This is a genomic window from Paenibacillus sp. Soil724D2, from assembly GCF_001427935.1.
Taxonomy (GTDB): Bacteria; Bacillota; Bacilli; order Paenibacillales; family NBRC-103111; genus Paenibacillus_E.
Window position 1 is genome coordinate 115,344 of sequence record NZ_LMRY01000005.1, and the last position, 52,114, is coordinate 167,457.

The 52,114-nt window shown below is 45.9% G+C and carries 45 protein-coding genes and 1 riboswitch (1 of these 46 running past the window's edge); of the genes, 7 read left to right on the forward strand and 38 right to left on the reverse strand.

What is annotated here, in order from left to right:
- The 7 genes from ASG85_RS07190 to ASG85_RS07220 form a co-directional block, all read right to left on the reverse strand.
- Positions 1-2,871 carry the 5' portion of a PD-(D/E)XK nuclease family protein gene (locus tag ASG85_RS07190; RefSeq protein ID WP_060645788.1) on the reverse strand. The gene continues 39 nt to the left of window position 1, outside the view, so the window shows 2,871 of its 2,910 coding nt (coding positions 1-2,871); the start codon lies at positions 2,869-2,871; its stop codon lies off the left edge, out of view.
- A 16-nt stretch (positions 2,872-2,887) separates the two neighbouring features.
- Positions 2,888-3,853 (reverse strand): helix-turn-helix transcriptional regulator, encoded by a 966-nt coding sequence (locus tag ASG85_RS07195; protein WP_060645789.1) that lies wholly within the window; start codon positions 3,851-3,853, stop codon positions 2,888-2,890.
- 80 nt (positions 3,854-3,933) lie between these two features.
- Complete coding sequence (locus ASG85_RS07200) at positions 3,934-5,178, reverse strand: vWA domain-containing protein (protein WP_060645790.1); 1,245 nt, start codon at positions 5,176-5,178, stop codon at positions 3,934-3,936.
- A 128-nt stretch (positions 5,179-5,306) separates the two neighbouring features.
- Positions 5,307-5,831 (reverse strand): hypothetical protein, encoded by a 525-nt coding sequence (locus ASG85_RS07205; protein ID WP_060645791.1) that lies wholly within the window; start codon positions 5,829-5,831, stop codon positions 5,307-5,309.
- Complete coding sequence (locus ASG85_RS07210; RefSeq protein WP_082587998.1) at positions 5,828-6,646, reverse strand: ParA family protein; 819 nt, start codon at positions 6,644-6,646, stop codon at positions 5,828-5,830. Before ASG85_RS07210 ends, ASG85_RS07205 begins: the two co-directional genes overlap by 4 nt.
- A 193-nt stretch (positions 6,647-6,839) precedes the next feature.
- Positions 6,840-7,871: a 5-methylcytosine-specific restriction endonuclease system specificity protein McrC gene (gene mcrC / locus ASG85_RS07215; protein ID WP_235550082.1), complete on the reverse strand. Its 1,032-nt coding sequence runs from the start codon at positions 7,869-7,871 to the stop codon at positions 6,840-6,842.
- A complete protein-coding gene (locus ASG85_RS07220; protein WP_060645792.1) occupies positions 7,858-10,323 on the reverse strand; it encodes an AAA family ATPase in 2,466 nt (821 codons plus the stop codon). The genes mcrC and ASG85_RS07220 overlap by 14 nt, the downstream gene beginning before the upstream one ends.
- Before the next feature lie 330 nt (positions 10,324-10,653).
- On the opposite strand from ASG85_RS07220, the gene xerC reads away from it, so the two are divergent.
- On the forward strand, positions 10,654-11,829 hold the full coding sequence (gene xerC / locus ASG85_RS07225; RefSeq protein ID WP_060645793.1) for a tyrosine recombinase XerC: 1,176 nt from the start codon (positions 10,654-10,656) through the stop codon (positions 11,827-11,829).
- A gap of 226 nt (positions 11,830-12,055) precedes the next feature.
- On the opposite strand, the gene rlmD is transcribed toward xerC, so the two are convergent.
- The 4 genes from rlmD to ASG85_RS07245 all read right to left on the reverse strand — a co-directional run bounded on the left by rlmD (position 12,056) and on the right by ASG85_RS07245 (position 15,956).
- The gene (rlmD, locus tag ASG85_RS07230; protein ID WP_235550083.1) at positions 12,056-13,498 is read right to left on the reverse strand and encodes a 23S rRNA (uracil(1939)-C(5))-methyltransferase RlmD; all 1,443 of its coding nucleotides are present in this window, start codon (positions 13,496-13,498) and stop codon (positions 12,056-12,058) included.
- Between the two features lie 245 nt (positions 13,499-13,743).
- Positions 13,744-14,730, reverse strand: coding sequence for a diacylglycerol kinase (locus ASG85_RS07235; protein WP_082562047.1), 987 nt, complete (start codon positions 14,728-14,730; stop codon positions 13,744-13,746).
- On the reverse strand, positions 14,730-15,542 hold the full coding sequence (locus ASG85_RS07240; RefSeq protein WP_235550084.1) for a sirohydrochlorin chelatase: 813 nt from the start codon (positions 15,540-15,542) through the stop codon (positions 14,730-14,732). The genes ASG85_RS07235 and ASG85_RS07240 overlap by 1 nt, the downstream gene beginning before the upstream one ends.
- A gap of 123 nt (positions 15,543-15,665) precedes the next feature.
- Complete coding sequence (locus ASG85_RS07245) at positions 15,666-15,956, reverse strand: YerC/YecD family TrpR-related protein (RefSeq protein WP_029198698.1); 291 nt, start codon at positions 15,954-15,956, stop codon at positions 15,666-15,668.
- A gap of 239 nt (positions 15,957-16,195) precedes the next feature.
- On the opposite strand from ASG85_RS07245, the gene ASG85_RS07250 reads away from it, so the two are divergent.
- The gene (locus ASG85_RS07250) at positions 16,196-16,831 is read left to right on the forward strand and encodes a hypothetical protein (protein WP_060645795.1); all 636 of its coding nucleotides are present in this window, start codon (positions 16,196-16,198) and stop codon (positions 16,829-16,831) included.
- A 33-nt stretch (positions 16,832-16,864) separates the two neighbouring features.
- Here the strand turns inward: ASG85_RS07250 and ASG85_RS07255 are convergent, their stop codons facing one another.
- From ASG85_RS07255 to ASG85_RS07265, 3 genes are read right to left on the reverse strand one after another with little or no spacing between them, the layout of a single operon-like run.
- The gene (locus ASG85_RS07255; RefSeq protein WP_060645796.1) at positions 16,865-17,239 is read right to left on the reverse strand and encodes an Asp23/Gls24 family envelope stress response protein; all 375 of its coding nucleotides are present in this window, start codon (positions 17,237-17,239) and stop codon (positions 16,865-16,867) included.
- A gap of 42 nt (positions 17,240-17,281) precedes the next feature.
- Positions 17,282-17,851: a hypothetical protein gene (locus ASG85_RS07260; protein WP_060645797.1), complete on the reverse strand. Its 570-nt coding sequence runs from the start codon at positions 17,849-17,851 to the stop codon at positions 17,282-17,284.
- A gap of 20 nt (positions 17,852-17,871) precedes the next feature.
- Complete coding sequence (locus ASG85_RS07265) at positions 17,872-18,468, reverse strand: hypothetical protein (RefSeq protein WP_060645798.1); 597 nt, start codon at positions 18,466-18,468, stop codon at positions 17,872-17,874.
- A gap of 193 nt (positions 18,469-18,661) precedes the next feature.
- Between ASG85_RS07265 and ASG85_RS07270 the strand changes: the two genes are divergently transcribed.
- Positions 18,662-18,988, forward strand: a complete 327-nt coding sequence (locus ASG85_RS07270) for an ArsR/SmtB family transcription factor (protein ID WP_057301912.1) — start codon at positions 18,662-18,664, stop codon at positions 18,986-18,988.
- A gap of 163 nt (positions 18,989-19,151) precedes the next feature.
- Entirely contained in the window at positions 19,152-20,873 is a 1,722-nt protein-coding gene (locus tag ASG85_RS07275; protein ID WP_060645799.1) for a SulP family inorganic anion transporter, read from the forward strand.
- Between the two features lie 80 nt (positions 20,874-20,953).
- On the opposite strand, the gene ASG85_RS07280 is transcribed toward ASG85_RS07275, so the two are convergent.
- Positions 20,954-21,778, reverse strand: a complete 825-nt coding sequence (locus tag ASG85_RS07280; protein ID WP_060645800.1) for a DUF3048 domain-containing protein — start codon at positions 21,776-21,778, stop codon at positions 20,954-20,956.
- On the opposite strand from ASG85_RS07280, the gene ASG85_RS36835 reads away from it, so the two are divergent.
- Positions 21,771-22,127, forward strand: coding sequence for a hypothetical protein (locus ASG85_RS36835; RefSeq protein WP_156396476.1), 357 nt, complete (start codon positions 21,771-21,773; stop codon positions 22,125-22,127). The two genes, ASG85_RS07280 and ASG85_RS36835, sit on opposite strands and share 8 nt — an antisense overlap.
- Before the next feature lie 302 nt (positions 22,128-22,429).
- Positions 22,430-22,843 (forward strand): thiol-disulfide oxidoreductase DCC family protein, encoded by a 414-nt coding sequence (locus ASG85_RS07290; protein ID WP_060645802.1) that lies wholly within the window; start codon positions 22,430-22,432, stop codon positions 22,841-22,843.
- 266 nt (positions 22,844-23,109) lie between these two features.
- Here the strand turns inward: ASG85_RS07290 and ASG85_RS07295 are convergent, their stop codons facing one another.
- The 3 genes from ASG85_RS07295 to ASG85_RS07305 form a co-directional block, all read right to left on the reverse strand.
- Entirely contained in the window at positions 23,110-23,895 is a 786-nt protein-coding gene (locus ASG85_RS07295) for a DODA-type extradiol aromatic ring-opening family dioxygenase (protein ID WP_060645803.1), read from the reverse strand.
- 303 nt (positions 23,896-24,198) lie between these two features.
- Complete coding sequence (locus ASG85_RS07300; RefSeq protein ID WP_060645804.1) at positions 24,199-24,816, reverse strand: N-acetylmuramoyl-L-alanine amidase family protein; 618 nt, start codon at positions 24,814-24,816, stop codon at positions 24,199-24,201.
- A 34-nt stretch (positions 24,817-24,850) separates the two neighbouring features.
- A complete protein-coding gene (locus ASG85_RS07305; protein WP_060645805.1) occupies positions 24,851-25,183 on the reverse strand; it encodes a hypothetical protein in 333 nt (110 codons plus the stop codon).
- A 397-nt stretch (positions 25,184-25,580) separates the two neighbouring features.
- Here ASG85_RS07305 and ASG85_RS39550 point away from each other — a divergent pair, with 397 nt between their 5' ends.
- Positions 25,581-25,709, forward strand: a complete 129-nt coding sequence (locus ASG85_RS39550; RefSeq protein WP_268795865.1) for a hypothetical protein — start codon at positions 25,581-25,583, stop codon at positions 25,707-25,709.
- A 14-nt stretch (positions 25,710-25,723) separates the two neighbouring features.
- Here ASG85_RS39550 and ASG85_RS07310 read toward each other — a convergent pair whose 3' ends face one another.
- The 20 genes from ASG85_RS07310 to purE all read right to left on the reverse strand — a co-directional run bounded on the left by ASG85_RS07310 (position 25,724) and on the right by purE (position 51,184).
- A complete protein-coding gene (locus ASG85_RS07310) occupies positions 25,724-27,772 on the reverse strand; it encodes a methyl-accepting chemotaxis protein (protein ID WP_235550085.1) in 2,049 nt (682 codons plus the stop codon).
- Between the two features lie 653 nt (positions 27,773-28,425).
- Complete coding sequence (locus ASG85_RS07315; protein ID WP_060645806.1) at positions 28,426-29,706, reverse strand: CehA/McbA family metallohydrolase; 1,281 nt, start codon at positions 29,704-29,706, stop codon at positions 28,426-28,428.
- Between the two features lie 27 nt (positions 29,707-29,733).
- Positions 29,734-30,513: an endonuclease/exonuclease/phosphatase family protein gene (locus ASG85_RS07320; protein WP_063860201.1), complete on the reverse strand. Its 780-nt coding sequence runs from the start codon at positions 30,511-30,513 to the stop codon at positions 29,734-29,736.
- A gap of 37 nt (positions 30,514-30,550) precedes the next feature.
- Positions 30,551-31,438 (reverse strand): carbohydrate ABC transporter permease, encoded by an 888-nt coding sequence (locus ASG85_RS07325; RefSeq protein ID WP_060645808.1) that lies wholly within the window; start codon positions 31,436-31,438, stop codon positions 30,551-30,553.
- Positions 31,439-31,456: 18 nt separating this feature from the next.
- Positions 31,457-32,347, reverse strand: coding sequence for an ABC transporter permease (locus tag ASG85_RS07330; RefSeq protein WP_060645809.1), 891 nt, complete (start codon positions 32,345-32,347; stop codon positions 31,457-31,459).
- Between the two features lie 91 nt (positions 32,348-32,438).
- Positions 32,439-34,085 carry an extracellular solute-binding protein gene (locus ASG85_RS07335; protein WP_060645810.1) on the reverse strand — a complete coding sequence of 549 codons (1,647 nt, stop codon included), beginning with the start codon at positions 34,083-34,085 and terminating at the stop codon, positions 32,439-32,441.
- A gap of 159 nt (positions 34,086-34,244) precedes the next feature.
- On the reverse strand, positions 34,245-35,030 hold the full coding sequence (locus ASG85_RS07340; protein ID WP_060645811.1) for a response regulator transcription factor: 786 nt from the start codon (positions 35,028-35,030) through the stop codon (positions 34,245-34,247).
- A complete protein-coding gene (locus ASG85_RS07345; RefSeq protein WP_060645812.1) occupies positions 35,027-36,763 on the reverse strand; it encodes a sensor histidine kinase in 1,737 nt (578 codons plus the stop codon). The genes ASG85_RS07340 and ASG85_RS07345 overlap by 4 nt, the downstream gene beginning before the upstream one ends.
- 236 nt (positions 36,764-36,999) lie before the next feature.
- On the reverse strand, positions 37,000-38,259 hold the full coding sequence (gene purD / locus ASG85_RS07350) for a phosphoribosylamine--glycine ligase (protein ID WP_057301924.1): 1,260 nt from the start codon (positions 38,257-38,259) through the stop codon (positions 37,000-37,002).
- A gap of 69 nt (positions 38,260-38,328) precedes the next feature.
- Positions 38,329-39,876 (reverse strand): bifunctional phosphoribosylaminoimidazolecarboxamide formyltransferase/IMP cyclohydrolase, encoded by a 1,548-nt coding sequence (gene purH, locus ASG85_RS07355; protein WP_029198293.1) that lies wholly within the window; start codon positions 39,874-39,876, stop codon positions 38,329-38,331.
- A 649-nt stretch (positions 39,877-40,525) separates the two neighbouring features.
- Entirely contained in the window at positions 40,526-41,137 is a 612-nt protein-coding gene (gene purN, locus ASG85_RS07360; protein ID WP_060645813.1) for a phosphoribosylglycinamide formyltransferase, read from the reverse strand.
- Positions 41,137-42,177: a phosphoribosylformylglycinamidine cyclo-ligase gene (gene purM / locus ASG85_RS07365; protein WP_060645814.1), complete on the reverse strand. Its 1,041-nt coding sequence runs from the start codon at positions 42,175-42,177 to the stop codon at positions 41,137-41,139. The genes purN and purM overlap by 1 nt, the downstream gene beginning before the upstream one ends.
- A 108-nt stretch (positions 42,178-42,285) precedes the next feature.
- Entirely contained in the window at positions 42,286-43,818 is a 1,533-nt protein-coding gene (purF, locus tag ASG85_RS07370; RefSeq protein ID WP_082562043.1) for an amidophosphoribosyltransferase, read from the reverse strand.
- Positions 43,803-46,046 (reverse strand): phosphoribosylformylglycinamidine synthase subunit PurL, encoded by a 2,244-nt coding sequence (gene purL / locus ASG85_RS07375; RefSeq protein ID WP_060645815.1) that lies wholly within the window; start codon positions 46,044-46,046, stop codon positions 43,803-43,805. The genes purF and purL overlap by 16 nt, the downstream gene beginning before the upstream one ends.
- Positions 46,024-46,719, reverse strand: coding sequence for a phosphoribosylformylglycinamidine synthase subunit PurQ (gene purQ / locus ASG85_RS07380; protein ID WP_057301928.1), 696 nt, complete (start codon positions 46,717-46,719; stop codon positions 46,024-46,026). The genes purL and purQ overlap by 23 nt, the downstream gene beginning before the upstream one ends.
- 26 nt (positions 46,720-46,745) lie before the next feature.
- Positions 46,746-46,988, reverse strand: a complete 243-nt coding sequence (purS, locus tag ASG85_RS07385) for a phosphoribosylformylglycinamidine synthase subunit PurS (protein WP_200961662.1) — start codon at positions 46,986-46,988, stop codon at positions 46,746-46,748.
- Positions 46,989-47,272: 284 nt separating this feature from the next.
- Positions 47,273-48,130 carry a phosphoribosylaminoimidazolesuccinocarboxamide synthase gene (locus ASG85_RS07390; protein WP_057301973.1) on the reverse strand — a complete coding sequence of 286 codons (858 nt, stop codon included), beginning with the start codon at positions 48,128-48,130 and terminating at the stop codon, positions 47,273-47,275.
- Positions 48,131-48,198: 68 nt separating this feature from the next.
- A complete protein-coding gene (purB, locus tag ASG85_RS07395; protein ID WP_047676348.1) occupies positions 48,199-49,494 on the reverse strand; it encodes an adenylosuccinate lyase in 1,296 nt (431 codons plus the stop codon).
- A gap of 26 nt (positions 49,495-49,520) precedes the next feature.
- Entirely contained in the window at positions 49,521-50,702 is a 1,182-nt protein-coding gene (gene purK, locus ASG85_RS07400) for a 5-(carboxyamino)imidazole ribonucleotide synthase (RefSeq protein WP_060645816.1), read from the reverse strand.
- On the reverse strand, positions 50,699-51,184 hold the full coding sequence (gene purE / locus ASG85_RS07405; RefSeq protein WP_029198283.1) for a 5-(carboxyamino)imidazole ribonucleotide mutase: 486 nt from the start codon (positions 51,182-51,184) through the stop codon (positions 50,699-50,701). The genes purK and purE overlap by 4 nt, the downstream gene beginning before the upstream one ends.
- Positions 51,185-51,445: 261 nt before the next feature.
- Positions 51,446-51,547, reverse strand: a riboswitch (purine riboswitch).
- Between the last annotated feature and the right edge of the window lie 567 nt (positions 51,548-52,114).

Consider the following 52,114-nt stretch of genomic DNA (forward strand, 5'->3'; position numbering starts at 1 on the left):
CACTGCATTGTCGGGATGATTCTTTTTATCTGCCATAAAAGCAGCATGATTCACACAGACTGTCGCATAATCGCAATAACGGCAACGCTTCGCGTCCTCTGTCGGTATGTACACTCCCTGTTCCAAGGAGGTCAACAAACTTCTCACAAGTACAGTCAGCACCTCATACTTATCTTGCAAACGCACCACTTCCCGACCAACCCCTCTTGCCGTCGGAAAAAAGTACGCTGACTCCGTAACCTGGGCATCCCTATCTCTGCCCGTATCCTTCAACCACTGCTCCGCTGCTAGCGCATACAGCGCATGCTGCAGCTGCGTTCCACCTGCAAAATACGCATTTTCGCGATATTTGGCCGGACTCCCCGTTTTATAGTCTATGATCCGATAAGTATGAGGCCCAATCTGATCAATACGGTCAATAAATCCTTTGATTGTGAGAAAGGTACCGTCAGTCAGCTTTAACTGCATAGGTTCTCCATCAATCGTAAGCTCTTGCTCGAAATAGAGAGGACGTGTCGTCTTTGTCAATTCTTCGTTATAGAACCATTCCACATCCTGACGGATCTCGTTTGACTCTTTTTGCAGGATATGCTGACTCGGCGCGGGAATTAATCGCTTGTAATCCGTCAATTGCTCTTCAGTTATAGACTGCATAATACTTCTGTCATGATTCGTTGGCAGTGAGCCGCCCGCCGTAATATGCTTCAGATACTCAAAGAAAATACGATGTAATAAATTCCCGCGATCCGTGGGTTCTAACCAACGCGTTCGGTCATAGGCTGCTTCATCTTTTGACCATATCCCTAATACATAACCGAAGTAGAACCTCATTGGGCATTCGGCATACCGTTCCAGCTGACTTGCACTAAACGCGCGTTGCCCCATTTCAGCGACTAACGTGTCCGATTGTATGAAGCCATCATGGGCAGTGATCGCGTATGATACGCGATTCATTACAGCTTGACTGCCTTTGTTGATATGAAGGTACTCCGCATTCAACGTGTCTCGTCCGTTACGCATTTGATCATGCCCATCCGTCAACGCGACCGTCCATAGATCGGAACTGTCCAAAGGCAGGAAGTTCTCCTCAAAATTAATCACCTTATGGGATAAATAACTGACAGGCATGCCTAGCGCATTTCCCATAGCACTGTAATCTGCATCCAACAATTTTTGCATGTTTCGGAAGATCTGCAGAAGCTCAAAAGCAGGACTCGCTTGCTTTCCTTCTGCTATCTGATAAGAGGAGTAGCTTAACGTTACATTTCCATTAATGCTTCCTAGCCTTTTATTTTGATCTATTTTGACAAGTCTACCGCGTTCCGATGCCAGTATAAGATTAGCGCTAATCCTTTGCCTTTCTTCATCTAACAAAACTGGATCCTGACGTGATGCTACAGACCAATTATGTTCATCCATTCCGACCATATATGTGATTGGCCTTCCTGTTAAGCCACCACCTGAAAGCGATGAAATGTGGATAGCACCGGGAGATGGTGTTGAAGTGCCGTTCACACGAATACCTGATAGGAGCTGTGCGACATATTGCAGCGCAACCTCTTTCTTCATCAAGGATGACGAAATCGCATCCACAGAAGATAGAGAGGCTACCAGATCATCCATTTCTTTTACAATAACCGCATCATCTTCGTTCTGAATCGTACCGTACTTCGTGACGATCTTCTGTAACCATGTCATGATAAAAGCTGGACTCCATGCGTTTTCACTCGGCCAAGTCGCGAATATTCCTTGAAATACCTTTCTTAGACTGACTAACAGAGGCTTCTCTTCTACAGCTCCCCCATCTTCAATCGATTCGAGCAAATCTACATACCGCTCTTTGCCCCAACCAATATGGAGATTCTCTAATGTACGGATCCACTCTGATGATCGAATGCTTTCATCTATATTTCGAAGCGATAATCCTCCATCACGCAGCAAAGCAATGAAATCCGCAATGGGAAAGTCATTTTCGAGCCAATGAACCAGCTTAAGTAAGGTACGGCCCATTCGAGCGTATTGAAGCGGCAATCCGCCCCCATAAGTACAAGATATATCCAACTCAGAGCTCAGCGTATGAATCGAACTCGCGTATGCCTCATAGTTCGATGCAATGACTTCGACCTGATCAAGTGGATTCTCATGGGATAATACCCTTCTCATCACTTCTCGAACCTCAGCCAATGTACCCGTTGCATGGAACAACTGAGCCTTGTCTGCAGGAAAGTCAGATTCGGAAGCTGTAAACGGTAATCCAACCATCGGCTTCACTAAGCGTTCTCCAGCTATCGTCTGAAGGATCATCTGCCGAGCTTGGGTAAGTGAGCTATTCTCAGGCATGATAAAAATTGTATCATCCTTTTCAACATCTACTAGCTGGGCTATAAGCATTTGATCCACAAAATGATGCGCATGCAGCATCTTCTCATATCGCAGAAGAACTTCTCGTAAATACGCTCCCTTTCGATGGTCAATAAACTGAGACAGCTCTAAATCTTTGGCATGGACAAAGGCTTGCCGTAAGTCTTCAATGGAACGGTGAAAACAGGAAACCATTCCTGGTGTGATCATCGCCTCCGATAGATAGGGATCCTTTCCCTTGGTCAGTTCCATCATGATCTGCTGAATGATCCAGAACGATTGCTGGGGGCGAATAACCGTTTTCTTTTGCTGAAAAAGCTTAAGAGCCGCTTGCTTTAGGGCTATGCTTTCTATCGTTTGTACCTCAACATTCAAAACGTGGCCGTAGGCACGACAGACTTGATGGAGCCACATCTGTCCGTCAGCGAACCGGGGTGCAAGAAGTACCTTTTTGGACAAAGGAAATGACTGAAAGCTCTCATGTAAGTTACGAATAAAAGCTGATACCATGCTATTTCGCTCCTTTTTACTCGTATAGGGTTCTCCATTGATCTAGCTTCAGCTTCATGATATCCCGATACACTTTGGGTTCCATAATCTCCGCTTCCGGTCCATATTGACTTAACCAATTCATAAATTCACGCTCATGATTCACCGTCACTTCAAAAAGAAGACTTCCATCCTTCTGAGGCGTCAATTTCGGCTTCACAAAAAGCTCTTCTTCCTTTACATAGCGAGCAATATTGGGATGAAATTTTACTTTAAAACGAATATGGTCTGCACCGCGTTCAATGGACCATGTGTTCTTCATATAGGATTTCAAATTGAAATCACCTTTATCGAAGGTATCACTTAGCTGCTTCACATCCCGAAACCGACTGATCCGAAACGTTCGAATATCACCGGCAGAATGACAATAACCAATTAAGTAAAAACGGTGGTCTCGCGGAACTAAATAATAAGGATCAATGTCTCTCTGAGACTCCTCGTTGCGGCTTTGCGTGTAATACACAGTTCTTATCGTTTGCTGAGATAACCTGGCTTGAATAATATCGTAAAGGAAAGAGGCGCTCCCATCTTCCTCGCGATAGGCGGGTGTACCCATTTGAATGACATCCGTCACATGCTGCAAAATATCGGCTCGCTTCGATTTCTCTTTCTTATGTACGCCCATGACCTTTTCCAAGGCAGAGTCAAAACCTTCCGGCAGTAAAGACTTCATTTGTTCCAGTACAGAGGGCAACATGGAGAATGACAAAGCTTCTTGCTCCGTCCAATCTAATGGGTACATGGAGAAATTACTGATAAACGCATAGCCTTTCCCATGCCCGTGATTCGAAATCGGGATATTCATCGCATGCAGTGCCAATATTTCACGATAGATAGTCCTTTCCGTTGTTTCGCAGCGATCCGCTAACTCCCTTGCCAATATGCCTGGTTTGGATTGTATCAAATTAATCATTCGCATTAGCCGAATTAAGCGCTCTTTCATGTCGATTTCTCTCCCCTATAGTGCTATAGAACCAACCTACTAGATATAGTAAATTCGACCTATGGTTAGGAGAGTCCTGCCTATTTCTTTCTTCTCATTTGCCTGTACTTCTGTTCATGAAGTGTCTTTCTTGTCTTGCTGGAAAATGCGAAATTTTCTAACTGGCTGTATAGCAATTGTGCTTCCTCACGTAGCTCTGCATCCTCCGATTTAACAGCCGCCACCAACATCTCATCGGCTTGCTGCTGAAGAAGCATTTTTCCCATTTCCTCATCACCTTGGTCGAAAGCGATTATTGCATGCTCGATTGCCATGGCCGATTCCGTGATTTTGACCTGTTTCTCCACACGGGGGTTAGATGAATTCATGATCAAATTGAGATCGTTCGTAAAATTGGCTTCAATTTTGTATTGGATCGTGCACAGCTTCGCTCCCTCCGTCACATCTACATAGTCCCATTGGATATTAAGAACCTCGTGTTTACCAAGGGCATGTGGAAAAAATGAAATTTCTAGCAAGATTGACTTAACCTCTTGGTCGAAAATATCCCCCATGGACAGCTTCAGTCCATTATTGTCATCTTCTGCTTTATAACCATAGATCCGTGTAATGCGTGTTGTTTCTGTAGGCTGTATCGTTAGCTGTACATTCTGGGCAACAACAGATAATAGACCATCTAGCTCTTTGGAGAATATGCTAGGGATGTCTTCCGGCTTCTCAATAAAATAGAAGTTTCCGCCGCCATGGTCCGCAATGCCTTCCATAAGCTCCTCGTCGAACCCGTCCCCAACGCCCATTGTTGTTACGCCAATACCCAGGCTATGAAATTCCTTTGCTATAGACTGCAGCTTCGACCGATCTGTGATACCTTCATTCGCATGTCCGTCGGATAATAATAGGACCCTGTTGACAGTACCATCTCCCCTTCCTTGCACCACATACTGAATCCCCTGCAGCATTCCCCCGCTCAAATTGGTACTTCCACCATCTTGAATATTCTCTATCTTTTGTTTCATGACATCCTTGTGAGTCACACTCTGTGGCGCAAACACTGTAGTTACCTCATTATCAAAAGCAACCATGCTAAGTTGGTCCTCTTGGCTCATTTGATCGGTTACGAATTGGCAAGCCTTCTTACTATAAGCAAGCGGCGCCCCAGACATGGATCCACTGCGATCCATCACTAGTGATATATTCATTGGCGCTCGGTCAGAACGAGATCCAGCATTTCCTTTTAACTCAAGGAGCAAAAAGGCTTTTTCCGCCCCTCCCATTGGCCAATACTCATTATTCCATGCATGGGTCATTTGAATAGGTGAACTCATGTACAACATCCTCTCTCATCTAGTCTCTGATAATAATTTAGCATATGCTTTGGTCAACATGATGTCAGAGAATGTTCGTTCGCATGTAAAAAGACGTGGACCGAAAAAGTCACACGTCTCATTTAACATTAGTACCGCTTTTCTTTTCTTGAACTTACGATTGCGTTGGCCATATTTAAGAAGCTAGAAACATCTCCTGAATTCATTTTATCTTTTAGTAGTTGTAGCTCGTTTATCATTTCATCCCTTGGCCTAGCGGATATGTAACTCATATACTTGTTGATTAGTTCAATCTTTGTATTTTTTGCAGCTGTCAGAACGATCTTTCGTGAAACAAAATTTTGCAGTTCCTTTACAACTCTGAACGTATCTTTGGACTGAAGCATTCTATTTATTTCAAAAAGCAACTCCTGAATCTCAGGATCCGTATTTTTATTAATATCAAAATCTGTTGAAATCGCTTTCCTTTTAGTACGAGTATTTGGTTTATTTTCAGAAACGCCCTCAAGCTGTTGAATTAATTTGACGACATCCGCTAAGAATGGCTCAGAACCGTCCTTTAACACTTCAGCAACCTGCTCGAATTCCTTGACGCTATAACGTACTTTTAACTTCAACAGATCAAGTAACAGCTCCTTAGCCTGGTTCGTCATTCGATTCCCACACTCCGTAAAAATTCGTCTCCTACCGCATAAAATTCTTCCATAATATGACCTCGCGCCCTTGTATCCTTGAACATCGGCTTTCCTTCACGAATACCGTTGACATAAGTTTTAGATTCTCTAACTTCATTGTCGAATACATGCCAGCTGTTTTCTTTAGCAAAAGCTAAAACCTCTTTCTTGGAAATACGGTTTTCAGGTATGTCTCCTGCCTCTACATTATTGAAAATAATTCCGGAAACGAAAATTTTGTATTCTCCCTCGTTATCCTCATTGAAATCCTCAATACTTCCCTTAAGCAGTGGCAGTCCGATGATTGCTAATTTTTCAGGCTTTACAGGTATAATTAACGAATCACTAGCCAGATAGCTGGCCACTGATAAAATGGAGTCAGTCGGTGGACAATCAATCAGAATCAGGTCGTAATTACTTTGAATCTTCGTTAAAAATCGGCGCAGCTTATGCTCCTTTGACGTTGGATTTTTCAAAGTTTTCGATAACTCAGCTCTTGCCGGAACTAGATGTAGGAGACTACCATCCGTCCATTCATCAACAGAATGAATAATATTAGTAGTAACTTTGCTGCTGTTCTCAAAAATGTCCACAATAGATTGCCTAGGACTTTCTAAATAATCCCGATATCCGTCGCCCCCCATAAAAATTTGCGTTAGATTCGACTGGGGATCAAGATCAACGACTAATACTTTATACATTTTTTTATAAGCTGCATACCAAGCAAGGTTGTAGGTTAGGGTGGTCTTTCCGACTCCGCCTTTCATATTAAGCATAGAGACAACTTTTGACACTCTACCCGCTCCTTCTACCTATTATTGAATTAGATTCTAACATTATGTTCATTCATGTTTGTTCAATAATACGTACGGAGTTTCCCACATATGCGTCATCGTTTGCTTAACCCAAAAACGAAAAAACAGCCCCCGTTGTTTGGGCTGTTTCATAACTATTCTATACTCATCTTTTTAAATATCTACTCCCACATTATACAATGATCTCCAATAGCCTCTCGTGAATGGATCTCCAGTTTTTGCTTAGATCTACGGTACATACTTTAACCTCATGACCAGACACACGATATACTAGGTCTACTGACTGATCTACTTTTGGATATAGCAGCATCCCTTTCAGTAATTTGTTTTGTGGCAGTTTTCTTTCATAGTTTCTTAAATACGCATACAACTGATAAAGATTAGCACTCTTAACCTTTTCCGTGTCGTATTGCCAGGATAAAGTTTCTATGGTGTATTTAGTATCGATAATCCACTTGACGCTTTCGCTTTCTAAAGAAATATCTGTCTTCATTACAGGTAAGAGCGAGTGATTATCATCAACGTCCCAATGAATGATGTCCCTTGATACGTTGTAGGTTAGCAGTTCTTTTCTATAAAAATTTCGAACAAATTCTTCGAATAACTCGGCCATCTTATAATGGTTCCGTTCAAAGTCAATAAATCGATAGCTGCCCTCGTCTTCATTGATTAATAGTCCCTGGTATAATAGCTTGCATATATTTAGAATAAATCCGTAGTGCATGTTGCCGCGCTGAAGAGTTACCCTCTGAAACAACTTATAATCTAGTTTGAGAAGTGAAACTTCACCCAAATATGGATATATCATCATAATTTGTTCACGATAAGACACACTTAAGTCCTTCGTCTTAAGTAACGCGAAGAGTGTTGATTTGATAATTTGGTTATGCATAATATTAGTGCTCAGTTCATCATATGTGATTACCATTTTGCTACGATGAAAGGATAATTCTCGAATCGATTGGGGGAAATCAATTTTCCCTCTCAATGTAGATGACTCTTCATGAAATGGTTTATACTCACGGTAAAATCCCTTTTTCATTAACGCAGTTAATCTTATAATTAAAATTCTGGTTAGAAGATGATAGATGTCTTTATCCTCTTCTTGATTTACGATGACCTCGTCCTTCTCTTTTAGCCGATCCCAGGCATAGCAAAGCATATAGTAAAGGTTGCGAATAGGAATTTTGTTAGGCTCGTTCAAGCAAACCCCTCACTTTATCTTCATCATCAAACCAATATTCCCGAAGCAGCGGCTCCACTTCCATCTTTAGAATATGCTTGTACCAGGTTTCTTCATCTTGAACATTGGCCATTGGACAGAAGTAACTGTGCCCAATCTCGTAGCCTTTACCTAAGCTCACTTTATCATTTAAAATTTCACGATTGATGTCGTTCATGGCAGTTACGATTCGGTCGATAAAACCTTGGCTAATGCCCTTACCTAAAAGATGTTCTTTAAATTGCAGTGTATGATAAGCTGACTCGATGGAAATAAAGGCGAATCTTCTCCTTAAAGCATAATCCACTAGCGCAAGTGATCGATCAGCCGTATTCATAGTTCCAATGAAGTAAAGATTTCTAGGTATATAAAAGACCTCATGGTCTTCCGAATACGTCAATTTGACAGCATAAGCCTTAGATCGTTTGTCGGCTTCAATCAACATCATGACTTCGCCGAAAATTTTAGACAGATTACCTCGGTTAATCTCATCAATAATCATGTAATAGTTATGGTCAGGATCCTTCATTGCACGATCACAGAACTCATAAAACAGCCCATTTTTAAGGCCAAAACCTCCGTTGCCTACTGGCTTATAGCCTTGAATGAAATCCTCATATGCATAGGATTGATGAAATTGGATCATTGCAATGCGACTATCATCTTTCGCACCATTATGATAGTAGGCAAGACGTTTTGCAACGTATGTTTTACCGACTCCTGGAGGTCCCTGTAAAATAATATTTTTCTTAATCTCTAAAGCTAATCGAATCTCCTCAATCTGTTCTGCAGAAATAAATACTTCCTGTGTCAGTTGATCAAGCCCATAGGGTTCCAAGGTCTGTTCATCTTCAACTGGATCTTCTTCGTTCTCAACAACTCCATCAAGAGGCTTGCTTTCCCCCATTAAATTAAGAACTGTTTCTATAAAATCTTCGTAAGGAGTAAGGTTCGTAAGAGTCTTTAAGGCGAGCTTAGAATCAGATGGAAGATTCCAATAGCCACTCTTCAGCCAAAGTGCGGACCTGACCGATTTATATTCAGAGCGTGAAAGGTCAAATCGATATTCGGACGTTATTTGACCAAACGCAATAATGGACCGGATACCTTTTTTAATAAAAACATAATCTCCAACCTTCATCTCATATAAAAATTGATAATTTGCCAATGCATCGTTACTCGGATTATGATCGAGTCCATTTATTTCTTTCAATCTATCTGCAATTTCTTGTTTGGTCTGAAATTGTTGTAAATCACCAATCTCATCCCAGTTTACCGCGATGATTCCATTCTCGTGGAAGTCGTTCCACCGATGCGCATCTTCACCGGCAGCAAGAACCCAATACTGTGCTTCCCCTTCAGTTTGCTTTAGCGGAGTCTCCTTTTTTCCATACTTCACAAAAAGGAAACTGAAGAATTGATCGATTTCCAGGAATATAGGAAGGTCCGTCTGCTTTCCTACTATCTTCAGATACTTATTTACTATTTCATGCTCCTGAAGACATGCTTGGAATTTAAGGAACTTAAGTGCCGTGGAATCTCCTTTGGCATAATCGGGTTTCAATTGCAGAACATTTTCGACTGCCACTTTATCTCGCTGGTTATAAAAGCAAAATTGGTCAGGAAACACGTTTCCAATTATTTCACTAGCAACGCTTTCTCCAAAACCAAATAATTTATATTTATCATCAGTGGTAAAGCGCTCGATTCGTTCTTCGATCGGATCTTCACCGTAGAGTAGATATAAGAAACTGCTTCGATACTTTTCAATTGGCTCGTTAATGTTTCCAAGCGCTCTCTTTTTGGCAAGCGCCATCCCAAAGGCATTTATATGATCACCAAGTCGCTGAATATCCTCCCACTCAATGGTCTTTAAATAGTTTCGATCTTTGAATGTATTAAAGAATTCATAGTTCCCTTTGAGAAAATTGCAGTTGTCAAACCATTTAGCCGCTTGGTTTCTAAATGCCAATAAATATTTATCTAGAAGTGGTAAATTTGACTGCACCGATAATTGAGTTGGCGAATTCCATAGCTCCAGCAATGTTTCATATTCACTTTCTAATATCCTGTAGTTGGTATTCTGATTCATTTTAAAAATAGGCAAATCCGCGGTTTCAGGTAAATCCCTGAGTTCATGTCGTAGTAACATACCATCCTCCGATTTTACACGGTGTTCAAGTATTTGTAGCTCAACTCTCCAACATTGCCTCGTTTCATCAAAATATGGCTTAGCAGCTACCTTGCACCAGCCAATGATTCCTCCCGAATTCTTCTTTACTCCGTCTGACCTCCATAAAAAGACAGGGTCATGGATGGCAATTTCATCTTTATAATGTTTTTGTCTAAGATCCCAACTGATTCTTTGGTTTTCTGATACATAAGTGTCTATATCAAATTGTTTCGGGTTACCTTGAAAAATCCAATAATTCATGTTTGTCCCACCTATCATTCATTTTTGAAAATACCGATCTCTTTTGCCTGTGCGTTAGTTAATTATTGGTAAATTCAACCCTAAGTTTAAAAATCCTTCTAGGCTCCTCCTTTCATCTAACCTTACTTTTAAACCAATTGAATTGATGATCAACTTATGATAAGAATTTAGCACTTTTTTCTGTCATTAGGATGACAGCGAACGTACGTTTTTAAAGGATTATTTTCAAAGGGGAAAGAGAGCTTGAATTCATTGCCTGCCATATGTATCCGTGAATATTTAAGTGGTGATACTTGGAATGTATTCATATTGCTCTGGAGGTCATTTGGTATGGCGAGTTTAGAAAAAAGAGGTAAAAATTCATGGAGATTGACCGTTAGCATTGGAAGAGATGCAACAGGTAAATATATTCGTCACGGTAAAACCGTTCATTGCCGAACTAAAAAGGAGGCTGAACTTGAACTATCAAAATTTGAGATTGAAGTACACGCCGGAGCTTACATCGCACCTGAAAAATTGACGCTGCAAGCTTTCGTAGATGAGTGGAGGGACAAGTATGCATTGCAGGAACTTGAAGTAAAGACATTATCCATTTACGTCAGAATTTTAAACAAACGGATTCTTCCTGCTATTGGGCATTTACGATTAGATCAAGTCAAACCCTTGCATATCGTTTCCTTATTAAGTGAATTAGGTAAAGAAGGAAGCAGACAAGACGGGAAGGATGGTAAGCTTTCCTCCGGAACCGTTCAATACGTATATCGAGTGTTAAAAAACATCTTCACAAGAGCGGTTGAGTGGCGCGTTATTAAATCAAATCCTGTTGCAGATGTTAAATCGCCAAAAGTCGTTCATAAGGAAAGTGAAGTGTACGACGAGGATGAGATTCAGTTATTGTTCCAATTTTTAGAAAATGAAGCTTATCATTGGCGAATGATGATTACCCTTGCTTTAACCACTGGTCTTCGCCGCGGCGAACTAGTCGGCCTTGAATGGAAAAATGTTGATCTAGAACAAGGCACCATTAATGTAAAGCAAAGCATTTCAGACTTCATCAACGGCAATCCCATTATTAAGGAACCAAAAACCAAAAAATCCACACGGAAAATCAACCTCTCTGATGCGGTATGGGAAGAGCTTAAAGAATATCACGAATACTGCAAACAGGAATGGGATGGATTGGAGAAAACCAGAGATAACGATCATTTCTTTGTTTTCTTTAATCAGTACGGCAGAGCATTTTATCCCGAAAGCCCGTATTTGTGGTTTCGCGGCTTCTTAATAAAACACAATTTAAAATACATCAAATTTCATGATTTACGTCATACTTCCGCCACCTTATTAATCAACCAGGGGGTTCATGCCAAAATCATCTCTGAACGTCTGGGACATGCCAATATTACGACAACGATGAACATCTACGGCCATGTTTTATCGAAAGCAGATAAAGAAGCTGCAAATAAATTCGATCTAATCATTCCATTTAAAAATCGCAAAGAAGCATAAAGAACCCGAACGATTGCTGTACCAATCGTTCGGGTTCTTTTTTTATGGACTATAACAGTTCATTCAAAATGTGCCCTGTTTTAGGTTCTTTTCGGGTGATTTCCGCTGATTATGGCTCATTTATGTTGAGTTTTTACACCAATTTTACACCAATGGCCAAAAAATCACTAAAAATCACAACTGTATTACTAATTTAATCCTGCTGTTTCATCGGAAGAACCCAGTATTAATAAGGCTTTTCAGCATCTGTTTCATTTCGTACAAGCAGCGCAACGGATTCCACATGCACCGTATGCGGAAACATATCCACCGGCGTCACCTCCGCGACGCCGTAACCGCCATCGACGAGCACGCGCAGGTCGCGAGCAAGTGTCGATGCGCTGCACGACACATACACGACGCGCCGCGGCTGCAGCTCGAGGATCGTCGCAAGCAGCGCCGGGTCGCAGCCCTTGCGCGGCGGGTCCACTACGATCACGTCGGGCCGGACGCCCTGACGTGTCCACTCGGGGAGGACCACTTCCGCTGGGCCTGCCTCGAAGTGCACGTTCGTCATGCCGTTTAACTCGGCATTCTTCCGTGCATCCGCGATCGCCTCCTCGACGATCTCGACCCCGTACACCTGTCCCGCCTTCTGCGCGAGGAACAAGGAAATCGTCCCGATGCCGCAATAGGCATCGACAACAGTTTCGCCGCCAGTCAGCGCGGCGTACTCAAGTGCCTTCCCGTACAGCACTTCCGTTTGGACGGGGTTCACTTGATAAAAAGATCGCGCGGAAATTGCAAATTTCACATCGCCGATAAAGTCATAGATGACCTCGCTGCCCCACAGGACACGAGTCTCATCCCCAAAAATAACATTCGTCTGTTTCACATTAATGTTATGGCAAATGCTCTTCACACCGGGCAGTGCAGCCCGAATGCCAGCAACCCACTCGGCGACGCGAGGAATCTCGGCGCCATTCGTAACCAGCACGACCATGATCTCTCCCGTGCGGAAGCCGACTTTGACGACGACGTGGCGAAGCAGTCCGTCATTACGCTCTTCATTATAAGCGCGAATACCAAGCCGCACGCCGATCTCTTTCACACGAGCAACGACTTCGTCGTTCGACTCATGTTGGATCAAACACTCATCCATATTGATGATGCGATGGCTTCCCTGCGCATAGAACCCGCCGATGAGGCCGCCCTGCTCTTCCCCAAAAGGAACCTGCGCCTTGTTCCGATACCGCCACGGATCGGTCATCCCAAGCGTAGGATGAACAACAATGCCTTCATCTGAAGCACCAGCATCAAGATGCCCTAGTGTTGGCTCCCCCGCAACCTGCAGCTTCCCAATCCGCTGCAAATTATCAACAACCTGCTGGCGTTTCACGCGAAGCTGCGCCTCATAACTTAGGTGCTGCAGCTGACAACCGCCACATTCCTCATATATCCCACAATCCGGAACAACCCGATCCGGACTCACTTCCAGCACTTCCACAAGCGAAGCATACCCATACTGCTTCTTCAAATGCCCCACCCGCACAAGCGCACGCTCACCAGGCAGCGCACCAGCGACAAAAAGGGTAAAGCCGTTCACACGGCCCACCCCTTCGCCATCATGGCTGATCCCAATGATCTCAGCCTCATATTGCTGCCCGATCTGCACCGGCAGATCCGCCATCCAAGCCGGAGCCGCCTTCGCGACGGACTTCCCTCTATTCCCTGAATTCCCTACATTTCCAGAATTCCCTGTCCTACCGGACTTCCCTCTATTCCCTGCCGTCCCAAACTTCCCAGTTCCTCTATCTTTACCTGACACAGAGCCAGATTTACCTTTTGCTCTCATAAGACCCTCACTTTAATAAAAACCTAAAATTAAACAATAGCTCAATCTCTTATTTAAGTTAGCAGGACGGAAATGTTGTATTACTCCTGCTCCTCATCCCCATGGCTTTGCCCATTCCCTCTCAAATGAAACGGCGTGGTCAATGTCTCTAGGAACGTCTTCTTATAAATCGACTGCCCCGACTCATCCACAATAATCTGCAAATGACTCTTCAGATTCGTCATCACACAAGGCAGCGTGCCCCCGAACTCCCCATCCAGGTTCAACTGGACGTAGTCTGGCGAATTAATCTCGATATGATTCGTTTGGAAATAAATCAGATTCGGATCGCTCAAATGTTCGCCGCGCAGTGCGAGCGTAACCACTCTTATAAACTCAGCAAGATTGCACTTGCGCAAGATCAATACATCGAACAATCCATCATTCATACTCGCTTCCGGAGCCAGCTTCTCGAAGCCGCCGACGGAGTTGGAGTTGCCGACAAGGAACATCATGACTTCCTCATGAAATTCCTTGTCGCCTGCCTTGACGTACAACTCAATCGGCTTCAGCCTAGGCAGTTTCTCGAGTCCCTTCATATAATAGGCCAACTGGCCGATCATGGTCTTGAGCTTGCTTGGGACTTCGTACGTCAGCTCGGTCATCGAGCCGCCGCCGGCGATATTAATGAAGTAGCGGTTGTTGATTTTGCCTACATCGATGTCCGTTGTGTATTGCTGAACGATTAGGTCGCAGGCGTACTCCAAATTCTTAGGAATGCCGAGCGCCCGGGCAAAATCGTTGGTCGTTCCCAGCGGCAAAATGCCAAGCGGGGGCCTGCCCTCTCTCTCGGCCATGCCGTTGACGACTTCGCACAGGGTACCGTCTCCGCCTGCGGCGATGATCAGATCGAAGCCTCGGCTAACGGCCTGTGCCGCTGCGAGTGTTGCGTCGCCTTCACCGATGGTGGCGTGAGTGGATGTTTCGAAGCCGCCCCGCTCCAGGCGCTGAAGAATTTCTGGCAAACGTTTTTTCATTTCTTCCCGGCCAGAAGTCGGATTATAGATCAGTCTTGCTCTTTTGACCATTACGTCTCATCACCTGTTTCGCCTTCTGCGATTTCTGAAGCAATCTGCTTCTCGATCCATTTGGAAATTAGCGGACTAGGCAGCAGCGCCCGTCCATTGTACCGATATTCGAACCCTTCCATGCGGGAAGGGATGACTTGCGTCGTGAAATAGCCTTCACTTAGAAAAAGCGGCGCAACGACGACTGTATGGTCTGGCTTCTTCTGAGCCCACCCTGTCATCTTCTGTTTCACTTGATCTGGTAAAAGCATAGCGACATCCGCCTCGTCGTAGCCGCCTAACGCTTTCAACCGCTTTGCGAGCAGCTCTAAGCCTTGGCGCCACTTAAGATGGAAGCCTTTCTCTTTACTTCCGTGACCGATGAGCAGGACGATTTCCTGACTTGGCGATTCGGAAAGCTCTTTTATTTTCGCATAAATAATCTCAGCAATAACGGGGTCGTCATCAATTGGTGATGTGAAATGAATGCGCGCCTTGATATCAAAAGGTTCCATATCTGTCTCGAGCAGTGGCTGCTCAATCACACCTAGGGCGTAGCTGATTTCATCAATATGTGTACTCCCAGAGGACACGAACAGTGGAACAACGATGATGTCCGTCACGCCTTGCGCCTCTAAACTGTAAATACCATCTTGAATTAATCGGCCTTCCACCAACTCTAAATAAGAAGCGTAGATCGGAACATTCATCGGCATCTTGACGGCAGACACGGCATCATCGACCAGCTGAACCCAGCCCTCATCCCGAGATCCATGGCTTATGACTAGCACACCATACTCACTCATTTTGTTTTCCCCACCCGTTCTAACCATGCCTATAAATCCTATGCTAACGAATGTGTTCACACATGTCAATTGACCTGCAAATAAACAGGAAAAATCCCGCATTACGCAAGTAACGCAGGATCTTGAATTCTTTTTCGAACAACGACTTCATTAACGACCTAAACGATCCAGTGTCAGCACATAACCGTCGTTTCCGTAGTTCAGGCATCTTTTGACACGAGAAATGGTTGCTGTTGATGCGCCCGTCTCGGCTTCGATTTGGTTATACGTACAGCCCTTGCGCAGCATACGAGCAACCTCAAGGCGTTGGGAAAGCGATTGAATCTCGTTCACGGTGCATAAGTCATCAAAAAAGACATAGCACTCTTCAATATCTTTGAGCGTCAGCACGGCTTCAAAAAGCTGGTCTATTGCTTTATCATTTAATTTTTTTAATTGCATAGGTTGTCAACTCCCGGTAGAAAAGCATGTTAGCTTATAAGATCAGTTAAGCTCCTGTGTAACATTCGACACGTCACGTATAAATCCTTCCTTTAGGATTGCGAAACGTTAAAATTTCTATGCGTTAATGAGGTGAATTGTGACATTTAACTAGACCCGTGACATTCGTCCATACCAACGGTAGGCAAGTGACATATCCTGTAGGAGACAAATCTGATAATAAAGGATCGTGAATCCTAGTGAGCAACCAAAGACAAATCATTGGCAATGGCGGTAATCGTCCTGAGGTGTATACAAGAAGTTTAACTTTACCTCCGCAAATTGGTGATGGCGGCTTCGGCCAATATCCAGGCTTAGGCGGTGGCGGTAATCTATTTTCACAAGGCGGAGGAGGATTTCCTACTCCTTTTGAAGGAGGCGGTAATTTCTTCGGTAGCCCTAGCAGCGGTAGTGCTGGCGGCGGATTGTTTGGAGGCGGCAGCGCGAATCCCAGCGGTGCTGGCGGTGGTGGAGGCGGTAATTTCCTCAGCAACCTCTTAGGCGGTGGCGGTGGTGGAGCTGCAGCTGGCGGGGCCTCGTCTAACCCGCTGAGCGGCTTGAATTTGAAGCAAATCTCCGGCTTCGTTGAACGTATGGGTGGTATCGACGGCATCATCGGCACAATGGGCAAGGTCCAGAAGTTCATGAGCACCTTCCAACAAATGGCACCTATGGTGAAAACCATTTTGGGTTCGATTGGCAAAGGAAAAGTGAATTCATCAGCCGACTTGGAAGAAATATTAAGACCTAAACGCAAACGCCGTAAGAAATCAAGCTCTGGCCCTAGAAGAAAAGGAGTCTCCAAAACCTCCTTAAACAAACGCAAACGCCGATAAGATGATAGAAAAAATGAGCAGACTGCAAACTGCTCATTTTTCTTTATATAACACGTCCAATTCTTTCTTAACTGCTAGACTCTCTACCTTTACGTTTACTTCCACAACTCGAAGCCCCGTCATGTTTTCCACTGATTCCTTTACGTTTTCTTGAAGATTCCGGCATACATCCTGAATCATAGTGCCATAATTGACGATGATACGTAGATCGATGGCGGCTTCCGACTCCATAATCTCGACAAACACGCCTTTTTTTGCATTTTTTCCGCTCATGCGCTTAGTAAAGCCTTCAGAGATGCCGCCTGACATAGAAGCAATCCCAGGTGTATCTAGGGCGGCGAGCCCAGCTATGATAGAAATAACATCGTCAGATATACGTATAATTCCGGATTGCGAATTCTCGGACAAATGAATCCCTCCCACTTCCTTGATGTATATTCTTCGATCCCCTTATACTAGGCTTGTTTGTTCCAACTGCTGACGATAAGTTTCAAGAGCTTTGTGAAATCGGTAAAACTCGCTCGATAATGCTCCTAAATTACTTTTAATAATAGCCCTTTTATCTGGACATTCCCCATCAAACAGAAGATCCAAGTTACTATCGATTCTTTCTCTTAAAACAAACATATAACCTTGTTCAGGATAATTTTTAGATAATATGTTTAAATCCTCTGCAAGTTCGTGGCTAAGAAAACGAAGGTCTCGTTTGATTAACGTTTTTTGAAATTCAAAATAATCTGGCGTATAGTCTTCCCGATAATCCCGCCCAGGCACTTGTTTCCAAAATGAATGCCATTCTTCAAGAAGATCTACTTCATAAAGAAAGTACCTGAGAAATCCACATAACCATGCTGTACAACTCGTATTGCGAATTCTACAACCACTTTTAAAGGATAAGTTTCTGCAGCCTTTACAGCATGATCCTCCATTAGCTATACAAATGTTACATAATTGGTCTGAGCCAACATCTCTTAAGTAATCAAGACCTTGCTCAATAACCATCTGTCTAGAAGTAATCATTAAATCAGAATCCCTCCTCTTTACACTGGAGTCGTTTTCTCTCCCCTATTGTGTAATTCAATGTTTTTTATGGCTTGCTGAAACTCATGAAAGTCTTTGATTAAGTAATTGAGCCTCTTTATTAATGGAGTGGAGATATCTGAATTCCCAGCAAATTCTATCTCATCAATAAGTTCATCCAAATCACTAGCCAATACAATAAAATCGATATTATCCTTATCTCTACTCAACTTAAGTTTAAGATCATTCGCTAGCGCTTCGCCCAGTTCTCTCATCATAGAAACTTCAAAATGTGTCGTCATTTTCACCAATGGAGGGGTAAAATCCTGTCTAAAATCAATACCAGGAACTTCATCCCAAAATGTATGCCAATCTTTAATCAATCCTGCTTTGTAAAATAATAATTTTAAGTATCCGCATAACCAAGACGTGCAGCTTGTATTTCTATTCTGACAGCCCGCACCGTCTACTAAGTGACTGCAACTGCGACAACAAGAACCGCCATTTTGAATGCACACTTTACAAATATGGTCTGCCCCTAATCCATTTAAATGCCGCATGCCATAGTCGATAAGATACCTTCTTGTAGCTATATACAATTCGTCACCAACGAGCATTCAGACCCAACCCTTATCCTCATAGTCTCAAATAACAATATATTTGATTTTTTGAATATTTATAACTTATACTATAACTGAAAAGTATTTAAAAACGCAAAGGATTTTGAAACTTGGGATCCATGCTTTCCAGCTTGTGATATGATATTCTATATATTCAAATGTTCGAATATTTATAGTAGGGGAGAACGCTATGTATCAAGAAATACAGCATTTTAAAGCGGATTTTTTCAAGGCGTTAGCACACCCACTGCGGATAAGAATCCTTGAAGTTTTAGTCGAAGGCGACAAAAACGTTAATGAGATACAAACGATATTGGGCAGTGAAGGTTCTGCCGTTTCACAACAGTTAGCTGTATTAAGAAATAAAAACGTAGTCCGTGGGATTAAAGACGGAACCTCAGTGGTATACTCTCTAACAGACCCATTAATTAAAGACCTGCTAACGGTTACCAAGCAGATCTTTGACAATCATCTTGTGAGTGCTATTTCAATGTTAGAAAATATAAAAAATCAGTAATTCACAAAAAAGGAGTGAATCGGGTTGTTATTCTCGACGATTTGCTTCTTTTTTGTTTAATTCGCTTGTTTATCTAGAAATATTAAATTGACACCTGATTGCTTTGGATATATGATTTTATATATATTCAAATAATCAAATATTTAGGTCGGTGAGATCAGCTATGAAACTCTCTTTTAGCGGCAGATTCCAAGGCTATAATCGAAAAAAATTTCAAAAAGACTTGATTTCAGGTCTGATCGTAGGTATCGTCGCCATTCCATTAGGAATGGCGTTTGCAATTGCTTCAGGCGTAAAGCCTGAATACGGGTTATATACTACGTTTGTAGCCGGAATATTAATCTCATTATTTGGTGGTTCAAAATTTCAAATTGGCGGTCCGACCGGAGCATTTATTCCCATTCTATTTGCGATTGTGATGCAGTATGGGTACCAAAACTTGCTTATCGCAGGTTTTATGGCAGGAGTCATTCTGCTATTCATGGGGATTTTTAAATTAGGCGGTGTCATTAAATTTATTCCGCGGCCTGTCACAATAGGTTTTACCACAGGAATTGCCGTTACCATCTTCACAGGACAAATTGCCAATTTCCTTGGATTAAGTAATCTACAAAAACATCAAGATTTTCTTGCCAATATGAAGGAATTAGGCATTCACATTTCAACAATCAATATGTACAGTGTATTAACTGCTGTAATTTGTCTGGTGCTTATCATTCTGACACCTTGGCTTTTACCTAAAGTTCCTGGCTCATTAGTGGGAATATTGATCTCTACGGTTGCAGCATCCCTATTCTATCCTGACAAAGTTGCAACCATCGGTTCTACCTACGGTGCAATTCCAAATAGCTTGCCTAGCATACACTTTCCTGCACTCTCAATTGAACACGTTCAATCTTTAATAAAACCCGCTTTTGTAATAGCCATGTTAGGTGGCATTGAATCCTTACTTTCAGCCGTAGTTGCTGACGGAATGTCAGGAAGCAGACATAACAGCAATCGTGAATTGATTGGTCAAGGTATCGCTAATATGATAACTCCATTGTTCGGGGGTATTCCTGCAACAGGGGCTATTGCACGAACCGCAACAAATATTAAAAATGGAGCGGAGTCTCCCTTCTCTGGGGTCATTCACGGTATTGTCGTCCTGTTGGTTTTGTTCTTCTTTGCTCCTTATGCTTCGAACATTCCTCTTGCGAGTATGGCACCCATTTTAATGGTTGTTGCTTGGAATATGAGCGAACGCAAGGAGTTCGCCCACGTTTTAAAAACCAAAACTGCGGAGTCATTCGTTCTGCTTATTACCTTCCTTCTTACTGTTTTTACGGATCTAACAACCGCTGTTGAGGTTGGATTAGTCTTGTCAGTTATCATTTTTGTGAAACATATGAGCGATTTGTTAATTACTGCAAAGGTCTTGCCCGACCCTTCCGATAAGAATGAAAAAGTAGCAGCACATATGGTTAATGAACAGCACTATTGCCCTCAAATCAGTATTTATACCGTCGAAGGAGCTTTGTTCTTTGGGGTTGCAACCATGTTTGAGAAGTCCATTATGGACGAAATCCATTACAAACCCAAAGTGTTAATATTGAAAATGGGCAATGTTCCCTATATGGATACAACCGGGGAATCTAATTTATCAAGTATCGTCAAGCACTTTAACAAGCACGGTGGCACCGTAATCATTTCCGAACTACAGAACCAACCACGCCAAATGCTGAAGAAAACAAGATTAGACGAACTCATTGGTCAGGAACACTTTTTCGAAAAAACAGGTGACGCGGTTAGCTTTGCCTTAACAAAACTTAACTACTCTCAATGTCTGGGGTGTAAGCATTTTGCGTTCCGTGAATGCCATCAACTATCGGTCAGGTCAAAATAATTCCAAAAAAACGCACGAGAAAAGCCGCCTCGTCTTGGTTCTAAACCCAAGCAGGGCGGCTTCTTTGCGCCTATCTAGTGCTATTCCATTTTCAACGCTGTGCCCTCTGGCACGATTTGAACCCAAGTGTTGCCCGGCAGCAGCGGCACTTCCTTGCCACCCTCCGCATAGGCGCGAAGCATGCCATTTTTGCGTTCCCACGTGATCTGCTGAGACTTGCCCTCTTGCAAAATCACACCCTTACCAGGTCCGAATACGTCGACTTCACGACGCCCCTCTTTGTCCACAATCTTGTGCTTGCTCTCGAGTACGAGCAGATTTTTGGTTTGCAGCTGCTTGCCCGTCTCCCTGTCGAGATGCGGCTTGCCCTCCATGCTGCGCTTGTATACACCTTCAGCGGCATTGTATTCATAGGAAACGAAATACCCTTGAATATAAGGAATTTGAATATAATTCACGGCTGCGCCGGTAAGTTTACTTTGACCCTCCTTGGCAAAAGTGAGCAGCGGCCCGTTCCATTCAGAACGGAATTTGCGCGCCTCGGCGCCCTGCTTCATTTTATCCACAGAGGTATAGAGATTGTGCGGTGCCTTGCGATCGGTCGCGCGCCAGTAGTAGGCGCCATCGCCGTACACCTCATCGAGATGGGCCAGCTTGCGGCCTGCCATCATATCCATCGCTTCCTGACTCCAGCCGGCATGGACGATAACCGCATCGAGCGCGTCGCCGATCTCCACGAAATAAGGACGTATGCTGCGCACGGGACCAATGGTCTTCGCTGCTTGGCTCTGGAACACGGAGACGAATCTCGTAATCTCGCCCTCTGCGAGAATCTCATAGACGATGTCCGCCTGATCTAGGCCGGTTTGGGGCCTGGCTTGCGGGGCATTTTCGACCATGACCATGAAAGGCCGGCTCTTCACTTCTTTATCGGTAGGCAAACCCGTTAGCGGGAATTTATACGGCAGCTCCGTCTCCACCGCTGTGGCAGCAGGTTTGGAAGGCGGCGATGCGGCAGCGGACGTGGCTTCAGCGGCATTCGGGCTGGTGGATGGTAAGGAGGCAGGCGTATCGCTGCAACCGACAATGGCTATGACAGAGCATCCAAGGACGAGCCAGGCGCTAAGGTTTTTTCGGCGGAATAAAGGCAATGATTTCAACAGGGCTGCACCTCTTCTCTTAATCGTTCTAGTAAATGTATATGCTAGTGATGCGATAGATAGAAGACTTTTTGTGCTAGTGGTGCTGGGGTAGTTGGACCCGCGACTGTGATATAGTAGGGAGAGATATATTATGTGTATGTTGCTAGGTAAGTGTGGTGCTGAGTTATCATGTTTGTGTCATAGGCGTGCTTAACGGATTGCTTCCGGTTGGTTAATTGGCTTGTTTATGGGTTGCATGATGGACTTGGTTGCTGGAATGCTACTTTCTCAGAAGCCATTTTTGCTGCACTATTTGCAGCTTCTACCTATATAGACGGTCTGACCACCCGAATTAGTGCACTTATTGCATCAACCACTTAACAATTCCCTACTCGCCAAAAAGGAGGCTATTCCATGACCAAGCTTACCGATGACCATGCCATCGTCATGTTCGACGGGGTCTGCAATCTGTGCAGCGGAGCTGTTCAGTTCATCCTGCGGAACGATCCGAAGGGGATTTTCCGCTTCGCTTCCTTACAGTCAGATAGCGGCCAAAAGCTGCTTGAGCAGCACAACCTGCCTATGGATATCATCAGCACGATCGTCCTGATCGAGGGCGGCCGCTCCTATACCCGTTCGACCGCTGTGCTGCGCATTGCCCGACGGTTGCGTGGCGCTTGGCCTCTAGCGTATGCGGCCATCATCATTCCCGCTCCGCTGAGGAATCTGGGCTACTCGTTCGTAGCGCGCAACCGCTATCGCTGGTTCGGCAAAGCTGAGCACTGCATGCTGCCGAAGCCTGAGTTCAAGGCGCGGTTCCTGGATTAGCGACCGGGATGTTTTTCGCGCAGTTTTCGCTCGGGCTCCAACCGATACTCGCTAGTTTACCGCTGTTTCGCTCGGTTTCTATACGATTCTCGCTTAATTTCCCGCTGTTCCGTACCAGTATTGCTCGATACCATGCTTAGTTTCCGCGTGGTTCACACGCAGTTCCTACATTCCCCCGCTCGCTTTCCATGTGTTAACGCACGGTTCCAGCTCGGTTTCCAGCGCGATTTGCGCAGCCTCATTCCATCCTATTCAGTCCGCCTACGCTACGACTTCCTCATCCCGCCGAACATCCAACAGCACAAGCTCAGCGTGCCCATCTGAAAGCTGTGATGCAGCAGCTTCGCCCTGCGTGCAGTGTCTGCCGCACCTAGTGCATGCAGCAAAGGCGCAAAATGCTCCGGCGTCGGAACCGCCTCACGCGCGTTAGGCGCTCTTTCGTCATATCGAACAAGCGCATCCAAATTCCACGTCTCCAGCTGCTCCGCCAACCACTCATCGAATTCCACCGCCCACACCTGCGGCACAGGATTATTCTGATCCAACCTGCGTAAGTTGTGAACCGTCCCACCGCTGCCGAGGATAAGAACATCCTCTTCCCGCAAGGGGCCTAATGCCGCGCCGATGCGATAATGCTCTTCCGCTGTCAAACGCGGATTCACAGAGAGCGCCACCACCGGTATCTGCGCATCTGGATACATAATGTGCAGAGGTGCCCACGCCCCGTGATCCAAGCCTCGCTCATCATCGAGCTCACAACGAATGCCCTCTTCCTGTAACAATCGCTGTATATGTAAACTTAGCGTCAAATCCCCTTTAGCTGGGTACTTAATGTCATAAAGCTTTTCTGAAAAGCCCGAGAAGTCATAGATCGTTTCCAGATGAATCGCTGAGCTGATCTTCTGCACGGGACTTTCCCAATGTGCGCTGAACAGCACGATGGCTTTAGGCGCAGGAATGCTCTTGGCCAGCTTCTGCAAAAACTCGGTGTAAGCATGCTGCTCGATCGCCAAACTCGGTGCTCCATGGGCAATGAAAAAAGATGGCAGCATGGCAGATCCCCTTTCTTCCTAAATGGTAACTTTTTACCAATATACTATACATTATACGCCTTTGGTCACAAATAAAACCTGACCGATGGCCAGGTTCTTGTCTAAAGCCTATGTTTGAGCATGGGGAACGAACTTCTCTTTGCTATCACTCGCTCGTTTAGATTATCTTCTCAGCTGTAAAGATGAAATATATCGTTACGGACACGATTTCACTTCCCCTCGCATCTGTAACGATGAAAAACATCTTTACAGCTCGTGCACTTGCTATAGGTTATTGCTCACTTTGCAGGGTATAGAGGCGGCTCATCGGTTTTTCAAAAACTGCTCAATTCCGTCTGCGATACCATGTGCCAGCTTATTCTGATATTCCGCTTCGGACATTAGCTCATCTTCTTCCGGATTGGTCATGAAGCCTAGCTCGACCAGCACAACTGGAACTTTGGACCAATTGAAGCCTGATAAGTCGCTGCGTGCTGACAGTCCTCTTCCAGCCTTTTCGGTCGCAGCCTTCAGATGCTCTAGAATAAAGCCAGCTGCTTCATGGCTTTCTGATGCGATAGGCTTCACCGCTGCTGAGGAAGCCGACGGATACAACACCGAAAACCCTTTGGTCTTCGGTGAACTATCGCCATCCGCATGAATGCGTACAGCCAGCGCTGCTCCTGCTTCGTTCGCCATATCCGCACGCTGCTTGTTGCTGATATCAACCTCATGTGACTCGCGGGTCATCGCAACTTCTATACCGCGGCGGACCAGCTCGTCCTTGATCAGCAGTGAAACTTCCAGATTGAGCACATATTCCGGTTTTTTCGTTCGTACGCCGACCGTGCCGGAGCTGACCTTTGGCTTGGTTTCCCGCGTATCCGGGCCTACCGACTCAGGAGCATTATTACTTTGGCGCTGATGTCCGGGGTCCAGCATGACGAGCCTTCCTTGTTGAGGCTTGCCAGCAGTTTTAGAAGCCGCCGGCTCTTGTTCTAGGCTCTTTCGCAGGCTCTGCTGTAAGATCTGCTGTAGGCTTTGTTTTAGGCGCTGGTGCTGCCCCTGTCCTAGCCTCTACTGCAGGCAACTGCAGTGATGACTCAGCGGCAGGACTTTCCGCCACCGGCTGCTTGGTCGCGCTACTCGTGATCGCAGGCGTTTCCTTGCTTACTATAGGCGATACCTGCCGTATAGCCGCTCTCTCCAGTACTTGCGGCGAACAACCAGCCGCAACCAGAACTAGGACCATCCCAATGGCAACACTCATGAAAGCCATCCACTGCTTTCGGGCTTTTGCTACCTTCACGGTTCTCCGCCTTTCATTTTGTTGCTTTTACACGTTCTCTGCCCTTCATGTTGCTACCTTCACGGTTCTCTGCCCTTCATTTTGTTGCTTTTACACGTTCTCTGGCCTTCAGGTTGCTGCTTTCACACGGTTCTCCGCCTTCATTTTACTGATTCTCCGCCCTGGGCGAATCACCCAATGCATGAAACCAACATCTCCTGCCAAAACTATCCTTCATATGAGATAAACTTCTACCGAGGTCTTTCGAAGATGAGCGACCACGCTTAGCGAGGAGAGACTTTGGTCTACGACCAAAGATTCCTATATTGGGTTTATTCGCCAAAAAGAATTTCGTCCTCCGATTAAATCGGAAACTTATAAATTCTTATGTGGTAAAAAAATTAGAGGAGGTACTCACATGAATACCCTCTGGAACTTCATTGCTCACCACTGGATATCGATTGCTTTAATCATCGGTGTACTCGTAGCTTTTTGGTACGAATACAAAAACAAAGACAAGTATATCAGAGGCACCGATGACAATTAATTTCTTTCTTGTTATTATACCTTAAATACTTTGACGACTTCTTGGAGCTCGTCAGCCATTTTGGACAACGATTGGGAAGCTGCGCTAACTTCTTCCATGGAAGCAAGCTGCTGCTCAGCTGCTGCGGCTATGCTGTGTGTGCTCTCTAGCGATTTACTGGAAATGGCGCAAATTTGCTCGACAACCTCAACCATATGTTTCGAGTCGGATTGAATGAAGACAGCCGATTGAGACACTTCTTTCACATGTCCAAAAACATCCTCCACTGCTTGTAGAATAGCCAGAAATGCCGCTTTCGCACTTTCACTCATGACAGTTCCATCATTGACTGCTTGGGTACCCTTATTCATTGAATCTACTGCGCTGTTGATCTCCGATTGGATGTCACCGATTAAGCTGCGAATACGGTCCGCTGCTGTCGCGGATTGTTCGGCCAGCTTGCGAACTTCGGTCGCAACGACGGCGAAGCCCTTACCGTGCTCGCCTGCCCGTGCTGCTTCAATTGAGGCATTGAGCGCTAACAAGTTCGTTTGGCTGGATAAAGAGGTAATCAACGTGATCATTTCCCCGATTTGCAGTGATTTCCCGCTGAGCGCATCTACAATCATGGAGGATTGTTCCATATTGCGATGAATGAGCTTCATTTGCTCCGTTACCTCGCCTACGGCTCTGTTCCCTTTTTCAGCTGTCTCGGCGGTTTTTTCTGTCGAAACATTTACCTTTTTAACGCCGTCCACAATCGATACAAGCCGCTTGGCGATATCGGTAACCGTCTTTTTCGACGTATCATTCATATGGCTTTGTTCATCTGCGCTTGCAGCGACTTGCTGGATGGAATCTGCAATCTGCTCCGTCGCTCTCGAAGTTTCCTCTGCGCTTGCCGATAATTGCTCGGACATAGAAGCAACGGTGTGCGTGTGCATCGAAATAGATCCAAGCATCGTACGAAGCCTCTGAATCATTTCATTGAAGGAATGCCCCATTTGACCTAATTCGTCGCTCGTTTTCACTTCCATATGCTGCGTTAAATCACCTTCCGCGATGCGACCTGCCATCACTTTGGCTTTTCGTATTAGGTTAATTAGGTATCGGCTGAATAAAATAATCACAAGCACCATGATGACCAGCGCGATCAGTCCGCCTATACCCAAAGAAACGACAAGCTTCTTCACAGGCTCTAGCAGCTCTTTCTCTGGCATAACGAGTGCAATAGTCCATCCAGTTTCTGGTGTCTTTTGATAATAAACGCGATTAATTCCCTTGTCATCTGTGATAGTGGATTGGCCATTTGGCTGTGAAAGCAGCGTTGGCGCCAGCGCGCTTATCGACGGGTTCGGGTCTTTATCCATACTGACCTTCATCACCTTGGACTTATCCGGCAGAGCCAGATAGTTGCCTTTGGCATCCACCATGAACGCCCAGCCTGTGCGGCCTACCTTTGTTTCTTCAACAAGCTTTTGCAAGCGTGCCAGGTTAAAATCGCCGGTGATAACAGCGAGAAACTGCTTTTTTTGATCATAGACTGGCACGCTCGCCGTCACCATGGTGACTTTCGTCGGTTCGTCATAGTAAGGATCGGAGTACGCAAACGCTTGTTTCGTGTCCTGAGCCACTTTGTACCAATCCCAGTGCGGATAATCGTAATCTGCTGCATTATAGTCTTGCGTTAAGTTAATTTTATCCCCTTCTCGGAACGCGTAAGACGAAAAATATTTCGTTTTGGCATTGTACTTGAAGGGTTCAAAGAAGATTCCTAAACCAAATGTATCTTCACTCGTAGCCAAATCACTACTTAGTATTTTATTATAATTGTCCAAAGTCAACTGGTTAGGAGCAAACTCAACCGTCCTGGCAACCACTTCTCCCACCTTACGATGCGCAACAAGCTTCCCATTAATGCTGCTGGTCACACTTTCTAGCTGCTGCTGCATTTTGAGCCCAATTTCGTTATTAATTAGCCCTTTACTATTTACGTATGCGAACGCCACAATGCCAAACAGAGTAACAACAATAAGAGGAACAAGCAGCAACATAAATTTACTTTGAATACTTTTTAGCTTCATTATCTTCATCGCCCCCACTTATCTCTATGATTACTGATTATCACTATGAATTTCGTGTTATTTCGACAAACACCTCTTATTTTCGACATTGTTTGAGTGAATTTATTATTAAGGGCATTCACTAGTAATCGACCTCATTAGAAGTGGTTTATCGCAAGATAAACCTAGTCTGTGACTATTACGAATCAAAATAAGCTTACTCAGATGAAGCTATTACGACCTGCTTCTGGTACAACTCGCATCCGCTCTTACAAGCAGTCTTGCACAACCCGGGCCTTCTACGAATAGCGGTTTAGCTAGAAACGAATAAGCAAGCTTATCTTGCTTATTCGTTCTAATATCGGAGCATCTCGTCAGATATGACCACAGCGCATGCTTATCAGCTGATAAACGAGACTTCCATGGTGTATTAGCCAACAATAAGCAAGCCTAGCTTGCTTATGTAATCATAGCCGGAGTCATTAAGACAAATAAGCTACTTCAGTTGCCTTATCCGCACAATGAACTGCATAGATTACTCCAAAACCCAAAACATATAAATTCTTATCTATTGAAAAAACAAAAACACAGCCTTTTACCATGCAAAAGGTTGTGTTTCTGCTTTCAATCTATTTCAAGGTTTTCATCGCGTCGCGGATGCCGATATCCTTTTACTAGTCAAAATAAATCGGGTTCGTTAACGCAGCCATAAGCGTCATGTTGACCTCATCGAAATGCCGCCATACTTCAGCGCGTATAAACGTTGTTCCCTGTGCATCAAAATGGATGGTAAGCCCTCCGTCTGAGGACACTAGGACTTCCTTTTCCAATCTGATGTTGCTGAACAGTTTGATCATATCTCCTGCCTGCAAATCCTCGGCCTGCAAACACACTTCTCTGCTCCACTCTCCTGCAGGAACGATGTCTCCAACTCGATAAGAGCCGCAGCTTAGTTCAACAAAAGGTCCGTTTGGTGCATAAGTAATCACCACGTGACCCAGCCCAGTAGCGCTCAGAATGCCATCCACGGTTTTTTCAGAAGCATACACCCATGTACATGGCATCGCATGCTTGACGTACGGATCTGGACGATGGATATCGCTGCCGCCAACAGCAACAAGCCTTCTGCCAGAGACGAGTTGACTATGCCACCAATTCAGCGCTCTTACATTCCGCTCCGTAAAGGAACCATTCCAGACTTCAACCCAGTCGTGATCGACACCCAAATCCCATTCCCACGGGCAATACTCGCAGTGCGGATGATTAATCACGATTTTGGCTCCATTAGCACGGGCTTCGGCAATCTTGGCATTGACGTCCTTCTGATCCTTCACTCGAAAATCTCGGATCGGATCGGCAACACCCAAGAAATTGCTGTGTCCAAAATTCGTTGTAAACTCCATTCCCGGAATCATGACAACGCTTGTATGGCGCGGATAGGTCATATTTTGGCTCACTGTATTGTGATCCGTCATGGCGATGAAATCACAGCCGAGTTCCTCCATCCTTGCTGCATTCTCTTCCAGCGTAAAAGTGCCGTCGCTATTCACGCTGTGCGTATGTAGATCGCCTTTCAGCCAGCGAGGTGTCTTATAAAGAAATTCGATGGTAACGGTAACGGAACAACCTTCGTTCGGTACCTTGTAGGCGTTATGCAGAACCGCCCAATTTCCAGGCGTTAAATCACCTGATAAATAGCCGGGAGTTGATTGTTCCTTTCCAAGTCGAAAGGTTTTGCGCGCTCCTCCGCTCCAACCTCTCACTCTAACGGTGTCCCTCAGACCCAAGTCGATCACGGCCTTTTGTTCACCGTGTGATTCGATCGCATATGTGACCACAATCTCCTCAACATGCTCGGGCATTTCAAAAGGCACTTCAATATAGGTGCTTTGCTCTGTAGGAGCAATTTTTTTCGTAATTGTTGTAACTGATCGTATTCTTTCCACAGGTTTCATCTGTCGCTCTCCTTGATCTGCTTTGTCTTAAGATAAGCGCAAAGAAGCAATAATCGGATAATGATCCGACGGGTAGCCCCCTTCGATCTGCCTTCTATCGACGATCGTTTCCAGCAGTTCCATCTCGGGAGATACGAAAATATAATCAATTGGCGCCTCGTCTGCTCCGCCTTTGAAGTCGTGCGCAGTGCGGCCTACATTCCCTTCTACAACAGTATAAGCGTCTTTCAGCCAGCCTTTCGGACTTTCGTCCCCAGATTCCCCCCTCAAATAACGGATAGGCGGATAGCTAGGATGGCTGTTCATGTCCCCCATTAAAATAACGGGTAAAGAATGCTCGGACTTATGCGAACGAATATAATCCCAAATCACTTTAACACCATTTTCTCTAGCTTCTTTACTGTGATGGTCCAAATGGGTGTTGTACACGATAAATGCCTTCTGACTGTGTTTGTCCAGGAATCGAGCCCACGTGCACATTCTAGGGAACATGCTGTCCCAGCTTTTGGATGCCGTTACTTCTGGTGTTTCCGAAAGCCAGAAATGACCTTCCTCCAGCACCTCAAGCTCATCCTTCTTATAAAAAATAGCGCAATGCTCATTGTCGTGCTCACCGAATCGGCCCATGCCGATCCAATTGTACGCTTCCAGCTCCCCATGAAGCTCGGTCAGCATGTCATAGTAGCCTTCCTGCGTGCCAACAAGCATAGGGTTGTGCTCTTGGATTATATGGGAAACGCGCCTCACACGATGAGGCCATGCGTTGTCCCCATCCTTCGGCTCATTGTATCGCAAATTGAAAGTCATGACCTTCCACTCCATCGCATTTGCACCTCTTCTTTGACTATTCTTTTACTGAACCGAGCATGATTCCATGTATAAAATACTTTTGCAGAAATGGATACACGATAAGAATCGGCACCATCGAAACCACGATTTTTGCAGCGTTGAGAGTCTTATCCGATACTTTCATCAGTAACTCAAGCTTGGTCGAATCAAGTTCCAACAATGCGTTCTGATTGACGACAAGCTGCTGAATATACGTTTGCAGCGGATAATTTTCCGCACTGCGCATGAAGATCATGCCGTCAAAGAACGAATTCCAGTGACCGACAATACTGAATAAAGTGACCGTAGCCATCGCAGGCAGCGAAAGCGGTAGATAAACTTTGACCATCATATACCAAGGTCCCGCACCGTCCATGTAACCCGCGTCGCTCAGCTCCTTCGGCAGGTTCCGGAAGAAGTTCATTAACAAAATAACGTTAAACACCGGCACCGCACCTGGCAGCACCAGAGCCCATATCGAGTTAAACATCCCTAATGCTTTTACAGTCAAATACAACGGAATAATCCCGCCGCTGAACAGCATCGTAAACAGCATGAACCACATATACACGTTCCGGTATGGGAATTCCTTGCTGCTTCTCGACAACGGGTACGCCATCATGACGGTCAATACGAAATTGATTCCCCCACCAAGCAAAACCCGTTTGACGGAAACTAAGAATGCATTGAAAAAATGCGGTTCTTCCAAAATTTTACGATACGATTCCAAAGAAAAGCCAACGGGCCAAAACTTAACGAATCCCCCAGCCGCTGCCGCGTTGTCGCTAAACGAGACGGAAAATACGTGCACAACAGGCGCAAGCGACATGGCTGAGATGGCTAGCATCACCAAGATTAGTGCTACTTCGGTTATACGGGCCGAAATCGTTTTATTACGTACCACTAACATTCACCTACTTCATTAGAAAATTCTGTAATTCGCATACGTATAGGCAACTCTGTACGAAATAAAGATGAGAATGAAACCGATCACTGATTTCAACAGACCGACGGCCGTAGCTAAGCCATATTGAGCCTGCACAAGTCCTACCCGGTACACATACGTATCGATAATATCACCTGATTCATAGACAAGCGGATTATACAAATTGAAAATTTGATCAAAACCTGCATTCAAAATATTGCCTATGCTCAAAGTAGCCAGCAAAACAACAGTAGGAACCAAGCTCGGCAGCGTAACATAGTACAATTGTTTCAATCTATTTGCTCCGTCCATTTCGGCTGCTTCATAGAGGGAAGGGTTAATGCCAGCTAGTGCAGCTAAATAAATAATGGCAGCAAATCCGAATTCTTTCCAAATGTCTGTGCTAACGACAATGCCTGGAAACAAGCTGTTTTTGGCCATAAACATAATCGGCTCGAAGCCTAACGCTTTCAACGCATGGTTGATAATGCCGTCGAGCGACAGCATATCCATCACAACACCCGCCAGGATAACCCAGGATATAAAATGAGGCAGGTACACAACCGTCTGCACCCATCTTTTGAATATCCGGAATCTAATCTCATTGAGCAAAATGGCAAATGTAAGCGGAATGATGAGGTGTGCGATAATTTTACACACGGCAATAAATACCGTATTAAAGAAAATAACTTTACTGTCTCTCAGTTGAAACATGTACGTGAAATTTTCAAAGCCGATCCAGGGGGAGTCCCCTATTCCCAAACCGATCTTGAAGTCTTGGAACGCAATTGCGACTCCGAACATCGGCACGAGATGGAAAATAATAAGAAGCACGATACCCGGCAGGAGCATCAAATGGTAGTGCTTGTAAAACGATTTTATGTTCATGAACGATACACCTCTGTTCAAACTTATACATTTTTATGGTAGAAAGAGCGCACCACCATTCGGTTAGGTGATGCGCTCTTTACCTTACACGTTACTTTTTGGACTTGCTGATTTCATCCGTTACTTCTTTCGTGATTTCGTCGCCGCCTTGCGCCTTCCAATCCGTAACGAACTTATCAAACGAATCAAGCGGTTTCTCTCCCATTACGATGCCGAAGAAAGTTTCAGTTTCTAATTTCTGTAGATTAGCCCATTTTCTTTCCATCGTCTTCGTATTCGCTGTAAATTCGCTGTACACCTTATTCATGTTCATCTTCAGCAAATCTGCTGGAACGGTGTACCCGAAATATCCTGACCAATCTTTCAGATCTGCTTTCGGGTTGGCTTTGTCGCGAGTTGCCTTCGCAACCAATTCTTTCATTTCCGGATTCAGCTCTTCAGGCTTGATCTGCCCGCTCATCGCCTTTTTCAATGTATCGGACTTTCTTTCCACTGCATCCGCATAATCGTAAGTGGAATTCCCGATTGGCCAGTACTCTGCGCTTACTGTGAAGTCTAAGTTCAAAGCGTCTGGATCTACTTTACGCTGAGCATTGATAAATGTGTTTGCGTAAATCATAGCCGCTTCAGGATTCTTCATCCCTTTCTTCACAACAATAAACTGTGTGCTTACCGGCACCATCATCGTGTTCACAGTCCCTTTGGCATCAGGGATCAAATAAGGCACGAAATCAACCTTCGGATTGAGCTTCATAGCATCAGCAGCCAACCCGCCGGACCACCAGGGTCCGAAGAACATACCCGCTTTGCCGGAAACGATGTTCTCGTTTGGATCTTTGCGCAAAGCAAATTCCTTATCAACTGCACCTGCTGCATACATGTCACGCAGCTTGCCTAGTGCTTGCTTCGTTTCTGGAAGTATCGAAGCGTAAGCAATCTTACCGGAGCTATCCTTGATCCAGTTGGAAGGATAAGCGCCGAAAGCTTGGAAAATACCTTTGAAGTCGCCTCGCTGCGCTTTACCGCTTACCGTTAAAGCTTTTTCGAAACCGGCGATTCCAATGGTATCCGCTTTGCCATTACCGTCTGGATCTTTCTCTACGAAAGCTTTGGCGATCGCTGCGACATCGTCCATCGTCTTTGGCGGCTGGAGTCCCAACTTATCCATCCAGTCCTTGCGTACCCACGCCATACTTGCCGCATCCGCTTGTACGCTAATATTCGGAATACCCATCAATTTGCCTTTATAGGTTGCTTTCTCAATCGCTTTGTTGTTCGTTGATGCATACAATTCCTTTGCTAACGGGGAAGCATATTGGTCATACACTTTGCTTAAATCCTCAATTTGTCCGGCTTCGGCGAGGGCAAGGAAGATTTGCTCATTTACAAGCATGACATCCGGCAGATCGTTGCTCGCGATGGCCAGTTTCATCTTTTGCTCATAGTCCTGTGAAGCTGCATACCATAGGATTTTAAAGTTGATATTTGTTTTTTGTGAGATATATTTCATGTACTGGTTGCTTTCTACGGTATCGCCAGCAGGTAACTTTGCGCCTGGGCTTAAGCTTTTGAAGGTGGTCACTTCAATCGGGTTCGGCATCTTAAACGGGTCCACCTTAACGTTCGGACTAGCTGCTTGCCCGCCGCCATCCTTGCTGGTCCCTCCGTTATTGCTTGAACAGGCCGTCATCAGAACAACCAATGCAATCATAGAAATTAGCGTTGTTTTCTTTTTCATATTGCCCCTCCTCATTAATAACCCTGCACTTACATTTTAAAGAAAATGAAAGACATTCGGGTCAGTTAATGTCTTACGTTTAGGAGCAAATCGTCTCCTAATTGGTATACTGGGAACGTTATAGGAGACAAAAGTGCACTTCTTTGGAGACGATTTGTGCTAATTCTGGCTCTTGCGAAACTCACCGGGCAGCATCCCCGTCAGCTCACGGAATACTTTGCCAAAATATTTCTCATTCGGATAACCAGCCTGTGTGGCGATCCAACTAATCGTTTTCCCTTTTTGACTAAGGAGTACTTTCGCGTGATTCACCCGCACTTCCCGGATATAATCGTTAAACGTTTTCCCGGCAATATCTCGAAAACAGCGGCTGAAATAGCTGCGGCTCATGTTCACCCTTTTCGCGATGTCTGGCAGAAGCAGCTCATTTTGAAACTCTTGATGAATGATGTCTACTGCCTTCCAAATACTTGCTTTCACTTCCTGAGAATACGGTCCATCATCCTCCTCGGCAAACACAGGAGTGGCCTGGATCTCTACTTTCGTTTCTCTTGTTCGCACATGCTGCTCCTGCATTTTACCTACAATTCTTCTTAAAATTTCGTCCATCTGCTCATGTTCAAGCTCGACCTTGGTCATATAATCCAGCGCCCCTAGACGAAGCGCTTCCTGAATCAATTCAAAATCCTGATGGAACGTCAATACGACCATGCTAATATCCCGATAACGTTCTTTCACACACCTCATCAAATCTATACCAGACATGACAGGCATCGCTAAATCGGTAATGAGCAGGTCCACCTGATTATTCTCCAGAAATTCCAAAGCTTTTTTACCATTAGCGGCTTCACCTACGACCTCTAGGTTATGCTCACGCCAAGGCATCATCGCGATGAAGCCTTTACGCACCAAGTGATCATCGTCCACAACCATAACTTTTATCATCCGAGTAAACCTCCTATTGGAAGACGAAGTATGATCGTCGTCCCTGAGCCGATTGTGCTTTTAATATGAAAACTCGCGTCTGCCCCGAATTGAAATTTCACCATACGGTTTACATATTGCAGCCCGATCCCCATACCTACCTTCTTTTTCTCTAACGTGTTCTCGCTCAGTAATTGACCTATCTCTTCCACTGTCATCCCGTCTCCATTGTCTCTAACTTCAATAATGACATGTGAATCACCGTCTTCTATGACACTGACTTCGATAATGCCTTTATCCTCCAAGCCGTGATACAACGCATTTTCAACAAGCGGCTGTAGAATGAACCTTGGAACCGGCAGCTCAAGCGCCTTAGAATCGGCATGGATTTTCACATCAAATTGAAAGTTATAGCGGATACCTTGCAGCTCAACATAATTTTTCAAAGCCTCAATCTCATCTTTAATTCGGGCTGGTCCGCCTTTACCGAGATTATAATAAAGAACTTTGTTTAGCGTCGAAACCAAGCGGTCAATATCTTTCTGCCCATTGGCACGGGCCAGCCAACGAATGGTATCGAGCGTATTGTGAATGAAGTGAGGATTAATTTGCGTCATTAATTTCTCAACTTCGAGAAATGCTTTGCCTTGTTCCTTCAGCTCCACCTCGCCGATTAATTCGAAGATGCGGCTTCTCATTTCTGCAAACTCTTTATAAATAACGGCAAACTCCAAGATCTGAGATTGTCTTCTCGGGAAAACCTCGTTGTTGCTTTTTACATTGCGAATATCCGTACTCAGCAGCTTAAGCGGGCGGTATACTGTTCGCCAAATCAACCAGGCAATGAAGAAACTTGCTATAAGCGTTAAGATGGCAAAAAAGGCGAACTGCTTTATCCACCTATTTACTTCGAGGTTATATACCGATTTGGGGACAGCGGCCAATACCTTCCACGATTGATTGCTTGTCTCCTCAAACATCATATATTTGCCCGAAACGTCTTTATTCGATTGGTTATTGGCATTATGCTGCATGCCCACAGGAAAATCAGTTGAATTCTCGCTATAAACAATTTTGCCCTGATTATCGACAATCAGATGTACCAAGTTGCCGCCGAATTGCTCGTTGTCTTTGAGTATGCTTTCGGCCAATTTAAAATTAGTTTCAATATAGACATACACATCATCACGATCCGGCAGCTCGACTTTGCGAAGGATAGACAGCACTTCATTGCCGTCGATCGGATTTAAAGAAAGATGCGGTCCCATATAAGTAAGTTTATCGAATTTGATAAGGACAGGGAGCTGCTTAAGGTCATAATCGTCACGAACGTTAAAATTCTCAAATAATAGCTGGTTGTTTTTCTCAAAGTAATAAAACATTAATCCGAGGGTCGGATTCGTAAAATGAATCAAGCCTAACTCGCTTCTGATCTCATCGTTCAATCTTTTCTTTTCAAATAAATCAGCTGCTAAATAGTTCTCTAGGCTTTTGCCAACCCTTCCGTCAAAAGCAAGCTGCTGAGAAGCATGATTCAACTGACCGAGCGTATCTTCAAGCAATAGCCTTACTTGGTGCAAATTGCTTTGGACCCCGCCCTCTGCTTTATTTTGTAAAATTGCATACATGGAGAAATAGGAAATACTCCCGATGATAATTAAGGGTGCGAGTGCGCTGATAAACAGGATCAGGATTAGACGATATTTCAACGAATGCGGCTTCGGATGCAGCCCCGCAATTTTAAGTATGGTCATGATTCAGCCTCGCTTTGCTTTGTTAATCAGGTTAACCTTCTACAAGATTCGCGAATGATCAGCATGGAATCAACCGTACGGATAATTGCCTAACATTGCCTAGTATACCTAACATATAAAACGCTTACAACGGTCAATTAATTGCATTTTTTTTACAAACGGACTGAGAAAAATGAAAAAGCACAACCCTTTGATGAACAAAAGGCTGTGCTTTATACAATTAAGAGCAATCTTTCCTATTTCAAAGCTTTCATCGCAATATCCGTACGATAATGCTTCCCGTCAAAATGAATCCGGTCCGCATCCGCATATGCTTTCTGACGTGCTTCAATGATATCTTTGCCAAGACCAGTGATTCCAAGCACGCGTCCGCCGTTGGTAACAATTTGCCCATCCTCGATAGCTGTCCCCGCGTGAAACACAAGCGAGTCTTGCACTTGATCCAGTCCAGTAATCGGCAGCCCTTTCGGGTACGGACCTGGGTAGCCTGGTGAAGCTACGATCACACAAACTGCTGCTTCCTCGCTCCACTCGATAGGCTGCTCAGCCAACGTTCCGTTGTTGATAGCTAGGAAAATATCGAGAAGATCGGTTTTGAGGCGAGGCAAAATAACCTGCGTCTCTGGATCACCGAAACGCGCGTTAAACTCGATTGTTTTCACGCCATTCGGGGTCAAAATTAAACCCGCATAAAGTACGCCTTTGAAAGGACGGCCTTCTTTTACCATCGCATCAGCTGTTGGTTGAACGATGTTCGCAAGTGCTTCCTGCACGATTGACTCAGGGATATGCGGCAGCGGGGAGTACGTACCCATTCCGCCCGTGTTTGGTCCTTTATCGTTATCAAAAACAGGTTTATGATCCTGTGACGGCACCATGAGGCGAACCGTGGACCCATCAACAAAGGCTAACAGTGACATTTCTTGCCCTGTTAAGAATTCCTCAATGACCACGCTGGCTCCGGATTTGCCAAACACTTGATCCACCATAATGTCGCGTAGCGCGGCTTCTGCTTCCTCCATCGTTTGCGCAACGGTAACACCTTTACCAGCAGCTAATCCGTCCGCTTTAATAACAATCGGCGCCGACTGACTGCGCAAGTAAGCAAGTGCTGGCTCATAAGCGTCGAAAGACTCGTAAGCTGCCGTAGGGATGCTGTATTTCTTCAAAAGCTCCTTCATAAACACCTTGCTGCCCTCAATAATCGCCGCATTCGCGCGCGGCCCGAAAGCCTCGATACCTTTGGACTCCAAATGGTCAACCAAACCTGCTGCTAATGGATCATCAGGTGCTACCATCACGAGGTCAATTGCCTGCTCCTTCGCAAATGTGCTGATCTCCTCGAATTGCAGTTCCGTAATCGGCACACATTCCGCCAAGCCAGCAATTCCGCCGTTCCCCGGTGCGCAGAACAGTTTGCTGATCTTCGGGCTCTTGCTCAAAGACCAAACAATCGCATGCTCGCGCCCGCCTCGTCCAATAACTAATACACGCATCGTTTTGGAAACCCCTCTCATGGGGAATGCCCACGGTCTGGAAATCGATCGTGAGCATTCTCAATTGTTTTAGTGTTTAAAGTGACGAACGCCTGTCATGACCATGGCAATGCCATTTTCGTTCGCTACGCGGATGGATTCTTCGTCTTTAATGGAGCCGCCCGGTTGAATCACCGCTGTGATTCCCGCTTTTGCAGCCATTTCAAGCGTGTCGCCCATTGGGAAGAAAGCATCGGAAGAAAGGACAGAGCCTTTCGCCTTGTCGCCAGCTTGCTCAATAGCGATTTTGGCTGCGCCAACGCGGTTCATTTGACCAGCGCCCACGCCAACCGTCATGTCGTCCGCAACGAGTACGATTGCGTTAGATTTAACGTGCTTAACTACTTTCCATGCGAAAAGCAATTGCTTCATCTCTTCAGCTGTCGGTTGCCGCTCAGAAACGACTTTCAAGTCAGCTTCTGTTAACTGGTAGGCATCGCTAGCTTGTACGAGCATGCCGCCTTCAACTGTTGTAATCACTGGCTCCGCTTTGCGACCTGCTACTGTATCTAAGCCGCTTACTTTGAGTAGGCGAATGTTTTTCTTTTTAGAAAGGATATCGAGTGCTTCCGGTGTAAAATCAGGCGCAATGACGATTTCGAGGAAAATCTCATGCAACAGTTGAGCTGTTGCTTCGTCAACCGCACGGTTCGCTGCAACGATTCCACCGAAGATGGAAGTTGGGTCAGCATTGTACGCTTTCGTGTAAGCTTCAAGCACATTTGTACCGATACCTACGCCGCAAGGATTCATATGCTTAACGGCTACAACCGCAGGTTCGCTGAATTCTTTGACGATTTGCAGAGCTGTATTCGCATCATTAATATTGTTGTAGGATAATTCTTTACCATGTAATTGCTCAGCCGTTGTAATGTTGCCGGCAGCCGCATTCGGCTTACGATAGAAAGCCGCGCTTTGATGCGGGTTCTCTCCGTAGCGAAGCTCCTGCATTTTCTCATAAGTCACTGTATAACGCTCTGGGTAAGGCTCGCCTTGCAGGCCAGTCAAGTAGTCACCAATCAATGCATCGTAAGCTCCTGTGTGACGGAACACTTTGGCAGCTAAACGTTTGCGCGTTTCCAGCGTTGTGTCGCCAGTCTCTTGCACTTCTTCCAGCACCTTCGCATAGTCGGTTGTATCCACGATAACGGAGACGAACGCATGGTTCTTAGCTGCTGAACGAAGCATCGTCGGCCCACCGATATCGATGTTTTCAATCGCATCCTCGTAAGTCACATCAGGCTTCGCAATCGTTTCAGCAAAAGGATACAAATTCACGACAACCAGATCAATATACTCCAAACCGAGCTTCTTCATGCTCTCTTGGTGCTCCACGTTGTCACGAACAGCCAGTAGTCCGCCGTGAACATTCGGATGCAGCGTTTTGACGCGGCCATCCATGATCTCCGGAAACCCTGTAACCTCGGAAATACCGATAACCGGCACCCCTTTATCCTTCAACAAACTAAGCGTACCGCCCGTAGAAATGATCTCAACGCCCAGCTTCGACAGCTCGCTCGCGAATTCAACAATTCCCGTCTTATCGAAAACGCTGATTAGTGCTCTTTTGATTGCCACTATGCTTCCTCCCAGAAAATAATATTTGTAACTCTCCCACTCAGCCCTAATTAACGATGAAAAACATCGTTAATTTCGACCAAGCTCACTCATATAGGGTAAAACCGCCGCGGTAACGATGTAAAACATCCTTACAGTAGCTAATTCTCCCACTCAGCCCTAATTAACGATGAAAAACATCGTTAACTTCGACCAAGCTCACTCATATAGGGTAAAACCGCCGCGGTAACGATGTAAAACATCCTTACAATAGCTGCTTCTCCCGCTCAGCCCTAATTAACGATGAAAAACATCGTTAACTTCGACCAAACTCACTCATGTAGGGTAAAACCTCCGCGGTAACGATGTAAAACATCCTTACAGTAGCTAATTCCTCCGCTCAGCCTTAATTAACGATGAAAAACATCGTTAACTTCGACCAAACTCACTCATGTAGGGTAAAACCGCCACGGTAACGATGTAAAACATCCTTACAGTAGCTAATTCTCCCACTCAGCCCTAATTAACGATGAAAAACATTCTTAACTTCGACCATGCTCACGCAATTGGCGTAAAACAGCTACTTAAGTGATTTATAACAGCAGCGCACACAGCCGAGTTATCCACAAGGAACCTTAATCTCAGGAGCTACGGTACCTACGGAGCCAACCTACGACCGCACGCTAACCCTGCGGCCATCCAAGCTCACGCGGTCCTCGCGAAGCCAGCGAATCACCTGCGGCAGTAGCACGTGCTCAGCCGCATGGATACGCTCGGCCAGCGAGTCCGCAGTCTCGTGCTCGTGGATCTCGACGGCGCGCTGCGCGATGATCGGCCCGGAGTCGAGTCCGCCGTCCACGAAGTGAACGGTCACGCCGGTCTGCTTCACGCCGTACTCGACGGCTTGCTCGATCGCACGCACGCCTGGAAACGAAGGCAGCAGCGAAGGATGAATGTTGATCATGCGCCCGAAAAACGGCTCAACAAGCACATTCGTAATAATCCGCATGTAGCCGGCCATCACGATCAGATCAACCTGACGATCTTGCAGCTCCTTAAGAATAAGAGCCTCGTAAGCCTCACGACTCCCATATTCCTTCGGAACAAACGTGAACACAGGCACCTTCGCTTCTACAGCACGCTCCACCACATACGCTTGCGGGCGGTCACAGACAAGAAGCTCGATGCTGACATCAAGCTTCCCCTTCTGTACCTGATCTACGATAGCCTGGAAATTCGAGCCGCTGCCCGAAGCAAAAATCGCAATTCGGTAAGGCTGCATTAAACCTCAGCTCCTTGGAACGTCACTACACGCTCGCCTTCAGTAACAACGCCTAAACGGTAGGCTTTTTCGCCTTGCGCTTCTGCTGCGGCAATAGCTTTCTCCGCATCGTCCGCGCCCACGATAACAACCATCCCGATGCCCATGTTGAAAGTGCGGAACATATCGTTGTTCGAAATGCCGCCCTCACGCTGCATCAACTCAAAAATCGGCAGAATCGGCCACGATCCATATTGGATCTCGACGTTCACGCCATCAGGCAGAACGCGTGGAATATTTTCGATAAAACCGCCGCCTGTAATGTGTGCCATCCCTTTGATCGCAACATCTTCAAGCATCGCAAGAACTGGCTTCACATAAAGCTTCGTTGGCTCAAGCAGCACATTACCAAGCTTATCGCCAAGCTCATCCACATGACCTTGAAGCGTATAACCGCCATCTTCCAGCAAAAGCTTGCGCACAAGAGAGAACCCGTTACTGTGCACTCCGCTCGATGCCAGACCTAGAACCACGTCTCCAGGACGGATCGTTGTACCATCGATGATCTTTTTCTTGTCGACGATTCCAACCGTAAACCCGGCAATGTCATACTCCCCTGACGCATACATGCCCGGCATTTCCGCCGTTTCGCCACCGATGAGTGAGCAGCCAGACTGCGCACAACCGTCAGCGATCCCTTTAACGATAGCTTCAATTTTCTCTGGAATTACTTTGTCACAAGCAAGATAGTCGAGGAAAAAAAGCGGCTCCGCGCCTTGAACGATAATATCATTCACACACATCGCGACAGCATCAATCCCAATCGTATCATGCTTATCCATTGCAAAAGCGATCTTCAGCTTCGTGCCCACGCCGTCCGTACCAGATACGAGCACAGGCTCCTCGTACTTGTCTTTGTTCAAGCTGAACAGCCCGCCGAAGCCACCGAGGTCAGTTAACACTTCAGGACGGAAAGTCCGTTTGACGTGCTTTTTCATCCGTTCTACTGCTTCGTTCCCTGCCGCGATATCGACTCCAGCCTTTTTGTAAGCATCCGACACTTCGCTTCCACTCCTTAGTTTGTCTATGTATCGGGAGGTCGTTCGCCTAAGCGAGACCCACCCGTTGTGTCTATTCCATTTTTCCGCATTTATCTATCTATTAACCAATTAATCGCAAGCACAACCAACCTTCGTAACATCTACAATTTCCGTTGGATAGGTGTTATCGAAGCATGCCGTACAGTAGCCGCTCTCCGCCCCTGCGGAACCTTGGCCGATCGAATCTAACAATCCTTCTTTAGTCAGAAAATGCAAGGAATCCGCGTTGATCGCTTTACGAATCTCTTCGATAGAATTCATCGCCGCGATTAGCTCTTTCCGATCCGGAGTATCAATTCCGTAGTAGCATGGGTTCATAAAAGGCGGCGAAGAGATACGCACATGCACTTCTGTTGCCCCAGCTTCTCTAAGTAAATTGACGATTCGAAGTGACGTTGTCCCTCGCACGATGGAGTCATCAATCATGACAACACGCTTGCCTTCGACGACTTTGCGAACGGCGCTCAGCTTCATTTTAACACCTTGCTCACGAAGCTCTTGGCTTGGAATGATGAACGTCCGGCCTGTGTAGCGGTTCTTGATCAGACCCAACTCATAAGGGATACCCGTTTGTTCAGCAAAACCAATCGCAGCGGAAATACTCGAATCCGGTACACCCGTTACCACATCCGCATCGACGAAAGCCTCCATCGCCAGTTTTTTACCCATCCGCTTACGTGCGGAGTGAATGTTCACCGTATCGATGTCGCTGTCCGGACGAGCAAAGTAGATATATTCCATCGCACAAATCGCGCGTCGGCCGCTTTCCGTGAACCGCTCCGAGCGGAAGCCGTCACGGTCAATCACAATGATTTCCCCCGGCTGTACATCACGGAAATAAGTTGCTCCCACCGCATCGAATGCACAGGACTCGGAGGCGAATAAGTACGCATCTCCCAGACGGCCGATCATGAAGGGACGAAGTCCATTCGGATCTAGCGCAGCAATCATTTTATCTTTGGTAGTGATCAGGAAGGCAAAGCCGCCGATGACTTGATTCATGGCATCTTTGACGGCTTCCACGATATCGTCATGCTCCGAACGGGCAATCAAATGCGCCATAACCTCGGTGTCACTCGTCGTTTGGAAGATCGAACCCTTCTTCTCAAGCTCGCGCTTGATAATGTTGGCATTATCGAGGTTACCATTCGTCGCAATCGCAAGATCGCCCTCGCGGTATTTGAAAACTAGGGGCTGCGCGTTCGCCAGCTTGCTCTCGCCTGCTGTGGAATAACGCACATGCGCAATCGCTGTGGAACCTGTCAGAGGCGACAAATTCTCGTTAGTGAACACCTCTTTGGCAAGTCCCATCCCGCGATAGTAGTTAAACTTTTCATCTTCTACTGTACAGATACCAGCGCTTTCCTGTCCGCGGTGCTGCAGGGCATGCAGCCCGTAATAGCACAGAGAGGAAGCGTCCGGATGACCATACACCCCGAAAACACCGCACTCCTCATTCAGCTTATCAAACAATCCGCCTTGGCCGCCTACACCTTCGTTGAAATACTCTCCTGTCCAAAGCTCATGCTGCCCATCGCCCACTTGGACAATAGGAGCAGCAGGAAGCTTAAGGGCCTTGGATTGTTTTACGCCATTAGACATGGAATCGCATCCTTCCAGACTTTCGCCAGCTCGCTTACCGGAGACTGGAGACGCTGTTCGTTATTGATTTTAACGGTCAGTTCTGTTCCTGTTACTGTTCCAATTTCTTGATAAGGTACGCCTTGTGAAGCAATCCAGTGTTTCAAAGCGTCCGCTTTATCAGGGGAAGCACTCAGCAAAATACGGGATTGTGATTCACTGAATAGCGTGAAGTCAGGACGAAGGTCAGAAGCTACATTAACAGCTGCGCCTACTTTGCCACCGATACAGCTTTCAGCCAAAGCAACGGCCAAGCCGCCTTCGGATAAGTCATGCGCAGAAGCAACAAGACCTTCTTGAATTGCTTTTAGTACTGCATTTTGCAGTCGTTTCTCTGTAGCCAAGTCCAGTTCAGGAGGACGGCCTTCGGTTACACCGTGAATGACATATTGGAATTCACTGCCGCCAAGCTCCGCTTTCGTCTCGCCGAGCAGGATGATGATGTCGCCTTCTTTTTTGAAGCTTTGTGTCGTGATGTGGTCGATGTCATGAACAAGACCAACCATCCCGATAACCGGAGTTGGGTAGATCGCACCTTTGGCGTTCTCGTTGTAAAGCGAGACGTTACCGCCGATAACCGGTGTATCCAAGAAGCGGCAAGCTTCTGCCATACCGTCTGTGGATTTCTCCAGCTGCCAGAAAATCTCTGGCTTGTCTGGGCTACCGAAGTTCAAGTTATCCGTAACCGCGAGCGGCTCAGCACCGGAGCAAACCACGTTACGTGCTGCTTCTGATACAGCGATCCGTCCGCCTACTTCCGGATCCAAGTACACATAGCGTCCGTTGCAGTCGGTTGTCATCGCGAGGCCCTTACGGGTACCGCGAATGGTCACAACCGCTGCATCCGAACCCGGACGCACTGCCGTATCTGTACGAACCATGTGATCATACTGGTTGTACACCCACTCTTTGCTCGCTACCGTCGGAGACGCGAGCACCGATTTCAGCGCTTCCGTCAATTTCGTTACCTCAGGGTAACGAGTCGTGTCGATCGATGCGCTAGCTTCGTAATAAGCCGGCACCTTGCTCGGCTTATTGTACACCGGGCACTCGTCGACGAGTGCGCCGACTGGCATGTTCCCCACGACTTCACCGTGGTGGATCAATTTCAGGTAACCGTCATCGGTTACCTTGCCGACTTTGGCGCAGTGGAGACCCCAGCGCTCAAAAATGCCCTTAGCTTGCGCCTCATGCTTCGGCTCAACTACGAAAAGCATACGCTCCTGAGACTCAGAAAGCATCATTTCATACGCTGTCATGCCTTCTTCGCGCTGTGGAACTTCATCAAGGTAAAGCTCCATACCGTTGCCCGCTTTACTAGCCATCTCTGCGCTGGAGCAAGTCAGCCCCGCAGCACCCATATCTTGAATTCCGAGCACGATGCCGGAATTGATTAACTCTAAGCACGCTTCCAGCACGAGCTTCTCCATGAACGGATCGCCCACTTGTACCGCTGGGCGCTTCGCTTCGGACTCCGCCGTAAGCTCCTCGGATGCGAAAGTCGCACCGTGGATACCGTCGCGGCCAGTTGCCGGTCCGACGTAGAATACTGGGTTGCCAACACCTTTGGCAACACCGCGTTGAATCATGTTGTGGTCGATAAGACCCACACACATCGCATTAACGAGCGGGTTCCCCTCGTAGCTCTCGTCAAACATGACTTCGCCGCCGACTGTCGGAATCCCGATGCAGTTCCCGTATCCAGCGATTCCGGATACAACGTGCTCGAACAAGTACTTCACGCGATCGTTTTCCAGCTTACCGAAACGCAAGGAATTCAGAAGCGCTACCGGGCGCGCGCCCATGGAGAAAATATCACGAATAATACCGCCCACACCTGTCGCCGCGCCTTGGTAAGGCTCGATCGCTGAAGGGTGGTTATGACTTTCAATTTTGAAAACAACCGCTTGGTTGTCTCCGATATCTACAATCCCTGCGCCTTCACCAGGTCCCATCAGAACGCGAGGTCCTGTCACTGGGAATTTACGAAGTACAGGTTTGGAATTTTTGTATGAACAGTGCTCGGACCACATAACGCTGAAAACACCGATTTCTACATAGTTCGGATTACGTCCAAGGAAGCCGCAAATTTTGGCAAACTCTTCGTCCGTTACGCCCATTTGCTTGTAAATTTTCTGCTCCGCGATTTGCTCGGCTGTTGGTTCATTAACGGATAGCTGCTGCGTCATGTTTCTCCCTCCAAGCGCTTAGAATTGATGTGAACATTTTCTTACCATCTGCGGAGCCAAGAATCTCATGAACGGCACGCTCCGGATGAGGCATCATACCAACGACATTACCTGCTTTATTGCTGATTCCAGCGATATCATCAAGTGATCCGTTCGGGTTGTTGCCCGCTTCATAACGGAATACGATTTGATTGTTTTCTTGTAATTCTTTGAGCGTAGCATCGTCACAATAGTAGTTGCCTTCGCCGTGAGCGATTGGAATTTCAATCAGCTCACCCTCCGCGTAATCACGCGTGAAAGCCGTCGTGTTGTTCTCCACTTTGAGAATCGTTTGGTGGCAGCGGAATTTCATTCCGTTGTTGCGCAGCAAAGCGCCTGGCAGTAATCTTGCTTCCGTTAACACTTGGAATCCGTTACAAATACCTAGAATGTACTTGCCTTCTTCCGCAGCCTTAACCACAGCTTTCATCACGTTCGTAAATTGTGCAATCGCTCCGCAACGCAGGTAATCCCCATAAGAGAATCCACCCGGCACGAGGATGCAGTCGTATTTGGACAAGTCGCCATCTGTATGCCAAACATACTCAACCGGCTGACCAATGGTGTCTTCGATTGCTTTGTACATATCGATGTCGCAGTTCGATCCCGGAAATACAAGAACCGCAAAATTCATGACGTTTTCCTCCTTCTTCTGGTTTATTACGCCAACTCGTAGCGGTAGTCTTCGATAACCGTGTTTGCAAGCAGCTTCTCGCACATTGCTTTTACACGCGCTTCTGCTTCTGCTTTATCCGTTGTATCCAGTTCTAACTCCAAGTATTTCCCAATGCGGACCTTACCAACTTCGTCAAAACCCATGGAATGAAGCGCTCCTTGCACCGCAGTTCCCTGAACATCCAATACGTTCTGCTTGATCGTTACGTAGACCGTTGCTTTCATTATTATTCTCTCCTTAGCGTTATTCGCCAGAGCAGCTGGCATGGACTTATTCAGGAACCTATTTAGAAGTCCCTAAAGGCTCTTATTTCTCATTTTTCTTACGATATCCGGGGAATAGCAGCTTCTAAAGACTCTTATTTCCCAAAAAAGCAACTATTTTACTGATAATCATGGAAATAAGAGGCTTTAAAGACTCTTATCCGCATTTTTTTGCGTTTTTCTTAGAAATAGGAGCCTCTAGAGACTCTTATTCTCAACTTCGGTGGGAATCGGACATCATTTTTCTGCTAATCCACCAAGCGATGTAAAATTTCTTTATAACGGTTCGAAGTTTCTTCCACTACGGAAGCTGGCAGCTCATCCGGCTCACTATTTTTATCCCAGCCCGATCCGGCTAAATACGTACGAACGGGCTCTTTGTCCATCGAATCAATCTCGATATCCAGGGCGTATTTATCTTGTGACCAGTAACGCGAGGAATCCGGCGTGAAAATTTCATCAATAATAATAAGTTCTCCTGCGTAGAAGCCGAATTCAAACTTCGTATCTGCTAAAATAATACCCTTTTGCTCACAAATCGAATGAGCCAACGTGTAAAGCATGATGCTTCGCTCTTGCAGCGCATAAGTCAGCTCTTCGCCGACTAAATCAATCATTTGTTCCACGGAAATGTCTTCGTCATGACCGACATCATTTTTAGCCGCAGGTGTGAAAATAGGATCTTGCAAGCGTTCGTTCTTACGCAGGCCTTCAGGCAATTTGCGACCGTTAATCTCGCCTGTTTTCTCGTACTGTCTCCAGCCGTTGCCTGTGATGTAACCGCGAACCACGCATTCAATGGAGATGCGCTCCGCTTTTTTCGCTACAATAATACGTTCCTTTAGAAGCTCTCTATCTTCCGCACTCGGAATAATCGCATGGAGCTTTTCTACGTCCGTGTGCACAATGTGATTGCTCATGTAACCGCTCGTCACGCCGAACCAGTATTTACTTAGCGCATTCAGAACGTAGCCCTTATCAGGAATTCCAGGCTTCAACATGTAATCAAAAGCCGAAATTCGATCCGTCACCACGATAAGGAAATGTTCGCCCAGATCATACAGTTCACGTACTTTCCCCTTATGAACCAGGGGAGCGTTAATCATTTCAACAGCTGATTCCAAGATATTGTTAGCCACGAACCACACATCCTTTCCTGTTAAAATGCCCTGCTTTATTTCAAACCTAAACGGTTAAAGATCGTGTCTACGTGTTTCAAATGCCAGCTTGGATCAAAGCAATCTGCGATCTCTTCCGGGCTAAGCACTTCTGTAATCACGGAAGCATTCTCCACGATTTCGCGGAACGAACGCTGTTCTTCCCATGCTTGCATCGCTCTTGGCTGAACCGTATCGTACGCTTGCTCACGAGCAAAGCCTTTGTCGATCAGCTTCGTCATCACGCGGCCAGAGAAAGGAACGTCATAGGTGCTGCGCATGTTGCGTTTCATATTTTCAGGGAACACAGTCAAGTTCTTGATGATGTTGCCTAGGCGGTTCAGCATGTAGTTCAGCAGCTGCGTCGCATCCGGCAGGATAATACGCTCAACGGAGGAATGCGAAATGTCGCGCTCATGCCAAAGCGTCACATTCTCATAAGCGGAAACCATGTGCCCGCGAATCACACGGGACAGACCGGAAATGCTCTCGCAACCAATCGGGTTACGCTTATGCGGCATGGCGGAGGAACCTTTTTGACCTTTCGCAAACGGCTCTTCAACCTCGCGGAACTCACTCTTCTGAAGTGCGCGAATTTCAGTCGCGAATTTATCAAGGGACGTAGCAACCAACGCCAGCGTCGCCATGTATTCAGCGTGACGGTCACGCTGCAAGGTTTGTGTAGAAATCGGAGCTGCTTTTGTGCCCAGCTTGCCGCATACATACTCTTCAACGAACGGATCGATGTTCGCGTAGGTGCCTACTGCACCTGAGATTTTACCGAATTGTACGCCATCAGCAGCAAAACGGAAACGCTCCAGGTTACGCTTCATTTCCTCGTACCAAAGGGCCATTTTCAAACCAAAAGTCGTCGGCTCTGCATGCACACCATGCGTTCTGCCCATCATGGCTGTATCTTTATGTTCGATCGCTTTATTGCGAAGGATTTCGATGAAATTCTGAATGTCTTTGTCCAAAATCTCGTTCGCTTGTCTCAGCAAGTAGCCAAGTGCCGTATCGACAACGTCTGTCGAAGTCAAACCGTAGTGAACCCATTTGCGCTCAGGTCCCAGCGTTTCAGAAACTGCTCTAGTGAAGGCGATCACGTCATGACGCGTCTCTTGCTCGATTTCGTAAATGCGGTCAATGTTGAAGCTTGCGTTCTCGCGCAGTACTTTCACATCTTCCTTAGGAATAACTCCGAGCTCTGACCATGCTTCGCAAGAAAGAATCTCGACTTCAAGCCAAGCTTGGAATTTATTTTCCTCTGTCCAAATGCGTGCCATTTCTGGGCGTGTATAACGTTCAATCATGTTATCCGTTCCTCCAATGAGTTCTTTTACTTACTTTCCCAAATGCTTGTCTGTTCTATCCAAGTCAGTGCTTTCGCGACGTCGCTTGTAAGGAGATTGATGTGTCCCATCTTCCGTTTTTCTTTCGCTTCTTTCTTGCCATATAGATGAACCTTCGCGGAAACGCCTAATTCACTGTGTTCCAGGAAATTGGGTTGGTCGATCAATTCTTGCAGACGTTCGATATGCTCGCCAAGCAAATTGACCATTACGACAGGTGACAGCAGCTCGGTAGAACCAAGCGGCAGGTTGCAAATCGCGCGAACGTGCTGCTCGAACTGTGAAGTTCGGCATGCTTCCATCGTGTAATGACCTGAATTGTGCGGACGTGGCGCAAGCTCATTAACGTAAAGCTGTCCATCCTTGGTCAGGAATAACTCCACTGCGATCAAACCAATCACACCAAGCGATTCTGCGATGCGTACGGCAAGCTCTTCAGCTTCCTTTTGCACCTGAGCAGGGATTCGCGCCGGAACGATCGATTGATGCAGGATGTTATGTACATGTATATTTTCAGCAGCAGGAAAAGCCTTTACCTCGCCGCGTGGACTTCTTGCCGCAATCACGGATAATTCTTTGTCAAAATGAATGAATTGTTCGAGAACCAGCTCTGTTTTGGCGCGGCTGAGCGTTTCGTAGGCTTCCTCTACCTCGTCCAGCGAGCGAAGCACCCATTGTCCTTTGCCGTCGTAGCCGCCAGTTGCTGTTTTGAGCACGCACGGTGTTCCGAAGCGTTCAGCCGCTTCACGCAAATCAGCTGCGCTGGTGATTTCAGCATATGGAGCCACAGGTACGCCAGCTGCTTCAATCGCTCTCTTTTCACGCAGACGATGCTGGGTCGTGTATAAAAGCTCACTTCCTTGTGGAACATAGGACTCATTCATTAAAATGTTGGTCACATGCGCATCAACGTTCTCGAATTCATAGGTGATGACATCCGACAGGGCTGCGAGTTTTCTCGCCGCTTCCACATCATCAAAATCCGCCTGAATTTGCTCATCCGCAACTTGACCGCAAGGCGCGTCATCCGTAGGATCTAGCGTCACGAAGCGATACCCCATGTTGCGTCCAGCTAAGGCCAACATTCTGCCTAGCTGCCCACCGCCCAAGATGCCGATGGTGCCGCCTGGCTTGATAACCTTGTCGCTTAAGTTTGAGGCTTCGCTCATAACAAGTCACTGCTTTCAATCACGGTCTGAGCAATTCGCTCGCGACGCGCTCTGACCTTCGCTTGCAGCTCCGGCTCGAATGCGCCCAGAATTTGCGCCGCCAAGAGGCCTGCATTCGTTGCACCGGCATGACCGATTGCTACCGTCGCAACCGGAATGCCTCCTGGCATTTGCACGATCGAAAGCAAGGAATCAAGTCCGTTCAGCGTGGACGTTTTGACTGGAACACCAATAACCGGAAGCTCCGTTTTGGCTGCTACCATCCCTGGTAGATGCGCCGCTCCTCCTGCTCCGGCAATAATCACTTGAATGCCGCGGCCTGCCGCTGAAGCTGCATATTCGAACATCAGGTCCGGCGTTCTATGCGCAGAGACCACCTTTTTCTCATAAGGCACTCCCAACTCTTCCAGCATGTCGCATGCGTGCTTCATCGTTTCCCAATCCGATTGGCTTCCCATAATGACACCAACACGTACCGTCATCATAAACCTACTCTCATATTGTAATTTTAAAAATCAACTTTGATAACGAAGATTATGCGATGATGTATCTCGACATCGAATCTTGAACGAAACCTGGGAAGTCCTCTCGGTTCTGAAAGCTAACTTTTAAAACTTTCATTATAAATAATTACTATACTATCATGCCCTTAAACCCAAAAAACGCCCAGAGCTAGAATACATGATTCTATCCGCTGGACAGCAAAAGAACCGAATGCAAAAAGACCATCGTCTTCCTATGGTTTCCCTCATTCGCTTCCTCGTAGTCCAAAAATTCATGGTTTTTGGGTAGAAACTTTCAGGCCTTATCCCTGATTTTATACGAGTTGATTCGACATTTTCAATTAGTGCGGCTTCATTTCCCGCTTCCCTAGTTTACTACCAACTAACGTGCGATGTCAATTTCAAAAAACGAACAATTTTCGTCTAAATCTTTTGGATAGTTCGCTTTTTGGTGCGTTTTCTATCTTTTAAACGGTTTGCGACCTCAGATGAGATTCTCATCATCTCCTGAGACCCGATCTGTCTGTTGTACAGCTGTTCATAAGCGACTTGCCCAACCCTAATATTTTTCGACAAGACCTTTATTTAATGCTTAACGCACTAAATACCGGCTTACGCCTTCAATGGGTGAGGCTGTTTAAAGGCTAATTTGTTGTACAACAGCGACCGTCGATTCATTCATCCGTTTTTTTCACTTTTGAACGCGTCTTAATTCGGAGCAATCGTCATCTATACTGGGTTGAGGTTACTGGATGCATGAATCCCTATTTGCGGTTGAACGATGTTGTAAAAAGTGCAACAATTCTATAAAGCCCCCTAATTAAGTTGGACACTTTTAGGCTAAGAAAATACAATGAAATTAGCCGGAGGTTGTTCGTATGAGGGTAAAGCATAGCAAGTTTGACGAAC

What these genes read in the sequence shown, in the direction of transcription:
- ASG85_RS07195 (WP_060645789.1), bottom strand. Translation starts at nt 3,853, where the DNA reads ATGAAAGAGCGCTTAATTCGGCTAATGCGAATGATTAATTTGATACAA.
- ASG85_RS07200 (WP_060645790.1), bottom strand. Translation starts at nt 5,178, where the DNA reads ATGAGTTCACCTATTCAAATGACCCATGCATGGAATAATGAGTATTGG.
- ASG85_RS07205 (WP_060645791.1), bottom strand. Translation starts at nt 5,831, where the DNA reads ATGACGAACCAGGCTAAGGAGCTGTTACTTGATCTGTTGAAGTTAAAA.
- ASG85_RS07220 (WP_060645792.1), bottom strand. Translation starts at nt 10,323, where the DNA reads ATGAATTATTGGATTTTTCAAGGTAACCCGAAACAATTTGATATAGAC.
- xerC (WP_060645793.1), top strand. Translation starts at nt 10,654, where the DNA reads ATGGCGAGTTTAGAAAAAAGAGGTAAAAATTCATGGAGATTGACCGTT.
- rlmD (WP_235550083.1), bottom strand. Translation starts at nt 13,498, where the DNA reads ATGGCGGATCTGCCGGTGCAGATCGGGCAGCAATATGAGGCTGAGATC.
- ASG85_RS07235 (WP_082562047.1), bottom strand. Translation starts at nt 14,730, where the DNA reads ATGGTCAAAAGAGCAAGACTGATCTATAATCCGACTTCTGGCCGGGAA.
- ASG85_RS07240 (WP_235550084.1), bottom strand. Translation starts at nt 15,542, where the DNA reads ATGGTTAGAACGGGTGGGGAAAACAAAATGAGTGAGTATGGTGTGCTA.
- ASG85_RS07245 (WP_029198698.1), bottom strand. Translation starts at nt 15,956, where the DNA reads ATGCAATTAAAAAAATTAAATGATAAAGCAATAGACCAGCTTTTTGAA.
- ASG85_RS07260 (WP_060645797.1), bottom strand. Translation starts at nt 17,851, where the DNA reads ATGATTACTTCTAGACAGATGGTTATTGAGCAAGGTCTTGATTACTTA.
- ASG85_RS07265 (WP_060645798.1), bottom strand. Translation starts at nt 18,468, where the DNA reads ATGCTCGTTGGTGACGAATTGTATATAGCTACAAGAAGGTATCTTATC.
- ASG85_RS07270 (WP_057301912.1), top strand. Translation starts at nt 18,662, where the DNA reads ATGTATCAAGAAATACAGCATTTTAAAGCGGATTTTTTCAAGGCGTTA.
- ASG85_RS07275 (WP_060645799.1), top strand. Translation starts at nt 19,152, where the DNA reads ATGAAACTCTCTTTTAGCGGCAGATTCCAAGGCTATAATCGAAAAAAA.
- ASG85_RS36835 (WP_156396476.1), top strand. Translation starts at nt 21,771, where the DNA reads ATGACCATGAAAGGCCGGCTCTTCACTTCTTTATCGGTAGGCAAACCC.
- ASG85_RS07280 (WP_060645800.1), bottom strand. Translation starts at nt 21,778, where the DNA reads ATGGTCATGGTCGAAAATGCCCCGCAAGCCAGGCCCCAAACCGGCCTA.
- ASG85_RS07290 (WP_060645802.1), top strand. Translation starts at nt 22,430, where the DNA reads ATGACCAAGCTTACCGATGACCATGCCATCGTCATGTTCGACGGGGTC.
- ASG85_RS07295 (WP_060645803.1), bottom strand. Translation starts at nt 23,895, where the DNA reads ATGCTGCCATCTTTTTTCATTGCCCATGGAGCACCGAGTTTGGCGATC.
- ASG85_RS07300 (WP_060645804.1), bottom strand. Translation starts at nt 24,816, where the DNA reads ATGCTGGACCCCGGACATCAGCGCCAAAGTAATAATGCTCCTGAGTCG.
- ASG85_RS39550 (WP_268795865.1), top strand. Translation starts at nt 25,581, where the DNA reads ATGAATACCCTCTGGAACTTCATTGCTCACCACTGGATATCGATTGCT.
- ASG85_RS07310 (WP_235550085.1), bottom strand. Translation starts at nt 27,772, where the DNA reads ATGAAGCTAAAAAGTATTCAAAGTAAATTTATGTTGCTGCTTGTTCCT.
- ASG85_RS07315 (WP_060645806.1), bottom strand. Translation starts at nt 29,706, where the DNA reads ATGAAACCTGTGGAAAGAATACGATCAGTTACAACAATTACGAAAAAA.
- ASG85_RS07320 (WP_063860201.1), bottom strand. Translation starts at nt 30,513, where the DNA reads ATGACTTTCAATTTGCGATACAATGAGCCGAAGGATGGGGACAACGCA.
- ASG85_RS07330 (WP_060645809.1), bottom strand. Translation starts at nt 32,347, where the DNA reads ATGAACATAAAATCGTTTTACAAGCACTACCATTTGATGCTCCTGCCG.
- ASG85_RS07335 (WP_060645810.1), bottom strand. Translation starts at nt 34,085, where the DNA reads ATGAAAAAGAAAACAACGCTAATTTCTATGATTGCATTGGTTGTTCTG.
- ASG85_RS07340 (WP_060645811.1), bottom strand. Translation starts at nt 35,030, where the DNA reads ATGATAAAAGTTATGGTTGTGGACGATGATCACTTGGTGCGTAAAGGC.
- ASG85_RS07345 (WP_060645812.1), bottom strand. Translation starts at nt 36,763, where the DNA reads ATGACCATACTTAAAATTGCGGGGCTGCATCCGAAGCCGCATTCGTTG.
- purD (WP_057301924.1), bottom strand. Translation starts at nt 38,259, where the DNA reads ATGCGTGTATTAGTTATTGGACGAGGCGGGCGCGAGCATGCGATTGTT.
- purN (WP_060645813.1), bottom strand. Translation starts at nt 41,137, where the DNA reads ATGCAGCCTTACCGAATTGCGATTTTTGCTTCGGGCAGCGGCTCGAAT.
- purF (WP_082562043.1), bottom strand. Translation starts at nt 43,818, where the DNA reads ATGTCTAATGGCGTAAAACAATCCAAGGCCCTTAAGCTTCCTGCTGCT.
- purL (WP_060645815.1), bottom strand. Translation starts at nt 46,046, where the DNA reads ATGACGCAGCAGCTATCCGTTAATGAACCAACAGCCGAGCAAATCGCG.
- purQ (WP_057301928.1), bottom strand. Translation starts at nt 46,719, where the DNA reads ATGAATTTTGCGGTTCTTGTATTTCCGGGATCGAACTGCGACATCGAT.
- ASG85_RS07390 (WP_057301973.1), bottom strand. Translation starts at nt 48,130, where the DNA reads ATGATTAACGCTCCCCTGGTTCATAAGGGGAAAGTACGTGAACTGTAT.
- purB (WP_047676348.1), bottom strand. Translation starts at nt 49,494, where the DNA reads ATGATTGAACGTTATACACGCCCAGAAATGGCACGCATTTGGACAGAG.
- purK (WP_060645816.1), bottom strand. Translation starts at nt 50,702, where the DNA reads ATGAGCGAAGCCTCAAACTTAAGCGACAAGGTTATCAAGCCAGGCGGC.
- purE (WP_029198283.1), bottom strand. Translation starts at nt 51,184, where the DNA reads ATGACGGTACGTGTTGGTGTCATTATGGGAAGCCAATCGGATTGGGAA.